This window comes from Methyloceanibacter superfactus, assembly GCF_001723305.1.
GTDB lineage: Bacteria > Pseudomonadota > Alphaproteobacteria > Rhizobiales > Methyloligellaceae > Methyloceanibacter > Methyloceanibacter superfactus.
The window spans coordinates 1-56,838 of the sequence record NZ_LPWF01000004.1; the positions used below are offsets into that span (position 1 = coordinate 1).

Here is a 56,838-nt window from a genome sequence, read left to right on the forward strand (position 1 = left end):
TGAGCGCTTTCTCTTCGCGCTACCGCTTCGCTACTTGAGCGCTTTCTCTTCGCGCACCCGCTTCGCTGCTTGAGCGCTTAAGCGCTTACGGCAGGCAGTCCAGATAGGTTTCCACATCCCATTCGGTGACGGTGTGGTTGAAGCGCTCCCACTCGTCGTGCTTGTATTGGTGGTAGAGCCGGTACATCTCGCCCGGCATGCCGCGCTGAACCACCTTGTCCTCGGCCAACGCCTCGAGCGCCTCGCCCAACGTCATCGGCAGCTTCTTCACCTGCTTGCCGGCCTGGATCGCCTCGTAGATGTTGCGCTCCTCCGGCTCGCCGGGATCGAGACTGTTGTCGATGCCGTCGTCGGCCGCCGCCAAAATCGTCGAGCCCATCAGATAGGGATTCACCATCGAATCCACCGAGCGGTACTCGAACCGACCCGGCGCGGAGACCCGCAAGCCCGTGGTCCGGTTCTGGAAGCCCCAGTCGGCGAACACCGGCGCCCAGAAGCCCGTGTCCCACAGCCGGCGATAGGAGTTCACCGTCGACGAGCCCACCGCGGTCAGCGCGCGCAGATGATGCACGATGCCGCCGATCGCCGCCAAGCCCGCCTTGCCCGGCATCTGCACGTCGTCGCCGTCGGGCATGAAGGTGTTGTCGCCCCCGGAGACATACATGTAGTTGTGCGGCAGGCCCGGCAGATTGTCGGGGTCGTTGCCGGTCGGACGCATCTTGTCCTCGCCGCCACGCCACAGCGACATGTTGTGGTGACAGCCATTGGCCGACACGCCCATGAAGGGCTTCGACATGAAGCAGGCGATGATGCCGAACTCGCGCGCCACCTGCGCGCAGATCTGGCGATAGGTCGTCAGACGGTCGGCATTGCGCAGAACGTCGTCGAACATCCAGTTCAGCTCGAGCTGGCCGGGCGCGTCCTCGTGGTCGCCCTGGATCATGTCGAGACCCATCTTCCGGGAATACTCCATGACCTTCATGTAGACGGGGCGCAGGCTCTCGAACTGGTCGATGTGGTAGCAATACGGATTGGAATAACCGCCGTTCGGCTTGCCGTTCTCGTCCTTCTTCAGCCACATCATCTCCGGCTCGGTGCCCATGCGCAGAGACAGCCCGTCATGCTTGTCCTGGAACGCCTGGTGCAGACGGCGGAGATTGCCGCGGAATCCGCGGTGAGGAACCCGCCCGGGTCCTTCTTCTCCTCGCGGTTGCGGAACAGCGTGCAGTACATGCGCGCGATCCGCTTGTCCCAGGGCAGCTGCATGAAGGTCTCGGGATCGGGAATGCCGACCAGCTCCGCCGCCTCCGGGCCGTAGCCCAGATACTCGCCGTGGCGGTCGAGGAACAGATTGACCGTGGCCCCGTAGACGAGCTGGAAGCCCTTCTTGGCCACGCTCTCCCAATGATCGGCCGGGATGCCCTTGCCCATGATGCGGCCCGTGATCGACACGAACTGCAAGTAAAGATATTCGATCCCGAGCTCGTCGATCTTCCGCCGGACTTCCTTGACGAGTTCCTGGCGTTGCGGATCGTCTACATAGCGTTCGATATCCATCGGCATCTCCCCTGCCTCAACTCCATGGAAACGGACTATGGGAGACCGGGTGAAGCTCACCCTTGGCAAAGCGCCCGAAGCGGAACGGCTCCAGCAGCGCGCTCTTCTCTCCCATCAGTTCTTGGGCCACAAGCTTGCCCACGCCGATCATCTTATACCCGTGGTTGGAATCGGCGATCACGTAGACATTCTCGCGGAAATTATCGAACACCGGGAAGTTGTCCGGCGTGAAGCAGCCGAGGCCGCCCGACTTCTCTTTGTGCTTGTAGTGCTTGATCTGGCCCTCGAACCGCTTCTGGCAGTGGGCCAGCATCGAGCACCACATATGAATGAAGTCGTCGCCGACGATGAAGTCGGGTGAGTCCGGGCCGTAAGGATCGATGGCCACGTTGTCGGCGTCCTGGTCCACCTTGTAAGGCGAGGCGCCGCCCTGGATGCCGCCAAAATTGAAGTCAGGCTTGTAATAGAGACCCCAGAGCTGGTCGGTGATCAGCGAGCCGTCGACGTCGGAATATAACGGCGCGTCCGTGTCCACATGGATGACCGGCGGCATCTTGCCGTCATTGGTCTTGTGCATCTCGGGATCGACCCCGAGCGTGCCTTCCTCCAGACACCAGAACTTCCACATCGGCACGTTCTCGTGCAGCGTGCCGTCGCTTCCCTTGATGGTGATGGCCTTGGGCAGCTCCAGCATGTCCCAGACCTTGTTCACCCAGGGCCCCACGCCGACCACCACCGTCTCGCAGGCGATGACGCCCTTGTCTGTCTCCACCCCGGTGACGGCACCGGAGTTCGAGCCATACTCGAAGCCGAGAACCTCGACGCCGGTGGCGATGCGCACACCCTCGGCCTCCGCCTTATTGGCCAGACCGTAAAGAGAGGCGGTGTTGTTGGCGTAGCCGCCGCGCTTCTCATGCAGCACCGAGGTGATGTTCTGCGCCTGCCAATCGTCGAACAGGCCCGTCATGTATTTTTGGCAGTCGGCCGCCCCCTCGATGAAGGTCGACTCGTAGCCCAGCGCCTTCTGCTGCTCGTAGATCGTGCCCACGTCGGCGTGCATCACCTCGGGGCTGATCTGCATGTAGCCGACCGGATGATAGCTGTAGGCCTTGGGATCGCTCTCCCAGACCTCGACCGAATGCACCATCAGCTCGCGCATGGCCGGCTGGAAGTAATTGTTGCGCACCACCCCGCAGGCAATGCCGGACGCCCCGCCGCCAATCCCGGTCTTGTCGATCACCAGGATGTCCGCGCCAGACCCACGGCCAGACGCCTTCAACCTCTGCGCAAGATGATACGCCGTGCTCAGCCCGTGAATGCCGGCACCGATAATCACATATTTGACACTGCTCGGGAGACTCATGACCGGACCAAACCAATGCCTGAATTGGCCCGTAATTGGGCCTCAATCGTCGGCCAATTTGAACGCAACAATAGCGTTACTACCGTCATAACAATGCCCAGCGCGATGTTAATCCCAGTACGGCTATTACGGCACGCTGTTGAACCATTGTAAACCAATTTTTTCTTTACGAGCCCAAAGCGGGCCGATACAGTGCCGACAGAGGAGATTTGCCGTGACCAATGAGTCCTTCAGACAGGCCGAGGCGGCTTTCGCGCGGCTGGCCAAACCGGGGTCCGGTGTCGGCGCCATCTCAGCCTATCTGCAACGCGCCATCGAGACCGGGGCCTATAGCGAAGGCGACCGGCTGCCGCCGGAGCGGCAACTCGCCGAAACATTCAAGGCGGCACGCTCCACGGTGCGCCGCGCGCTCGACAAGCTCGAGAAGGAGGGGCTGGTGTCGCGCCGGCTCGGCAGCGGCACCTTCGTCGGCACGTCCGTCGCCGCCGGCCAACGCCCCGCCGATCTCGTGGACGAGTTGAGCCCGTTGCAACTTATTGAAGCGCGCATGGCGGTGGAGCCGTTCACCACGCGGCTCGCCGTGCTGCATGCCACGCGGCGGACTCTCGACGAGATGGATGCGGTGCTGTCCCATGCAGAAGCTTCGGCGGATGATAAGGACGCCTTCTCCAAATGGGACGGCGAGTTCCATTTGCTGCTGGCGCGCGCGTCCGCCAATCCGCTGCTACTCAGCGTCTATCGCCAGATCAATCACGTGCGATTGCACGCGCAATGGGACGCGATGAAGGAGAAGATCCTGACGCCCGAGGTCATCGACGCCTATAGCCGTCAGCACCGCGGCATCCTCAACGCGATCCATGTGCGCGATGCCCAACTGGCGCAGACCTTGATGACCGAGCATCTGGAGGCGGCGCGCGAGGACCTGGTTAAGGCGTCGAGCCCGTAGAAACGCGTACGCCCGCGACATCACAGCGCGTGAGATTTATCTCCGGGAAAAATTATTTCTCAGCGAGCAATCGCATTGCTAGCATCGTCGCCACGTACAGCGATGCCAGTAACCGAGGGTGCGATAGCGATGCTCAAGCCAACCAAGGATCTCAACTCACTTCGCGAGCAGCTCAAGGCCGAAGGCGTTGAGTTCCTGATGGCGAGCTTCTCCGACATGCATGGCGTGTCTAAGACCAAGATGGTGCCGCTGTCCCATCTCGGAGACATGATGGCCGGCTCAGAACTCTATACGGGCGCCGCACTCGACGGCGTGCCGCAGGACGTGAGCGACGAGGAGGTCTCGGCGCGGCCGGACCCCGCCTCTTGCATCGTGCTGCCGTGGCAGAAATCCGTCGCTTGGTTCGCCAGCAATCTGTGGTGCGAGGGCGAGCCGTTCGAGGCGTGCAGCCGCAATATCCTGGCACGCGCCACGAGCGCGGCCGCCGATATGGGCTTTGTCATGAATCTCGGCCTCGAGGCGGAGTTCTACGTGTTGAGGGACAGCGAGGCGGGCGCGGTTCCGGCGTCGGAGCGCGATACGCTCGATAAGCCTTGCTATGACGGCTATGGGGCGCTGGACAACCTGCCCTGGCTGTCGGAGCTGGTGGACGCCATGGAGGTGCTCGGCTGGGACGTCTATTCGTTCGACCACGAGGACGGCAACGGCCAGTTCGAGATCGACTTCAGCTATGCCGACGCCATGACCATGGCGGACCGGTTCGTATTCTTGCGAATGATGGCCAACGCCATTGCGCGCAAGCATGGCTATTTCGCCTCGTGGATGCCCAAGCCCTTCGCCAACCGCACGGGATCCGGCGCGCATTACAACATGTCGCTGGCGAGTGCCGAGACCGGGGACAATCTGTTCAAGGACGCGAGCGACCCGCGCGGCTGCGGCCTGTCCAAGCTCGGCTATCAATTCGTCGCCGGCGTGCTCAGGCATCTGCCGGCGATCAGCGCCGTCGTGTCACCCACCGTGAACAGCTATAAGCGTCTCATCAAGCAAGGCTCCATGTCGGGCTCGACCTGGGCGCCGGTCTTCGTCTGCTACGGCAACAACAACCGCACGAACGCCCTGCGCATTCCACTCGGCGGCGGGCGTGTCGAGCTGCGCGCGGCGGACAGCGCCAACAATCCCTATCTCGGCGCCGCCATGGTTCTATCGGCCGGGCTCGAGGGCATTCGCGAGGGTCTCGATCCGGGCGAGCCGCACACCGAGAACATGTACCGCAGATCCGACGCCGAGCTGAAAGAGCTTGGAATCAAGGTCCTCCCGCGAAACCTCGAAGAGGCCATCGACGCCTTCGAGGCCGACCCGCTCTCGGCTGAAGTCATGGGGAAAAACATGTTCTCCGCCTACGCGAAGTTCAGGCGGGACGAGTGGGAGGCCTATCACAACGCGGTCTCCGACTGGGAGCGGAACCGCTATCTCAAGTTCTTCTAGAACGGCGACTCGAAAAGAGCCAATCGGTTAGGCACCAAGCTGCCCAATTGGGCAGAGGCATTTTTCCGGTTTTGAGCCCGCTTTGGGCAACAGCTTGATTCGCCGGACTCTCCCTCCCTGGCACGCTCCTTGCGAAAGTAAATTTAGTTTCCTCTGAGGAAACGATAACGCCAGCGTGGACCGGGCTTCGGCGTCGCCGAATGCCTTGTCCGTTTGGATGGGGGTGCTGCTCATGGAAGGGCAAATTGCAGAACTAACGAAATCGAGCGGCATGCTCGGTACCGTCGACATGGAAATCTTCTACTGGTGGTGCACGGCCATCATGATCTGTATCCACGCCGGATTCCTTGCCTACGAAATGGGCGCATCGCGGGCCAAGAACGTGCTCGCATCCGGCGTAAAGAATATTCTCGCCTTCGCTTTTATCGTTCCAACATTCTTCTTCTTCGGGTGGTGGATCTATCTCGCCTTCCCGAGCGGCATCATCCCGGGCGAGTCCGGCGCCGCCGGTCTACCATGGGCCGCGGAAATGGGTCCGAACCTCTCGGACAATGCCTCCGGCGTGTTCTGGGCGGCCTTCGTGCTATTCGCGGCGACGACAGCGTCGATCTTCTCCGGCGCCGTCATCGAGCGTATTCGCGTCTCGGCCTTCGTGGTGCTCGCCATCGTTCTCGGCTCCGTGGCCTGGATCCTGGCGGCCTCTTGGGGCTGGCACCCGGATGGTTGGCTGGTCAAGGATTGGGGCTATCACGACGTCGGCTGCGCCGGCCTGATCCACGTGGTGGCGGGCTTCTTCGCCCTCGGCGTGTTGCTCAATCTCGGTCCGCGCATCGGCAAGTACAATGCCGATGGCACGGCGAACGATCTCTTGCCGCATAACGTGCCCATGGTGTTGATCGGCCTGATGCTGATTATCGTCGGCTTCTTCGGCTTCCTCGGCGCCTGCCTGATCTTCAACCCGGGTGCTCAGTGGACCAATATCTACGGCCAGCCGGCAACGCTGTCGTCCTACGCCTTCAACACGCTCATGTGCTTCTCGGGCGGCATTATCGGCGCCTGGGCGATGACACGCGATCCGTTCTGGATGATGTCGGGTGCTCTGGCAGGCATCTTCGTCGCGGCTGCCGGCCTCGACGTCTGGTATCCGCCGCTCGCCTTCCTGCTCGGCATCGTCGGTGGCGTCATCATCAAGCCCGGCAACGACTTCCTGTCGCGCATGGGCATCGATGATTCCGTCGGCGCCGTATCCGTGCATGGCTTTTCGGGCGTCCTCGGCGTCTTGGCGGTGGGCGTCCTGGCCGCGGGCTATCCCAATGTGGGTGACGCACCCCCGACCTCGTTCGTCGGTCAATTCGTCGGCCTCATCGTGATGCTGTGTTGCGGCTTCATCCCCGGCTATCTCGTCTCGCTGGCTCTCAAGAGCTTCGGCGTGCTCAGGGTGCCGGACAAGGCGCAAGAGATCGGCCTCGATCTGGCGGAGGTTCCCTGCCAGGCCTATCCCGAAGCCGTCGGCAGCAAGAGCGCGACGCTCATACCGGCGGAATAGACGGCAGTTCGAGCCAGTCATTGAAAGGAGACAAGAATGAACACGAGTCCGATCACAACTTGGGACGGGGCTGCCGCCTACTTCACCTTCGCCGACAAACCGATCGTGATGTACCTCATCCTCGCGGCAGCGATCGTCATCACCTTCGGCACGATCATCATGGCGGCAATCCATGAGGTCGAAGCCTTCAAGAAGCTGGAAGACAAGAAATAGCGTGCCCTCCGCGCAGGTGAAGCCTTGTCAGCCGTCCACGGGTTGGCAGGGCTTCGCTGCGCCAGGGGAGACGTTTGGGCTATAGTCGACCGTGGGAGGAAAGCGCCATGGAGCAGAAAGTTTCGGACGACGTCGCCGCGCTGAAGCAGTCGCTAGCCGACAAGGGTGTGAAATATCTGATGGCGAGTTTCGCGGACATGCATGGCGTGTCCAAGGCGAAGATGGTGCCGCTGAGCCACATCAACCAAATGCTCCACGGCTCAGAGCTCTATACGGGAGCCGCGCTCGACGGCGTGCCGCAGGACGTGAGCGACGAGGAAGTCGCGGCCCATCCCGACCCGGATTCGGCGACTGTGCTTCCCTGGCAACCCGACGTCGCGTGGCTCGCCAGCGATCTATGGTGCGAGGGCAAGCCGTTCGATGCCTGCTCCCGCAACATTCTCAAGCGCCAGCTGAAAGCCGCCCTCGATCTCGGCTACGCGATGAAATTCGGCATGGAGGCCGAGTTCTTCGTGTTCAAGGATGCCGAGAACGGCGGCTTCGAGCCGCTCTCGCCGCTACCGCATCTCGATAAGCCCGCCTATGACGCCACGCGCTTGCTGGACAACCTGCCCTGGGTCGCCGACCTGGTCGATGCCATGAACGGGCTCGGTTGGGGCGTGTATTCCTTCGACCACGAGGACGGCATCGGCCAGTTCGAGATCGACTTCAACTACGCCGACGCGCTGACCATGGCCGACCGCTATGTGTTCTTCCGCTTCATGGCGAATTCCATCGCCCGGAAGCACGGCGCCTTCGCCACGTTCATGCCGAAGCCGCTCGGCGACCGGGCCGGCTCCGGCGCGCATTTCAATATCTCGCTGGCCGACCCGACAAGCGGCGCCAATTTGTTCGCCGCCGCCTCCGACAGTCGCGGCAACAAGCTTTCGGAGCTCGGTTATCACTTCCTCGGCGGCGTGCTGAAACATGTGGAGGCGATCTGCGCGGTGTGCTCGCCGATGGTCAACAGCTACAAACGGCTGATCAAGCAGGGCTCGATGTCCGGCTTCACCTGGCGCCCGGTGTTCGCCTGCTACGGCAACAACAACCGCACCAACTCCTTGCGCATTCCGCTGGCCGGCGGCCGGGTCGAGCTGAGGCCGGCCGACAGTGCCTGCAATCCCTATCTCGGGGCGGCGCTGACCCTCGCCGCCGGGCTCGAAGGCATCCGCGAGCGGCTGGATCCGGGCGAGCCCTATCGGGAGAACATGTACCGGAAATCCCCGGAGGAGCTCGAAGCGCTTGGCGTCAAGCTCCTGCCACGCACGCTGGAAGAGGCCGTGGATGCGTTCGAGGCCGATCCGCTGACGAAGGCGGTTTTCGGCTCCAGCATGCACAAGGCCTGGATCGACTTTAAGCGCGAGGAGTGGTCGAGCTATCATAACCACGTCTCCGACTGGGAGCAGGCGCGCTATCTGAAGTTCTTCTAGCGCCGGGATGGTTTTCAGGGCTGTTCGCGGGGAGTGAATGGAAGCGTTCGTCGCAGACCTCGACCTGCAATCGGGTGCGTCCTTGCCGGATGCGCGCCTCGTCTATCAGACCTACGGCACGCTGAATGCCGACCGCTCCAATGCGATCCTGTTTCCCACCCGGTTCGGCGGCACGCATGAGCAAAATGAGTGGCTGATCAACGAGGGCATGGCGCTCGACCCTAAGCGCTATTTCATTATCGTGCCAAACATGCTCGGCAACGGCGTGTCCTCGTCCCCGTCCAACACGCCCGACCCTCACGGGCGCGGCGCCTTTCCCGACATCACCATCTACGACAATGTCCGCTTCCAGCACCGGCTCATCACCGAGGCGCTGAACATTGAGCGGTTCGCCATGGTGGTCGGCTGGTCCATGGGGGCCCAGCAGAGCTTTCAGTGGGCGGCGCTCTATCCCGATATGGTGCCGCGGCTCGCGTGCCTATGCGGCACGGCGAAGACGGCCGAGCATAACCGCGTTTTCCTGGAGGCATTGCGCGCGGCGATCGTCGCCGACGGGGCGTTCGCGGACGGCTTCTACGAGGCGCCGCCGCTCGGGGGTTTGCGGGCGGTGGGACGCATCTATGCGGGCTGGGCCTATTCGCAAGACTGGTATCGCGCCCGTGGCTATCAAGCGCTCGGCTTTCAGACCTTGGACGAATATCTCACGGGCTATTGGGACGCGCTCTACGAGCAGCGCGACGCCAACAATCTGATGGCCATGACGTGGACGTGGATCCACAACGACATCAGCGCCAACGCGGTGTTCGACGGCGACCTTGAGGCCGCACTCGGCGCCATCACGGCGCGTACCCTGCTCATGCCGTGCATGACGGACCTATATTTCCGGACGGCCGACAACGAGGCGGAACTCCAGCACCTCAAGGACGGCCGCCTCGTCGAGATCCCTTCCTATTGGGGGCATATGTCGGCCGCGGGCCAGAATGAGGCGGATACGCAGTTCATCGACGCCCAGTTGAAAGCGCTCCTCGCTGAAGAGGCTTGAGCCTGGCGCGGACTCTATTGTCCCGGGCTTCAGCATTAACGCCGGAATGCGTTCAAATCCCCGAGAACTGGCCCCGGACCGAGGGCCAAGATCTAGCCCGGGCCACTTTCTCACTTTAGATTGAGCCCTCACCGGTTCAGTCCGCTCCTTAGCTTCTGTGACGGTGGTGCTTTTTCGGAATTGCCTCGAACGAGATGCCGGAGCCGCAAACCCGTGATGGATGTGAACCGAGAGACCTCTTCGCCGCCCCCGCGACGAACGCGCTGGGGCATGTGTCTCGGCCTGTTCGTGGCGGCCCTGGCGTATCCCGGCGCTCCGTCGAAGCACAGGCCGTCCCGCCGGTGGAGACGGACGTGGTGCGAGAAGCGCCCGTCATCCGCAAGCTCGAATTATCGGGCACCGTCACCTCGCCGCATGCCGCGCAGATCTCGACGTCCGTTGAGGGGCTGGTGAGCGCCGTGCATTTCGACAACGGCGCAGAGGTCAAGCGCGGCGATCTCCTGCTGGAGCTCGATTCCGAATTGGAGGAAGCGGCCCATGCGCAAGCTGAGGCCCGCGCCGCCCAGGCCGCGGCCGAGGTCAAGGACGCCGAGCGCCGCCTGCGGATCGCCGAGAGCCTGGCCAAGCGCAATTACGGGCCGCAGAACGCGGTGGAGGCGGGACAGGCCGAGGTCGAGATCGACGGCGCCACTTATGACAGCTTCATGGCCGAGCAGAAGCGCCACGCCGCGATTCTGGCGCGCCACAAATTGCCGGCGCCCTTCGACGGCGTCATCTCCAAGCGCATGGTCGAGGTAGGCCAATGGGTCGAGCCGGGCACACCCGTGTTCGAGCTTGTGGCCATGCGCGCCTTCCGCATCGACGTACCGGTGCCGCAGGACTATTACGCGCGCTTGCGCGAAGGCGCCTCAGTATCGGTGGCACTCGACTCGCTGCCGGGCGAGGTCGTCCCGGCCAAGATTGGCGCGCTCATTCCGGTAAGCGATCCCGACGCCAGGACCTTCACCTTGCGCGTCCTGCCCCAGCGTGACGACATTCCGATCATGCCCGGCATGTCGGCACGGGTGATGATCAATCTCGATACCGGAAAGCGGGACCTCGTGGTCAGCCGCGACGCCTGATCCGCTATCCGGATGGCCGCATCACCGTGTGGGTGATCGAGAACGACGGCGACGCGATGAGCGTCACTGAGAAGAGGATCGAGATCGGGCTTGCCTTCGATGGCATGGTCCAGGTGCGCTCCGGGTTGAAGGACGGCGACCGCGTCGTGGTGCGCGGCAACGAGTCCTTGCGCGAGGGCCAGACGGTCCGGCTTGCCAGCTGATGCGCGAAGCCGAGACATCCGAGGTGGAATGCTCGAGAAGATAGTGAAGCACGGAACGTTGGTGACGGTTGTCACGCTCATCGTGTGCGTGCTCGGCATCGTCGCCGCGTTCCGCATCCCCGTGCAGATGATCCCCGACCTCGAAGTGCGCACGGTCACGGTACAGACGCGCTGGCCTGGGGCCACGCCGCAAGACGTCGAAAAAGAGATCGTCATCGAGCAGGAGGAGTATCTTCGCTCGATCCCGAGCCTGGAGCGCATCATATCCCGCGCCGAGAGCGGCAGCGCCCGGATCGAGCTCGAGTTCCCCTACAATATCGATCTCAATGAGACGATGATCCGCATCAACAATGCGTTGAGCCAGGTTCCGTCCTATCCCGAAAATGTCGACCAGCCGCGCATCTTCGCGAGCTCGTTCAGCGCCAACTCTTTCATGTATTTCCGCGTGTCGCCGCTGCCGGGCAATCCTCGCGAACTCGACATGGATATGATGCGGGATTTCGTCGACGACAATGTCCGGGCGCGGCTCGAAAGCGTGACCGACGTGTCAAATGTCCGTATCGGGGGCGGCGCAGAGAAGCAGATCCAGATCCTGTTCGATCCCGCGGCGCTGGCCGAAAGGAAATTGTCGCTCACGGACGTTCGGCGCGCGGTGTCCAATCGCAACCGGGACACCTCCGGCGGCGAGATCGAGAGCGGCAAGCGTCGCTACCTCCTGCGCACGATCGGCCGTTTCGACGATCCAGACTCGCTGAAGGAGCTGATTATTGCCCGGCGCGGCGGAACGATCATCCGGCTCGAGGACGTCGCCGATGTCAGGCTCGGGCACTTCGAGATCTATACGCGCGCCTATGTGAACGACCGGCCCATCATCTTCCTGTCGATCAGGCGCGAGGCCGGCTCCAATGTCATCGCCATTAAAGAGGCGGTCATGAAGGAGGCCGAGGCAATCAATCGCGAGGTGCTGGGCCCGGCAGGCATGGAGCTCGAACTCACGGCCGACGACGTCAACTATGTCGAGGCGTCGATCCGCAATGTATGGACCAATCTCGCCATCGGCGCGGTGCTGGCGACGCTGGTCATGTTTCTGTTCCTACGCTCGGTGAAAGCGACGGTCGTCGGCGTCATCGGCATTCCCATCTGCACGATTGCCGCGTTCATCGGACTCATGCTGGCGGGCCGTACCGTCAATGTCATCTCGCTGGCGGGCGTGGCGTTTGCCATCGGCATGACCCTGGACAACACCATCGTCGTCCTGGAGAGCATCGATTTAGAGCGAAGGCGCGGCCTCGGACGGCTCAAAGGTGCCATCGAAGGCGTGCGCAAGGTATGGGCCGCCGTGCTGGCCTCGACGCTGACCACCGTGCTGGTGTTCATTCCCATAGTGTTTATTCACGAGGAGGCTGGTCAGCTTTACTCGGACATCGCCATTGCCGTCTCCGCCTCCATTCTCGCCTCCATGATCGTGGCCATCACCGTGGTCCCGACCGCAGCGGCGCATTTCGACCTGACGCCACAGGATAATCTGGCGGTCGACCGCGCCGACGGCGCCATCGTCAAAGCCGTGGGCTGGCTGATGACCGGGTGGTTCCGGCGACTCGTCTGCATTCTCGGCGCCGCGGGCGCGAGTGCTGCGGTGATCCTGCTGCTGACGCCCCCGGCCGAATATCTTCCAGAGGGTGAGGAGCCCAAGATGTTCGCCCGGCTGAACGCGCCGCCCGGCTACAATCTGGACACGATTTCGGAGATCGGCTCGGACCTGCAAGATTGGCTGATGCCTTTCGTCAAGGACGATCCCGAGCGGTTCCGGCGCGGCGAAACGGAGGTGCCGGCGATCAAATATTTCTTCCTGATGATGGAGGCCGACGGCCTGCGCATTATCGCCGAGACGATCGACCCCGGTGACATCAATGCGCTGATGAAGGTCGTCGGCAAGAGATATCAGACCTATGCCGGTATGCGCGCCTTCGTATCGCGCGGCTCGATTATCACCAGCAATGACGGCGGCACGCGCAGCGTTAGCCTCGATATTTCGGGGCGGCGGCTCGAGGACGTCTATAACGTGGCCTCGGCGGCTTATCGCCGGGCCGGCGAGATCTTTGACGATCCGAGAATCCAGGCCGACCCGCCGACGCTGACCCTGTCGCAGCCGCTGATCGAGGTGCGTCCCAAATGGGAGCGTGCGGCAGAACTGGGCATGACCGCGGACGATGTCGGCTTCACCGTGGCCGCGCTCACGGACGGCGCCTACGTTGGCGAGTTCTTCCGCGACGACGAGAAAATCGACATCTATTTCTACACCAAGGACGCGTTGCGCACCGAGCTCGATACCCTTGGACAGATGCCGGTCTATACGCCGCAAGGCGCCATAGTGCCGCTCTCGGCAGTGGCGGAGATCAAGGAGACGGTCGACACCAGCTCCATCAGACGCATCAACGGCAAGCGGACCGTGACGCTCAATATCATTCCGCCGGACAATGTCGCGCTGGAGACCGGGGTGGAGATCGTTCGCAACCAACTCGTCGATCATATGCGGCGAAGCGGCGAGGTTCCTTTCGACGTCGGCATGACCATCACCGGCGCCTCCGATCAGCTCGATGCGACGCGCAGCGCCCTTGCCAGCAATTACATCGTGGCGGTGATCATCATTTATCTGCTGCTCGTCGCCATCTTCACCAACTGGGGCTATCCGCTGTTGATCATGACCACCATTCCACTCGGTGTCGCCGGCGGGCTCGTAGGGCTGGCGCTGATGAACGCGGTGGGTGCTGTCCTGCCGCGCTTCGGGCTCGATCCGATCATCCAGCCCTTCGACATGATCACCATGCTGGGCTTCCTGATCCTCATGGGAACCGTGGTGAACAACCCGATCCTGATCGTCGACCGCGCGCTCTATAACGTGCGCGAGATGGGACTCGATGCGGCGGCGGCGGTGATGGAGGCGGTGTCGTCACGGCTCAGACCGATCGCAATGTCCACGGTGACGACCATTTGCGGCCTGGCGCCGCTCGTGTTCATCCCCGGTGCCGGCACGGAGCTTTATCGCGGCGTCGGCGCCATCGTCCTGTTCGGTATCTTGGGCACGGCGGTGATCACGCTCACCTTCCTACCGGCGCTGTCCATCGCCGTGTTGCGCGCCGCGGGCTACGCGGCCAGGCCAGCCGGTAAATCGTCGGACATGGCTCCCTCGCCCGCGCCCGGCGAGTGACGGTCAGGTCAACCCGACCCGAGTTCCGGGACCAGTTGCTTCGGCAGCACAGAGTTGGTGGGGAAATGGCGCGCCCGAAAGGATTCGAACCTCTGACCCCCAGATTCGTAGTCTGGTGCTCTATCCAGCTGAGCTACGGGCGCGTCTGCCGATCGCTCCGCTACATCAGGGAGTGGGACAGGCAGGGGGCCTACCTAATACCTCGGACGACCGAAGGCAAGACTGACAAAGGCCTGCCGGGCGCGGTCAAACCGACGCGCGGACTTGAAAACATTGGAAGACTTGGGAACCTTGGCCGAATCGAAACAGTTTTCGAGTATGTTGCGCCGACAACCATTAGGGAGAAGCACCCATGCACCGCTTTACGAGCTACGCCTCAGCCGTTCTTTTCGCCGCCGTTCTCGCCCTCGGCCTGGCGAGCTGCGATGGGGCAAACAGCGCCTTCGCCGGCAAATATGAGACCACGGATACTCAAGGTCAGCCCATGACCATCACCCTGTCCGAGGACGGGGCGGCGTCTGGTAGCCGCGCCGAGGAGACCCTGAAGGGCTCATGGAAAGAGGAAGGCGACGGCGTGATGGTGACATGGTCCGACGATTGGGCCACCAAGATCACCAAGGACGGCGATAAATACACCAAGACCGCCTATAAGGGCGGGACCGCCGATGGCGAGCCTGTGGCCGCCAAGAAGGTCGAGTAACGACGCCAGGCTCTTACGCGCGGCGCTGCCTTGCCCGTTCCAACTCGACGACCACGTCGGGAATGGTGACGCGGAAGGTGGCGCCGCCGTCGTCCGGAGAAGCTCGATCTGCCCACCATGCGCCTGAACCAGTTCGGCGGCGATGGCGAGCCCAAGACCTGAGCCCCCTTTGCGCGAAACCGTCTGAAACGCCTGGAACAGTCGAGCGCGTGCCTGTTCCGGCACGCCCGGCCCCGTATCGGCGACGTCGATGATGGCTACGGTGCCTTCACGGCGCGCCACGACTATGATCTCGCCAGCGCGGCCGCCATCGCTGTCCAATGCCTGCACGGCGTTGCGGCAAAGATTGCTCAGCACCCGATAGAGCTGGTCCCGGTCGGCGTCGACCTCGAGCGCGTCCTCGATGTCGAGGCTCCAGCCGATATGATCGTCGCGCGGAAGGCCAAGGCTGTCGCCAATCTCGCTCACCAGCGGGGCAAGCTCAAAGCGCTTGCGCCGCGGCGGCGATTCCTGCGCCTGGCCGAAATCGAGCGTATGGACGCAAAGCCGGATGGCGCGGTCGAGCGAGACGATCAGCTTAGGCACGAGCCGCTGCACGGTCGGGTCCTTGACCGCAGCCAAGCGGTCGGAGAGGAGCTGGGCGCTCGACAGCATATTGCGCAAGTCGTGGCTGATCTTGCTCACGGCCAGTCCCCACGCCGCAAGCCGCGTCTTCTGCGACAACGTCTCCGACAGCTCATGCTGCATGGCGGAGAGCTCGCGCTCGGCGGTGCCGATCTCGTCGCGGCGCGACGACGGCGCGATGATCCTGGTCGGATCCTCGGGCTGTTCGGCGAAGCGCACCATGTTCCAAGTGAGCTTGGTTGGGTTCCAGAGCGCGTCGAGCGCGAGGTAGACGAGCGTGGCGGTGATGATCGAGATGAGGATCGACAGGCCCAAAATGTCGAGCCCATAGCGGATCATCGCCGTCTTCAGTGGCCCCTCGCCCATGACCACGTCGATGGTCTCGCCAGGATTGAAGCCCGGCTCGCCGACGACGCGGATGACGCGATCGTCGGGGGCGACATAGACCATGAGCGCGTCGGTGATGAGGCTGAGCCACGAGGCATCGCGGAGATCGAAAGAGGCGCCGATCTCGGTCGGCATGTCCATCTCGATGATGAGCACCCGCGAGTTCGCCCGCTTCACCGCAATGGCCTTCACCTTGGCGCTGTCGAGCAGTTTGTCACGCAGCGTGGCGGGAAGCTCGCCGCCCGGCGCCGCCTCGGCCGCCAGCGACGCGATCTGCGCCGCGGCCAGCCGCTCCATCAGCCATTGACGGCGGAAATTCGAGACCGAAGGCACGAAGACAAACACCTCCGCCACCATGACGAAGAGAATGGTGAGCAGCAGGAGCTTGGCCGACAGTCCCGGCACATAGCGGGACAGATGCTCGGCCGCCGGTCCTTTATTTGGAGCCTGGTCGTTCACGTCAGGACGCTCGCAAAAAGCCACTTCGGAGCCTAGGGCGCCAAGTCTAGCGCCCAAGCCCTAATTCTAGCCGAAAATCAGGCGTTTTTCCGCAAATCTGACGGTCAGCCCAAGCGGCGCAGCAAGCCGATGACGGTGCGCAGCCAGCCCTTGGTCAGCGTGGGCTGATAATAGGCGTAAGCCACCTTTTTCGAGAGCTCCGACAGAGTCGGATAGGGCAGCACCAGCGAGATCAGGTCGCCGATCCGGATATCCTTGGCCATGGCCACGATCCAGAGCTGGAGCATCTCGCCGGCTTCCGCGCCGACGATGGTGACGCCGAGGATGGTGCCGTCCTTCTTGGTAATGACCTTGATGAAGCCTTCGGTCTGACGCTCGCACTGGGCACGGTCGTTGTCGGAATACGGCGCGCGGAAGATGCGGATGCGCCGGTACTGCTTATGCGCCTCGGCCTCGGTGAGACCGACCTGGGCAAGCTCGGGATCGGTGTAGATGACCCGGGGAATATTCGCCGCGCTCACGTCGGGCTTGAGCCGGAACAGCGCATTCCTGATGACGATGCCGGCGTGGTAGTTGGCGAGATGGGTGAACTGCGCGCCGCCGACGGCATCGCCGATGGCGTAGACCCGGCGGTTGGTCGTCTTGAGCTGCTCGTTGACCTTGATGCCATCGGCCGTGTGGGCAATGCCGGCGCGGTCGAGACTGAGCTGCTTCAGGTTCGGTTTGCGCCCTGTGGCGACCAGAAGATGCGAACCCTTAATGATGACGCTCTCGCCGTCCTTATGAAAATGCACGGCGACGCCTTGCACGGACGGCTCGACGCGCTCCACCCGCGTGTTGGGGTAGAGCACGACCTCGGTATCCTCGAGCCGCTTGAGCAGCACCTTGGCCGCTTCCGGATCCTCATGGGCGAGGAAATCGGCCGTGTCGAAAATGGTGACGTGGGAGCCGAGCATGCGATTGGCTTGGCCGAGCTCAAGCCCGATCGGGCCGCCACCCAGCACGATCAGATGCTGAATACGCTCGCTGACGTCGAAGATGGTCTCGTTGGTGAGATACGGAACCTCGTCGAGCCCCGGGATCGAGGGGATCGTGGGCGAGGAGCCAGTGGCGATGACAAAGCGGCGGGCGCGCACCAAGACCCGGCCGGCCTCCACGGTAAACTTGTCGAGAAAGTTCGCCTGCGCCTGGATCACGCGGACGCCGAGCCCGGTGAAGCGCTCGACACTATCGTTCGGCGCGATGGCGGCAATGGCGCCATGCACGTGATCGTGGACGCCGCGATGGTCGATCTGCGCTTCGAGGACCTCGATGCCGAAGGTGGCCGCGGTGCGCACCGCATCGGCGCGTTTGCCGGCCGCGAGCAGCGCCTTGGAGGGAACACAGCCATAGTTGAGGCAATCGCCCCCCATGAGGCCCTTCTCAATGAGCACGACCGGCACGCCGAACTGCGCCGCCGCCGCCGCCACCGAAAGGCCCCCTGAGCCCGCGCCAATGACGCAGAGGTCGGGCTTCAGCACCTCTTCCATAATCGTCTAGCCCCCCATAACCGCTTCAGGCCGCCCGGCGCCGGAACCATTTTAACCCCACCGGAATGAGCGACACGAGGCCCAGCGCCACCAATCCAGCAATAAGCTCAGGCGTCAGCAATGCACTCGGATCGAGCCCTGACGGACACGACTCTTGAGCCCCCTCGCCCATCTTTGCAAGGCAGGATTGGTGGGCAGATTGCTGCGCCTCGATAACGCTGTCGAGACCGTTACCCGCCAGCGCAAAGGCAAATGTTCCCGGGATAATGCCTAGGAAGGTGGTCACAACATAGGTCGCAAACCCGACGCCGAGAAGACCCGGCGCGAGATTGACCAGCCAAAAAGGAAAGATCGGCACGAGGCGCAAAAACAGAAGATAGCTGAAGGCGTCCTCGCGAAAGCCCTCGCCGAACCGTTTCAGGGCCGGCCCTGCCCGCGCACGAGCACGTCCCGCAGCGTGCTCCTGGCGACGAGAAACACCACCGTGGCGCCAAGGGTGGCGCCAATCACCGAGGTCACGCCGCCGATCATCCAGCCAAACAAGAAGCCGCCGGCGATGGTCAGGACCGCGCCGCCGGGAAGCGACAGGGCCACGGTGATGGCGTAGAGGGCAACAAAGCCGGCGAGCGCCAGCAACAAATGCCCTTGGATGAGCGCGCGCAGCGCCTCCCGGTTGGCGGCCAAGTGCTCAAGCGTCAGGTAACGGTGCCAGCCCATGGCGAGGATGAAGCGCCGGCGGCCAAGAGCAGCAGAAGGGCCAGAGGCGCTTCAGCCAGCTCGCGGCGCCGCGCGCCATGTCCGACACGGTATCCATGCTCAAGGGTACTCCTTGGCTGCCCTGAGCCAAGACATAGGCAGACACCATAAGCGCCGGAAACGGCCTTTCTCGCCATTGTGATGGACCGTCACCCCGTGTGATGCAAGAAATGGCCTGATTTGTTGACTTGCGCGTGTCCGCAACCTATAAGCCGCCCGAAGCTTTAAGCCTCCAAGGCCCGCCCAACCTTAAATTAAGGGGCGCGGACGGCAGGCAGGAGAAGTCCTTTGAAACGCACCTATCAACCATCGCGGCTCGTCCGCAAGCGGCGTCACGGTTTTCGCGCCCGGATGGCGACGAAAGCGGGCCGGAAGGTGATCGCGCGGCGCAGAGCCAAGGGGCGCAAGCGCCTGTCGGCCTAGCCGCCACATCCCGGTGACGGCCATCGGACGTCTCAAAAACCGCTCTGAATTTCTCTATGTGAAGGCTGGCACGCGCTTCGCGACGCCGTCGCTCGTGCTGCAAGCGCGCCGCCGTGCCGCGCCCGAGCCGGCCCATCTCGCCCGCTTCGGCTTCACCGCGACCAAAAGCCTCGGGGGGGGCGGTCATCCGCAACCGCGCCCGCCGCCGCCTTAAAGAGGCGGTGCGGCTCACGGGCCCCGCCCACGCGACCGAAGGCTATGATTATGTGTTGATCGCGCGGGGAGGCACGGTACAACGGCCCTTCACCGAGTTGATCAAGGATCTAGAACGCGCGCTTGCCAAGGTGCACGAGCCCTCTTCGACAAAGACGCGCCGCAAATCCTGACCCAATTAGCTTCTTCCCTTCGCGCATCGCGGACCAAGCGGCCTTGAGCTGAAAGCGACATGGACGAGAACAACCGCAATTTCATCCTCGCCATCGTGCTGTCGATGGTCGTGCTGTTCACCTGGCAGTTCTTCTTCGTGCCGGATACGCCGCCCGATCAGGAACTGACGGAGAGCCAGCAGCAGATCGACCAAAGCCTGCCGAAGCCGGTGCCGGGAGCGAGACGCCCCAGGTCGGCGGCGCGCCGGATGCCGGCGTCCCACAGCCGGGCGCGAGCCAGGCGCCGCGGGCCGAGGGCGCAGCGACCGGGCTGACCCGTGAGGAGGCTCTGGCCGCTTCGCCGCGCATCGCCATCGACACGCCGAGCGTCAAAGGCTCCATCGCGCTGAAAGGCGCGCGCATCGACGATTTGATCCTCAAGGACTACCGGGTCACCGTCGATCCGGACAGCCCGCAGGTCATTCTGTTGTCGCCGGCCGGCGACCCCCACGCCTATTACGCGGAGCGCGGCTATGTCGGTTCGGGCTCCGGCGATCTGGCGCTCCCGACCGGTGACACGCTGTGGACGGCGCAAGGCCAAGGCACGCTGACGCCGTCGACGCCGATCACGCTGACCTACGACAACGGCAAGGGCCTCACCTTCACCCGCACCATCTCGGTCGACGACAAATACATGTTCACGATCGACGACAAGGTGACCAACGCGGGCGCGGAGGCGGTGACGCTTTACCCCTATGGCCTCGTTTCGCGACACGAATTGCCCCACGTGCAGGGCTTCTACATTCTCCATGAGGGCCTGATCGGCGTGGTCGACGACGGGCTTCAGGAAATCAGCTACGCCAACGCGATCGAGGATCCCGCGGCCACGTTCAAAAGCGAGAACGGCTGGCTCGGCATCACCGACAAATATTGGGCAACCGTGGTGATCCCGGAGCGGGGCAAGAGCTTCGAGGCGAAGTTCGCCGGTTCCGCCAACGGCGACCGCACGCGCTTCCAGACCGACTATTTGATGGGCCCGGTCACGGTCGAAGCCGGCGGCACGGCGCAGGTGTCCGGAAACGTTTTCGCCGGCGCCAAGGAGGTCAACGTCGTCGACGGCTATGCCGCGGCCTTTGACATTCCCAAATTCGATCTGCTGATCGACTGGGGCTGGTTCTATTTCCTGACCAAGCCGATGTTCTATGCGCTCGACTATTTCTACAAGCTGGTCGGCAATTTCGGCGTGTCCATCCTCATCGTCACGGTGCTCATCAAGCTCGTGCTGTTCCCGCTTGCGAACAAGTCCTACGTCTCCATGAGCCGGATGAAGAAGCTGGCGCCCGAGATGCAGCGCATCAAGGAACGCTACGGCGACGACCGTGCCCGCCAGCAGCAGGCGATGATGGAGCTGTATAAGAAGGAGAAGGTGAATCCGGCCTCGGGCTGTTTGCCGATCCTCGTGCAGATTCCGATCTTCTTCTCGCTCTACAAGGTGCTGTTCGTCACCATCGAGATGCGGCACGCGCCGTTCTTCGGCTGGATCCAAGACCTCTCGGCGCCGGACCCGACCAGCGTGTTCAACCTGTTCGGCCTGCTGCCTTTCGATCCGCCCACCTTCCTGATGATCGGCGCATGGCCGATCATCATGGGCATCACCATGTGGATCCAGATGAAGCTGAATCCGGCCCCGCCGGATCCCATTCAGCAGAAGATCTTCGCCTGGATGCCGGTCTTCTTCACCTATCTGCTCGCCTCCTTCCCGGCGGGGCTGGTGATCTATTGGGCGTGGAACAACACGCTTTCGGTGATCCAGCAATCGGTGATCATGGCGCGCCAAGGCGTGGAGATTCCGCTTCTGGAGAATCTCGGCATCAAGCCGAAGAAGGACGCCGACAGCGAAGCGGGCAAGGCCGAGGCAGAGGAAAAGCGAAGCGCCAAGGCCTCACGGCGCGCGAGCCGCGCGGCGAAGCAATCGAGCGACAAGCCGAGCGAGGATGCGACGCCAAAGGAGCGTGAGCCGGACGAGGACCGCCCGGCCTAAAGGTCCGCTCAAGTCGCCGCTCTCACTTTCGTCATGGCCGGGCTTGTCCCGGCCATCCACGCCGTTAATGTCGCCCCACAAATTCGTGGATGCCCGGGACACGCCGGGGCAACGCGGCCCACTGGGACGACCATGCCCTCAACCTCCGACGAAAATTTCACGCCCGAAGAGATCGCCCGCGGCGAGGCGCTGTTCAAAGCGCCCTGCGTGTTCGTCAAAGGCGTCACCAAGATCGAAGATCTGCCTGCGGACGATAAGCCCGAGGTGGCCTTCGCCGGCCGGTCCAACGTGGGGAAGTCGAGCCTGATCAACGCCTTGACGGGACGGAAGACGCTGGCGCGGGTCTCCGTCACGCCCGGGCGCACGCGGGAGCTCAATTTCTTCACCCTGGGCCATGACGCCGAGCTCTATCTCGTGGACATGCCGGGCTATGGCTATGCCAAGGCGCCGAAGACGGCCGTCCGCGGCTGGACGCGGCTGATCGGCGACTATCTCAAGGGCCGGCGCGAGCTGAAGCGCGTGTTCCTGCTCGTCGACGCCCGCCACGGAATCAAGGCAAACGACCGGGAAACCATGAAACTCATGGACGTGTCGGCGGTGTCCTATCAGGCGGTGCTGACCAAGGCCGACAAGCCGAAGCAAAGCGAGCTGGACGCGGTCATCGCCAAGGTTGGCGAAGAGCTGGCCAAGCACCCGGCCGCCTATCCGCAAATCCTCGCCACCTCGGCCCGCACCGGGATGGGCGTGCCGGATTTGCGCGCCGCCGTGGCGGCCCTTGCGCCAATCGGCGTTGTGCCGTCAGGCAAAGCGCCGGTATAAGGCGCACATGGGCAAGACCAAGACATCAGTGGCGAAGACATCAGCGGCGAAGGCATCCGCGTCAAAGCCGAAGGCGGTCGCCCGGGAGGCGGCGCCTTTGGCGGACGTGCTCGCCGGCGTGCACGCCGAGGCCAAGGTGCTGTCCGAGGCCCTGCCTTATATGCAGCGCTACGACCGGAAGACCGTGGTGGTGAAATATGGCGGCCATGCCATGGGCGACGCGGAACTGGCCAAGGACTTTGCCCGGGACATCGTGCTGCTCAAGCAGGCGGGCGTGAATCCGGTCGTCGTGCATGGCGGCGGCCCGCAGATCGGCGCGCTGCTGGAGCGGCTCAACATCAAGAGCGAGTTCAAAGGCGGCCTGCGCGTCACCGACCGGCAGACGGTCGACGTGGTCGAGATGGTACTCGCCGGCTCCGTGAACAAGGAGATCGTGTCCGCCATCAACGACCAAGGCGGCAAGGCGGTCGGCATTTGCGGCAAGGACGCCAATCTGATGCGGGCCAAGCGGCTCGAGCGGCGCGTGCGCGACCCCCATTCCAATATCGAGAAGGTGATGGATCTCGGTTTCGTCGGCGAGCCGGCATTGGTCGAGCCGCACATCATCGACGTGATCATCCAGTCGGACCTGATCCCGGTGGTGGCGCCGATCGGCGTGGGGCCCGACGGCGAGACGCTCAACATCAATGCCGACACGTTTGCGGCGGCCCTGGCCGTGGCGCTCAAGTCGAAGCGGCTGTTGCTGCTCACCGACGTGGACGGCGTGCTCGACAAGAAGGGCCAGCTCATCCGCTCGATGACCACGGCGGAGGCGCAACACCTGATCGAGGACGGCACCATCTCCGGAGGCATGATCCCCAAGATCGAGAGTTGCATGGACGTGATCGCCGAGGGCGTCGAGGCGGTGGTGATCATCAACGGCAAGGTGCCGCACGCGGTGCTGCTCGAGCTGTTTACCGCTCATGGCGCGGGCACCTTGATCGAGCGGCGTAAGCCCCGGCGTACGAGGGCGGCCCAATGACCGGCCCGCGCGACGCAAGGAGCTTCGCCCATGTCGAGACCTGGGTGTTCGATCTCGACAACACCCTCTACCCGGCCGACTGCAATCTGTTCGCTCAGATCGACCGGCGCATGGGCGAGTTCATTGCCAACGCATTCGACCTGCCGCTCGACGAGGCGCAGAAGCTGCGCCAGAGCTACTACGTCGAGCACGGCACCACGCTGGCCGGGCTGATGCGACTGCACGATGTCTGCCCCAACAGCTTCCTCGACTATGTGCACGATATCGATCTCGACGCGGTGCGGCCCGCACCGGCGCTTGGCGCGGCGATCGATGCGCTACCGGGCCGCAAGCTCGTGTTCACCAACGGCTCGCGCAAACATGCGGAAGCCGTGGCCGGCCGGCTCGGCCTGCTCGACCGTTTCGAGGACATCTTCGACATCCACGCGCTGGACTACATCTATCCGAAGCCGTCGCGGGAAGCGTATGACCGCTTCATCGCCGCCCATGGCGTCGCGCCGGCAAGCGCCGCAATGTTCGACGATCTGGCGCATAATTTGGAAGCCGCCCATGCCCTTGGCATGACCACGGTCCTGGTGGACTGCCGCACCACGCAGCGGCCGGAGCACCAGGCGAGCGCCGACTGGACCGAGCTGCCAGCCCATATTCACCACCGCACCGAGGCCTTAGCGCCTTTCCTTGCCGCCATTGGAGCCGCTCTTGCCGCGGAGACGAACGACGCCGCGACCGCGCGTCAGCCGCAAGCGCAGTTCTGCCTGACCTGACGGGGCCTCATGACGCACGACCATCTCAAGACTTTCATCGACGGTGCTTTCGATCACGCATCGGAGATCACACCCGACACCAAGGGCGTGGTCCGTGACGCGGTCGAGGAGGTGCTGAACCTGCTCGACAAGGGCGAGCTCAGGGTCGCCGAGAAGGTCGGCGGCGAGTGGATCGTCCATCAATGGCTGAAAAAGGCCATCCTGCTGTCCTTCCGCCTGCACGACCCGCACAAGATCGACGGCGGCGCGGGCGACTCGTCCTGGTGGGACAAGGTGCCGGTCAAGTTCGAGAAGTGGAAGGCCAAGGATTTCAAGGAAGCAGGCTTCCGCGCCGTACCGGGCTGCGTGGTGCGCCGCTCCGCCTATATCGCCCCGGGCGTGGTGCTGATGCCGTCCTTCGTCAATCTCGCGGCGCGCGTCGATAGCGGCACCATGGTAGATACCTGGGCCACAGTCGGCTCGTGCGCCCAAATCGGCAAGAACGTGCATCTGTCGGGCGGCGCCGGCATCGGCGGCGTGCTGGAGCCGCTACAGGCCAACCCGGTGATCATCGAGGACAATTGCTTCATCGGCGCGCGCGCCGAGGTGGCCGAGGGCGTGATCGTCGGCGAGGGCTCAGTCTTGTCCATGGGCGTCTATCTCGGCCAATCGACCAAGATTGTCGACCGGGCCACGGGCTTCGTGCATTACGGCCGCGTACCGCCCTACTCGGTCGTGGTGTCCGGCGCGATGCCGGGCAAGCCGCTGCCCGACGGCTCGGCCGGGCCGTCGCTCTATTGCGCGGTGATCGTGAAGACCGTGGACGAGAAAACCCGCTCCAAAACCTCCATCAACGAGCTTCTACGCGACTAGGACGGTCCCCATGCGACTGACAGAACTGCTGTTCAGTCTCGACGGTCGCATCAATCGGGCCAAGTTCTGGCTGGGCACGCTGATTTTGGCGGTGGTGAGCCTGGCGGCGACATTTGCCATCGTGGCGCTTGTCGGCGTGTCCGATGCCGCGGTGGCGTTCAGTGCCGCCGTGGCGTTCGCGCTGGCCTATCCATCCTATGCCGTCATGGCGAAGCGCTTCCAAGATCGCAACAAGCCCGGCACACTGGCTCTCCTCGGTCTGGCGCCGGCCTACGGGGTCAATCTGCTCTATACGTTCGGGATCCTGGACCCGGTCGAGCCGTCATCTCTCGCCCACGCCCTGGACGCGATCGTCGCGGTGATTTTTCTCTGGTTCATAGTCGAGTTGGGCCTGCTTAAGGGGACGCACGGCCCAAACGCTTACGGACCCGACCCATTGGGGGTCCATCAGGCCGACGCAAGCCTTCGTTAACGGCTTGCGGCGGCTTCACGGGGATGAGATCACATCCCTCTTCGCAAGGCGGCAGTTCGGCCTTACAACTGCTGGAAAAGCCGGGCCGCCAAGGGGGGAATAATGGACCTGCAATATATTTTTGCATCGTTCGACGGGCGCATAAACCGGGCCAAATGGTGGGCCGGCATCGTTATCATCCTCGTCGTCAGCATCATTATTGGCTTCATTATCGAGGTTGTTTTCGGCACCGGAGCCTTCGGCACCTTCCTGGCGACAGTGCTGGCGCTGGCCCTGTTCTACCCAACCTACGCGGTGTGCGCGAAGCGCTTCCACGACCGCGACCGGCCCGGGAAAACCGCCCTTTACGGACTGGTGCCCTCGTTGATCGCCGGCCTATTTCAGACCTGGGGCCTCACGGGAACCCCGCAGGAACCCAATGGGTTGGGCTGGATCTGCACCCTCATCAATCTCGGCGTCCTCTTATGGTTCGTCATCGAGCTCGGCATTCTCAAGGGTACGCCCGGGCAGAACCATTTCGGCGGCGATCCGCTGGCGGCCATCAACTAGCCAGCGCCCGACTTAACCGCGGCGCAGGGCAAATCACGCAAAAATCAAGGATGTCAGGCCCCGCACCCGCTTGCCAGGCTGACATGTGGCCGTCATGTTTGCGGCCAGTGGCGCAGCGCCACGCAAGGCCTAAGGTATCGATCCCATGACCACGCTCGGCGAGAAGGCAGTCGCGCTCGCGCAAGACTTGATCCGCTGCGCCAGCGTCACGCCGCGGGACGAAGGTGCATTGCAAGTGCTGATCGAGCCGCTTGAGAAGGCGCGCTTTACTTGCGACCGCCTCACCTTCAGCGAGGAGGGAACGCCCGACGTCGACAATCTCGTGGCGCGTCTCGGCGACGGGCCGCCGCATCTCTGTTTCGCCGGGCATACGGACGTGGTCCCGCCGGGCGACAAGGCGCTGTGGACCCATCCGCCGTTCGCCGCGGAGATCGCCGATGGGGTGCTCTACGGCCGCGGCGCGTCCGACATGAAGGGGGCGATTGCCTGCTTCGTCACCGCAGCGCTCGATTATTCGAAGTCAAAAGGCCGGGAAATCGAGGGCACGATTAGCCTTCTCATTACCGGCGACGAGGAAGGCCCGTCCATCAACGGCACGCCAAAGGTGCTGAGATGGATGGAGCAGAAGGGCCTGAAGCCGGACCATTGCATCGTCGGCGAGCCCTCCAATTCGACCAAGCTCGGCGAGGCCATCAAGATCGGCCGGCGCGGCAGCCTGAACGGGCGGCTGACCGTCACGGGCCAACAAGGCCACGTGGCTATCCCGCATCTCGCTGCAAACCCGATCAAGGGTCTCGTGCAGGCTCTGGCGAAGCTCTACGACACGCCGCTCGACTACGGCAGCGCGCATTTCTCGCCGTCCAATCTGGAAGTGACCAGCATCGACGTCGGCAACCCGGCAACGAATGTGATCCCGGCGTCCGCCGAGGCCAGGTTCAATATCCGCTTCAATGACCGGCAAAGGCCGGATGGTTTGCACACTTTGCTGCAGGAGGAGATCACCCAGGCGCTGGCTGGGATGGAGCTCAGCTTCAAGATCGACTTCGAGCCGCCGGGCCAAGCCTTCTTCACGGAGCCGGGGCCGCTCGATGCCCTGCTCAGCGAGGCGGTGAGCGAGATCACGGGTCTCACCCCAACGCTCTCCACCGATGGCGGCACGTCGGATGCGCGGCACATCAAGGATTATTGCCCGGTCGTGGAGTTCGGCCTCACCACCGAGACGATCCACAAGGCGGATGAGAACGTGAAAATCAGCGATCTCGAGCAACTCACCGCCATCTATCGCCGTTTCATCGAACGTTATTTCGATAATTTCGCGGGAGCGCCCGATGGCCGGTGACAGCCGGCCGATCGGGGTTTTCGACTCCGGAATGGGCGGCTTGACGGTGCTGCGGGCGCTCGCGGCCCGCTTGCCGGCGGAGCGCTTCGTCTATCTCGGCGACACCGCGCGGCTGCCTTACGGCACCAAGAGCGCCGAGACGGTGCAGTCCTATGCGCTGCAAGCCACGCGGCTGCTGCGTCGGCGAGCGTGAAGATGGTGGTGATCGCCTGCAATACCGCCTCGGCCGTCGGTCTTTATGTATTGCAAGAGTCGTGGGACCCGGTGCCGGTGATCGGGGTGATCGAGCCCGGCGCGCGGGCGGGGGTGGCTGCCACGAAGAACAAGCGCATCGCCGTGATCGCCACGGAGGGCACGGTGAAGGGCGGTGCCTATGCCAGGGCCATCCACCGGCTGATGGGCGACGCGGACGTGGTGCAGCAGCCCTGCCAGGTGTTCGTGGCGTTGGCGGAAGAAGGCTGGGCCGAGACCCCGGCGACGCTGGCGACCGCCGCGCATTATCTCGGGCCGCTGTTCCAAGGCGCGGACGCGCCCGACACGCTGGTGCTCGGCTGCACGCATTTTCCCGTTCTGGCGAATGCCATTCGCCGCACCATCGGCGCCGAGATCGCGCTGGTCGATTCGGCGGAGACCACGGCCGGCGCCGTGGCGGAAGCGCTCGCCGCAGGCGGTTTGGCGACCGCAGAGACGGGCGAAGGATCCATTCGCTTCTTCGCCACGGATTCGCCGGAGCGGTTCGCCAGGGTCGGCGCCATCTTCCTCGGCCGGGCGATCGCCGAGAGCGACGTCGAGCTGGTCGACCTGCGCAACGCCTAGCTGGTCCTTGCCCGCCACTCTCGCTCGCTAGCCTTTGGGCGGCGGCTCGGAGTCCGGCAGGGCCTCGGAGTCGTCCGTCAGGTCCGGCTCCTGGAGATTGACGGGCGCGGTCGAGTCCGCCGCCGTGGAGACCTCCCGCAACAGGCCCATGAACCATTTGCGCCCAAGCCCGAAATAGACCAGCGCGAAATAAAAGCGCCCCGCCGAAGGCGACCAGCAGCGCGAGCATCGTCTCGTCACGGAAATGGGTGAGACCGGCCAGCGCCTGCTCGAGCCCGTAGGCGCCGGCGAAAAGCGCGGCGGCGAACACCACACCGATGGTGACCAGCTTGACCACGGGGGCGCCGATGGCCGTGCCCGCCACGGCGAACCCTTGGCGGCGGGCGAAGTAGGCGAGCAGGCTCAAATTGATCCAGGCGCCAACGCTGGTGGCAAGCGCCAGGCCGACTTGGGCGAGCGGCCCCATGAGCACGACCTTCAAGGCGATGTTGACGGTGGCGGCCAGAAGCGCCGCCTTGACCGGCGTCAGCGTATCCCGGCGCGCATAGAAGGGCGCGGTGAAGCTCCTGAGTAGGACGAAGGGCAGCAGCCCGATCGAGTAGGCGGCAAGGGTCGAGCCGGCGGCGAGCGCATCGGCGGCGGTGAAAGCGCCGCGGGCGAACAGCGCGCGCATGATGAGATCGGGGATGGCGATGGCCGCCGCCGCGCACGGCACGGTGAGCAGTAGCGCCAGCTGAATGCCGCGCGCTTGCGCCGAGGCCGCCCCCTTCTCATCGCCCGCCGCGAGCCGCCGCGACATCTCCGGCAACAGCACGGTGCCGACGGCGATGCCGACGACGCCGATGGGCAATTGGTTGATGCGGTCGGCGTAATAGAGCGCCGACAGGGCGCCGGTGGGCAGGAAGGTGGCGATCAGCGTGTCGGCGAACAGCGCGAGCTGCACGCCGCCGGCGCCGATGATCGCGGGTCCGAGCGCCTTCAAGAATTTCCGGGTCGGCTCATCGAGCTTCGGCATGCGCAACCGGATGCCGAAGCCATGGGCCTCGGCATCGGCGCCGAGGAGCAGGGCTTGCGCCACGCCGGCGATGAGCACGCCCCAGGCCGCGGCGTGGCCGGCATCGGCGAACCACGGCGTGAGCAGCAGCGTGGCGATGACCGAGAGATTGAGCAGCACCGGCGCGCTGGCCGCCGCGGCGAAACGGTTATTGGCGTTGAGGATGCCGGCGAACAGCGTCTCGAGCGACACCAGCGCCAAATAGGGGAAGGTGATGCGGGTGAGCGCGACGGCCAGATCGAAGCGCTCCGGATCGCCGACGAGGCCGGGGGCGAGAAGCCCGACCACCTCCGGCGTGAACAGCAGCGCGATGGCGAGCAGCACCAGATTGATGGCGACCAAGGCGGCGGCGATCTGGTCGGCGAACAGCTTGGCGGCCGGCAGGCCCGCTTCTTCAAGCGTGCGCGCATAGGCCGGCACGAAGGCGGCGGCGAAGGCCCCTTCGGCGAAGATGGCGCGGAAATGGTTGGGCAGGCGGAAGGCCACGAAGAAGGCGTCGGCCATGGGCCCGGCGCCGAGAATGGCGGCCATGACCACGTCACGGATGAAGCCCGAGAGGCGCGAGACGAGCGTGAGCCCGCCGACGGTGGCGATGCGCCTGATCATGCCTTGTTGCCGACCCTCATGGTCTCTCCCCGTTCGCGGCAGAGGCGTAGATGAATTTCAGGCCCTTGACCATGCCTCCTCTGGTCACGCGAAATCCTTGCCGCGGCGCGGGCGCGCCCGGATCATGCTGTTTTGCTTGCGCTACCGGCCTCTGGCCTACTTGAGCGCATCCTTCCCTGGCTCCCATGAAGTCCCCCCGAAGTGAGGGGGGTGGCGCGCCGCGTGGCGCAAGGTCCTTTAGGCATCCGCGGGGCTTTGCGGGACCCGCGGCGGGCGCCGTAACGGCGCGCCACATCCGGCGCTATTTTATGGCCTCATACCGCTCTGCTTCTCACCTGTGGCACAGGCATGCGCATGGAGATCACATGTCTCACCCGATGACCCACGCGTTACAGCGCAGGTGGGCGGAGTAGAGACCCCCGGGGCCGGAACGCGTCTTCCTGGCGCGGGGTCCGGGCCTATCGGGAATTTCGCATCCGAGATCAGCCCATCTGTCCGCACGCCTTCCCCGGGCGCCGCACCCCGACCCGCATCTCAAGACGCCTCATGAGCGCGCCCCTTAAACGGACGAGGTGAACGCATTGTACGGCAGGTTTGGGAGGCGGGGATAACGGCGGGGACAAGCTTGATGTGCAGCTTAGCCAGTCGGCTCGCCCGGCATTGTGTATCAAGAGCACCAAAGGCCAGAAAACGGAGTCAAATCAGATGATTAGGGAGGGTCCGGTATAGAGAGGGCCGCGCCATGTGGGCGCGTGCGGCGTTGGCCGTATTCATAGTGCTATTCCATCTGCCCGTCGATCTGGCGAAGGCGAATGTTGTCTTCCTCAAAGAACAGTTCGTTCACAGGAATGAACGATCCCCCGGGCCCATCTTGATAGAATTCATAGACACAGAAACTCTTATGAAGCTTGGGGGGCTCCTCAGTTCCAAAGTATGCGGCGTACACGACGAGCACGCTCTGGAATCTCTCCAGGTCCATATTCTTCTTGGAGACTTTGAAATCCCCGGGCATTCTAAGCACGTGCGTTATACTGGAGCCTGGCGCTACTGCGTAAGTTTCGTAACCACTTACGTCTCCAGCAATCTCATCAAACCAGTCAATGAGCTTCTTGGCTCCAACGTCACACACGTAGGAGCCGTTTTCTTCAAAGAAGCGGTGCCCCGGTATCGGACCCTCTGCTGGCTCATATTGGTCTGCCGTTTTGACGAATATATTGACGTTTCTGGCAGGCATCGTTCCGCTATTAGCAACCCGCACCGAGAGCCTAAACGCATACTGACGATATGGAAGGTCGGATTGCGAGTTGGCTTCTTTATTAGCTTCAATCACGTTGCTGATTTTGGGTGTCTCAATACTCAGCCACGGGCGTTGCCCGGCACGAATAATTTCGTTGGCGGTTTCAGCGTGCGTGGCGGCAGCAATCGCAGCCCTATTAGCTTGTCGCGTCAGCCAAAGAGTCACGAAGAGAAGAATGGTGCCGACGCCAACAAGAACGGTGGAATACAGAGAATAATCCGCCATACGCTGCGTGGCTTCATTCATGGCCTGCGTTGCCGCGTTCATCCCTTGCTGGGCAGCAAGGTCATCTATCTCATGTTGGCGGGATTCGGCTTCTCTGCTCTTGCGGGAATTTGCGGTGGCCTCATCCTCGATTATGTCTACAGGAAGAGGAATAGGCAGCGTTTGGGCTGGCTTCTGTTCAGTCTGAACCTGCCCCTGTTCGTCCTGTGCCTGCTCCTGGGCCTTCCCTAGGCCAGCTAGGAAAATCAGTCCAAGCGCAAGTGCTGTGATCCGATAGCGTCGAGACATTGGATTAAGAAGGCTGCCGTGAATCCACCACGGTTGATCTTATTGTTTAGGTTGCGCCCTGTCTCTCGCTTACACCAAAGCTAATGGCAGTGAACTCTGCCGACGCTGTTGTCCATATGGCAGCACTGAGGGTGATAGGGCCGGGGATAGATAGGTGAGCACAGCGCTCCCTCCCCCTGAAAGGGGGAGGTCGCTTGGCTAAGCCAAGCCGGGTGGGGGTCAATCTCGAAGTCGTCTCAGTTCCGAGGCGATCCTCTCCATTACACCCTCGATGTTGCTCCAAACGTCGCGATTGGCGAAGCGAAGGACGCGAATGCCGCGTGCCTCAAGGAACCTTGTGCGTAGGACATCATGCTCCGCCCGGCCCGCGTGGGTATCCCCGTCAAGCTCGATGGCGAGGCGCAAGCGCGCGCAATAGAAGTCGAGGACATAGGGACCGACGGGATGCTGACGCCGAAAGGAGGCGCCCAGTTGTGTCCCCCGCAGAGCGTGCCAGAGTCTTTGCTCAATCGGAGACATGCGCCGGCGCAGAGTTCTGGCGCGCGTGGTCATGGCGAGTGTGCGGCTGAAGCGCGAGTCTCTCGTAGCCATGAAAGCGACCCCCACCCGGCGCGCAGGCGCGCCGACCTCCCCCTTTCAGGGGGAGGGAGTCTACACCCCACTCGTCAGTAGTCCACGCGCACGAAATAAAGGCCGCAAGCCGGGGCCACGGGGCCGCAGGCCGTGCGGTCGCGCGCGTTCAGGGCTTTTTTCAGATCGTCGGCGGTTCATTTGCCGCCGCCCACGAGCTTGAGCGAGCCCACCATGGAGCGCACCTGGTTGTGGAGGAAGGACCGCGACGAGGCCTCGATCCACGGCAGGTTTGGCGCGCGGGGATTAAGTCGTCCGCTTCGTGCCAAAAGCGGCTCTGGGCGCGTGGCATCATCCGCCACCTAGGCGCCAATCACGTCAGCAACGCCTGTCAGAGCTTCGTGTTGCGTTGTATAGAAGACGAATGAACAGGTTCGTTTTAACCGCCGTTGCCTCTACCGTGGCCATTTTCTGCTATGCGCTGATTGCGGTCGCCGCGCCTCTTACAGAGGAGCCCACGACACAGGCATCTCAGGCAGCAAAGAGCGACTCTGTCCTTCTCGGTCTTCCGGAGGAGGACGACCCCGTAGTGGTTCGGGTTAGCCTCGAGATTCAAGACATCGACGAAATCAACGAAGAGAATGAAACCTTCGAATTCACAGGCGTTCTTACACTGATCTGGAGCGACAGCAGACAGGCCTTCGATCCTGCAGCGGCGGGAGTAGAGGAAAAAATCTACCAGGGCGACTATCAGTTCAACGAGCTGTCACCAAGCTGGTTTCCGCAAGTTGTCCTCGTCAACAGTTCCGGTTCCTTGGAACAGCAGGGAGTCGTGCTCCGGGCGCGGGCGGACGGCACCCAGATCCTAATCTCTAAGATAACGGCTGTTGCAAAGACGGAACTCGACTTGAAGCGCTTTCCATTCGACAGGCAGCGCTTGGAGGCCGTTTTCGAAGTGCTGGGTTTCGATCACAGCGAGGTCGTGATGCAAGTCGGCCAAGCGACTGCCAACGCGTTATGGGTGCCACAATGGACTATCAAAGGACTTAGTATGTCGACGGAGGATCGCGCCGTATCCTATGCCGGGCGCCGAGGGATTGCATCCATGTTTGTCGCGAGCGTCGACGTCCAGCGAGTGTCACTTTACATCGGCCGGTTAGTCATTCTTCCTCTTATCGTAATTGTATTACTCACCTTCTCGGTCTTCTGGATGGACAGGGCATCGTTGGGTGATCGGATCAGTGTATCGTTCATCGGGATCCTGACCGCTGTCGCGTATCAGGTCGTAATGAACGACATAATGCCCCGTATTGGATACGTGACTTGGATAGACGGCTTTTTGAACTTGAGCTTTTTGTTGATGGTCGGAACGGTCATCATCAACTTGGTGGTGGGCCGGCTTGACCAGCATAGTAGGCATGATGTTGCGCATCGCGTCGATGTTCTTTGCCGATGGGTTTTTCCTATCACCTACTTGGGGCTCATTCTGATTTCATTCGCAGTGATGTCGCTGCTTTAGCCGTTAATGGTCTTACCCTTAGCCATAAATACGACACTGTTGGCAAACTGGCGCCTGCTTTTTTCAGCTCTTGGCGAGGTCAGAATTTGATCGTGGTGCGCGCACCTACGACAGCGGCGTTGTCCAGAGGAATCTTGCCCGACGCATTTGGCAGATTGGCTCCCGGGCGCCAGAAATACTGGAAGTCCGGTTGAAGCGTCCAACTCGGATCGAGTTGGATTGTATAGCAGATCTCTAACAGCGCCTCGTAGTCGACTGTTCCTGACATCAACGCGCCCAGGTCGTAAGTATCGACGTCAGCTGAAATGCCAGTGTAGGCGACGCCAATAGCTAAGGTGTCCTCTGGACGGTTCAGGATCATGCCCAAGAACGAGATACCGCCGTCTGCGTAGAAGTCGATAACGTTGCGATCTGAGGGCATACCCACGACACGTCCAAACAGCTGTATGCCCTTTGGCTTTTCACTCCGCGGTGCGCGCCAAACAAACTGTTCGAAGATAGCGTACAGGCCGTAGTTGTTGTCCACGCCACGAGAGGTTCCTGCGGATACACCATCTTGGAGCTCAAAATTGCCGAAGTGATTAAATCCGCCGATCTTGACCGTGCCAGCGAGCCCATCCTGGCTATGCCGATAGTCACCCTCAATCATCAAGAGCGGTGGATCGTCGAGCCGGAAATCAAGACCGTTGCTATTACATACCTGTGGATTGCCCTTGCAGTTGGGCCCGGCCGGATCGCCATTGTATATGCCCACCTGAAGCGTGAGTTGATTGTTGGGGGATAGCACAGCGTGTACGCCCGGCGTGGCGAGGGGATAAGCGGGACCACCACCCGGCAGATTAATGGCCATGATGGAAGGCCAGCCCCAAGTTCCGTTCAGAAATACACCACCACCTAGAACGTAAGTTGCGTCTGCTGCGAGTTGTCCCAGCTTGATGGCAAGCCGGTCATCGAACAAGTGCTGTTGGACCCAAAGTTCGAATAAGCGCGTCGCTGGAGTGGCTTCGAGATCGCTCACTGGCATCAGACTGCCAACGGCGTCGGCCGTTATACTTTGACCGTGAATTTGAAGTCCGTTGGTATGGAAGCAGAGGCCTTTCCAAAAGCCGAGCTTGTACATGTCGACATACATGGCAAGGTGCAGAAGGCCATCATAGTAGGTCCCCCGTTTGAGGCCCCCAGCCAGATTCGCTAGAACATCTGAGTAATACACTCCCGCAAGGGAGATACCGGATTCGACGAGGCCATCGCGCAAGGCGAGGGGACCGACCGAACGCGGGCCAAGATTGGAATGCAGCGTGTCCGTCAGGAATTCGGGGTCTGGAACGGTACAGTCCGCGCGTGCAACTCCCCCAAATAGGGCCACACAAATAACGAGCATTGCAGCGAGTGCAGCTCCGCGTGGAAACCGTTGCCCCGAGAGAAACATGCATCCGCTCTGAAAAATTGCCAATGCGGTCTAAAAATAGCATGCAGCGAACAAGGCGCATACTTAGGGCTATCCAAGCTGGGCCTGGGGAGAACAAGGGCCGAAGCTCTCTGTGCTGGATGCCGGGTGAGTCCGCTTCGGGTCACGAGCGGACGTTTCGTCCGTGTCGAGCCCGTCAGTAGTCCAGACGCACCAGGTAGAGGCCGCAGGCCGGCGCCACGGGGCCGCAAGCCGTGCGCTTGCGGGCTTCCAGGGCGTTTTTCAGGTCGCCCGCGGTCCATTTGCCGCCGCCCACGAGCTTGGGCGAGCCCACCCTGGAGCGGACCTGGTTGTGCAGGAAGGAGCGGGACGAGGCCTCGACCCACGGCAGGTTTTCGAGGCGGGGATAAGTCGTCCGCTAAGTGCCATGTGTGGACGGCTCCATGTTGGCAAGGGTTTTTTGAGCGCTATCGCACGGCTGGTCGGAGCTGCCATGTGTTCGGCCTGTTGATGCGGCGCTGTTCATGGCCGCTGGCCATAATGCTCTCCGCAGATCGGGTCCCGGTCAAAAGCACGCGCTTCAAGTGGCGCTCTGGCACTTGTGGGTTGTCCCGGTCCGTGGGCCGACTGGCTTGGGTGCGTTATGCGATCATTGCCCTTTCCAACTTCGTTGCACGGGAAGTTCCCCGCGCGTTCGTGTTGCTGCCTTATGCTGATGCCGGCAGCGGTGTTCGGTAGCTCTCATTGTGGGCCATCATCGCCCAGGCTATGCGCGCGATCTTATTGGCCAGTGCGATAGCGGCGATCTTGACCGATCGGCGCTCCATGAGCCTGACGAGCCAGGGATGGCGTGTGTAGCCCAACTGTTTTGCTCGTCTGATGACCGACAGGGCGCCAACGACCAGTAACGAACGTAAGTATCGGTTGCCCGCCTTGGTGATAGAGCCGAGGCGTTCCTTGCCGCCGGTGGAACTCTGTTTTGGGACCAGCCCGATCCAGGCACTCAAGTCACGGCCTGAACGGAAGACATTTGGATCAGGGATGCTGGCAACAAGGGCTGTGGCGATCAACGGACCGACACCGGGGATCGCTTCAAGCCGTTTGCTGGTCTTGCTGGTCCGGCGCCATGCAAGCAACCGTCGATCGGCTTCCAGGATCTGGCGCTTCACCATTGCAAGCTGTGCCGCCAGGGCCATCAGGCACGCGTGGGCTGCCGGTGGTATGCGCTCATCCTCGCCCCTGGTGATGAGATCCAACAACTTCTCGACGCCGTGGCGGCCAATACCGGCAACAATGCCGAACTCTGCAAGATGCGCCCGGATCGCGTTGATCAACGCCGTACGCTGGCGAATAAACAACTGCCGGGTCCGGTGTAGCATCAGTACCGATTGCTGCTCAGGGCTCTTGATCGGCACAAAGCGCATCGTGGGGCGTTGAACCGCTTCACAGATCGCCTCAGCATCGGCAGCATCGTTCTTGTTGCGCTTGACGTAAGGCTTCACATAGCGCGGCGGCATCAGCCGCACCTCATGGCCCACCTTCTCAAGCTCTCGAGCCCAGTGATGCGCAGTCGCACAGGCCTCAATGCCGATCACGCACCCCGACAGCTTGCGAAAGAAGGGCAAGACCTGAGACCGCCTCAGTTGTCGACGGACGATCACCGCGCCGAATGCATCAATCCCGTGAACTTGAAAAACCGACTTGGCGATATCCAAACCAATCGTTGTAATCTCTTGCATGGATGGCTCCTCTCAACTGGGATCGCTTCAACAACAGCAACCACAGTGTGGCACCTGGATGCCGGTGGAGGAGCCGTCCACAGCATCAGAACCGGACCTGCTCGACCTGGAGGCCATTCTTGTCGCTGGACAGTTTGTCCAACGCCTCCCACTGCGCCGGGAGGCGTTGGATGATTCCGCACAGCATGAGCCACGGGTCCCCACGCGGTGCAGAAGACCCCGAAAACCATGGCTAAGCGCGCGAAGGCCCGGATAGCGGCTTGCTTGTTCACCGTCCGGGCTCCTTTTGGGCGCAGCCTTGGACAAACAGCAGAGTGACAGCAATTCGGTCGCAGGGGCTGATTTAAGCGCGAACCACGTTGTCAGGCAACACTCGACCCAGAGCCAGCTATTGGGTCACTAGCGGACGTTTCGCCCGTGTCGAGCCCGTCAGTAGTCCACGCGCACCAAATAAAGGCCGCAGGCCGGCGCCACGGGTCCGCAGGCGGTGCGCTTGCGCGCTTCCAGGGCCTTCTTCAGGTCGGCGGCGGTCCATTTGGCGTCGCCCACGAGCTTCAGCGAGCCGACCATGGAGCGCACCTGGTTGTGCAGGAAGGAGCGCGACGAGGCCTCGATCCACACCTCTTCACCATGGCGGGCGACGGCCAGTCTATCGAGCGTCTTCTCCGGCGAGGCCGCCTGACATTCGGTCGAGCGGAAGGTGGTGAAATCGAAATGGCCGACCAGGACCTGCGCCGCCGCGTGCATGGCATCCGCGTCGAGCTCGTAGATGATGTGCCAGGCGCGGTCGCGCTCGAGCGCCAGGGGGCCGCGCCGATTGACGATGCGATAGCGATAATGACGGGTCTTGGCCGAGAAGCGCGCGTCGAAGCCGTCCGTGACCTTCTCGCAGGCGAGCACGCTGATCGGGTCCGGCCGCAAATGCGCGTTCAAGGCATCGCCCACCTTCTTGGCCGGCCAGTCCTTGGTCAGGTCGACCATGGCGACCTGGGCCAGCGCATGCACGCCGGCATCGGTGCGCCCGGCGCCGCGCGGGATCATGTCCTCGCCGGAAAACGCCTTGAGCGCCTCGGTGAGGCGGCCTTGCACCGTGGGGCGGTCCTGCATTTGCCAGCCGGCGAAGGGCGTGCCGTCATATTCGATGGTGAGCTTGTAGCGCGGCATGGTCAGTCCAAGACGGCGCCGGGGGCGAGCGTCGCGCCGTTCAAGAACGCCTCCGCCTTCATCGGCTTCTTGCCGGCGCGCTGGATCTCGGTGAGGCGCACGGCCCCCTCGCCGCAGGCGATGGTCAGCCGGCCGTCGAGCAGAGTTGCCGGGAGCGCCCTCGCCTTTCTCCAAGCCGCGCGCAGCACCTTGATGCGCTCGCGCTTGCCGTTGACGTCGATCTCGAACCAGGCGCCGGGATATGGCGACAACCCGCGAATGCGGTCGTGCACGTCGCGGGCGAGCAAGCGCCAGTTGATGCGCGTCTCCTTGTTGTCGAGCTTGGGGGCATAGGTGGCGGCCTCGTCATGCTGGGCATGGCATTGGAGGGTGCCGTCTTCGAGCGCGGCCAGGGCCTCGACCATCAGCCTGGCGCCGAGCGGCGCCAAGTCGTCATGCAGCTCGCCCGCCGTCATCTCCGGTGTGATCTTCACGCGCTCCACCAGGCAAACCGGCCCGGCATCGAGCCCTTCGGTCACCCGCATGATGGCGACACCGGTCTCGGGGTCGCCCGCCATGATCGCGCGGTTGATGGGGGCGGCCCCCCGCCAGCGCGGCAGCAGCGAGGCATGGATGTTGAAGACGCCCGCCTTGGTGCCGTCGAGAACGGCCCTCGGCAGGATGATGCCGTAAGCGACGACGACGGCGGCATCGGCCTCGAAGTCGGCAAAGCGCGCCTGGTCCTCTTTCGCCTTGAGGCGCTCGGGCGTGAGAACGGTCAGTCCGGCTTTCTCAGCAACCTCATGGACCGGCGATTTGCGCAAGGCCATGCCGCGTCCGGCCGCGCGCGGCGGCTGGGTATAGACCGCGACGATGTCGTGACCGGCTTTGAGGAGCGCTCGAAGCGCCGGCACGGCGAAATCCGGCGTGCCCATGAAGATGATGCGCATGGGTCCCTTATGTCATTGCCGGGCTTGACCCGGCAACTACATGACCTCGGCGCGCTTCGCCTTGGTGAATTTCTTGACGATCATGTCGCGCTTGAGCCGCGACAGATAGTCGATGAACAGCACGCCGTTCAGGTGGTCGATCTCGTGCTGGACGATGGTGGCCCAAATGCCTTGGAGCTCGACCTCTTGCGGCTTGCCCTCGCGGTCGAGGAAGGCGACGCGCAGCTCGGCCGGGCGCTCCACCTCGGCGGTGACCTCGGGGATGGACAGGCAGCCCTCCTCGTGGACCCGCATCTCGTCGGAGAGGTCGAGGATCTCGGGGTTGACCATGATCAGAGGGTCCCGCTCCTCGTCGTCCCGGGCCCCGTCCATGACGATGAGCCGCCGCGAGATGCCGATCTGCGGCGCGGCCAGGCCGACGCCGGGGGCGTCGTACATGGTGGCCAGCATGTCGTCCATCAGCCGGCGCAGATCGTCGTCGACGCGCTCGATGGGCTCAGCCTCCTTGCGGAGCACCGGATCGGGGATGGTGATGATGGGATGAATGGCCATTTCAGGGGCTGACATAAGGTTGTGGGGCCGCGCGGTCAATCTCGCGGCCGTCCGTGCCGCAGGGCGGCCCGATGTTCCCGCTTTGGTCCAAAAGAACGAATCGGGCTATAGGTTCTCATGGACTTTGCGCCCGTGCAGGTGGGGAGCATCACGCTCGACCCGGTTCTCGTCATGCTCGCGCTAGCGGGCCTGGGCGTCTTTGCGCTGCTGCTGCTCGCCATCGTCCTCATCGTGCATATGAGCCGGCGCAAGCGCGAAGCGTCCGCCAGCGACGCTCAGATGGGCGAGCTCAAGGTGCGGTTGCAGACCCTGGCCGAGATCAGCGTCAGCCGTCACGGCGAGCTGGCGCGGGCCGTCAACGAGCGGCTCGACCGCATGACCCACAAGGTGGGCACCGACCTCAACGACACGGCGCGCAAGACGCATGAATCCATCGCCAAGCTCAACGAGCGGCTGGCGGTGATCGACACGGCGCAGAAGAATCTGACGGACCTCTCCAGCAACATGGTCGGCCTTCAGGAGATCCTGGCCAACAAGCAGGCGCGCGGCGCCTTCGGCCAGATGCGCATGGAGGCGATCGTCCAGGACGGACTGCCCAAGGGCGCCTATACATTCCAGGCGACGCTCTCCAACGGCAAGCGCCCGGACTGCCTGCTCCATATGCCGAACACGCCGGCGGGCGTCGTTATCGACGCGAAATTCCCGCTGGAAGCTTCGAGGCTTTCCGCACGGCGCGGCGCGACGAGGAGAAGAAGGTGGCGGCGCGGCAGGTGCGCACCGATGTGGGCCGCCATATCGACGCGATGGCCGAGCGCTATCTCATCGCCGGCGAGACGCAGGACACCGCCATCCTGTTCGTGCCGTCGGAGGCGATCTATGCCGACCTGGCCGAGCATTTCTCGGACATCGTGCAGAAGGCGCACCGGGCCCGCATCGTCATCTGTGCGCCCAACATGCTGATGCTGGCGGTGCAGACCATGCAAGCCATCCTGAAGGACGTGCAGATGCGCGAGCAGGCCCATCTGATCCAGCGCGAGGTGGCGACGTGATGGAGGATATGGGCCGCTTCCGCGACCGGGTGCTCGATCTCCAGCGCCATTTCGGCCAGGCCAATACCGATATCGAGAAGATCCTCACCTCGTCCGAAAAGATCGTTTCGCGCGGGCGCAAGATCGAGACCCTGGACTTGGAGGAGACGGCGCCGGAAATCGCGCCACAGAAGAATGGCAGCGCGCGTGCCCCCTCGCCTGCGTCCAAGCCGGCGCCAGAGACCGCGCCGCGCCGCAGCCACGCAACGGGGGCGCCCGCATTATCAGGCAACCAGACCTACTCGCGGGGAAATGATGCTGGAGACCATGGACGGCTCGATGGTGGATCAGGTCATCGTCGGCGGCGGCGCGAGCCTCGCAAACCTCATCGTCCACGCCATTCTACTGGGCGCCATCGCTTGGGTGGTGCGGCGGCTGCGGATGAGCGACGGCTCGATCCCGAGCTTTCTGCAATACACGCTGGTGATCGTCGCCACGGGCACGCTGCTGGTGATCGGGCATTTCGGCGAGGTGGTGCTGTGGGCCTATACCTATGCCGCCGTCGGCGCCACACCGCCGAACACCGACCTCGTCTATTTCGCCTTCGGCAACTACACGACACTCGGCTATGGCGACGTGGTGCCGGTGCCGAAATGGCATCTGCTCGGTCCCATGACGGCGCTCAACGGCGTCATGCTGATCGGCTGGTCGACGGCTTTGATTTTCGAGATCTTGCGGCGGTCGTCGGGATCACAGCCGGAAAGCTACTGAGGCCGACCCGCGGACTGCCGAGAGCATCGCCCCGGACGGCGGCGCCGCCGCCGACCGGCGGCCGAACGCCGCGGGCCGTCAGCAAGCCCCGCTTCGGCGCGAACAGGAAGGCGGCGAGGAAAGCCAGCGCCTGAACCAGCACGATGCAGGCGCCCGTCGCGCCGTTGATATGGAAGCTCACCAGCGTGCCGAGCGCCGCCGACAGCATGGCGACGGCGACGGCGATGGCGAGCATGCGCCCAAAGCTGTCGGTGAGCAGATAGGCCGTGGCGCCTGGGGCGATCAACATGGCGATGACGAGAATGATGCCGACGGCTTTTAGCGCGCTGACGATGGTCAGCGACAGCAGGACCAGCAGGCCGTAATGCAGCACGCGCACGGGTAAGCCGATGGCGCGGGCGTGGTTGGGATCGAAGCAATAGAGCAGCAGGTCGCGGCGCTTGAGCAGCACGATGAGGAGCGTGCCGCCGGCGATGATGGCCGTCTCGATGAGATCGGCCGTGGTGACGCCGAGCACGTTGCCGAAGAGAATGTGATTGAGGTGCTGATCGGACTCGACCTTGGTGAACATGACGAGCCCGAGGCCGAACATGCCGGAGAACACGATGCCCATCACCGTGTCTTCTTTGACGCGGCTGTTATCCTTGAGATAGCCGGTCATCAGCGCGCAGCCCAGGCCGGCGGCGAAGGCGCCGACCACGAGCGGCAAACCCACCACGTAAGCCACGACAATGCCCGGTAGCACGGCGTGCGAGATGGCGTCGCCCATGAGCGACCAGCCCTTGAGCACGAGATAGCAGGACAAGACGGCGCAGACGGCGGCGACGAGCAAGGCCACGATCAGCGCGCGCTGCATGAACTCATAGGCGAAGGGGTCCACGAACCAGCCGATGACATCCATCATGCGGCGGCTCCCGCTCTGGTCTCGGCGGCAGCCTCGACCACGGCCTGACGTTTGCGGCGGGCGGCCAGCACGCCATGCTTTGGCGCGAAGTAGAAGGCGATGAGAAACAGCACCGTCTGCAAGGTGACGATCACGCCGCCGGTGGCACCGTCGACAAAATAGCTGAGATAGGCGCCAACGAAGCTGGTGAGGGCGCCAAACGCAATGGCGATGAGGACCAACAGGCCGAAGCGGTCGGTCAGCAGATAGGCGGTGGCGCCGGGGGTCACCACCATGGCGATGACGAGGCAGGCGCCGACGGTCTGCAGCGCCGCCACGGTGCAGGCGCTGAGCAGGGTGAAGAACACGATCTTGAGGAGCCGGGTGTTGATGCCGATGCTCTTGGCGTGGGTCTCGTCGAAGAAGGTCACCATCAGGTCCTTCCAGATGAAGGCCATAACGGCGAAGGAGACCACGGCAATAACGGCGACTTGCGTCGCATCCTCGTCGGGAATGGCGAGAATATTGCCGAGCACGATGGTCTGAATCGACACCGAGGTCGGCCACAGCGAAGCCATCAGCAGACCGAGCGCGAAGAGCGTGGTGAAGACGAGGCCGATGATGGCGTCCTCGCGGAGCCGGGAGTGCTGCTTGACGAAGGCCATGCCGAGGGAGGCAAGGATACCGGCGAAGAAGGCGCCCACCGCAAACGGCGCACCGATGATATAGGCGGCGGCGACGCCCGGCACGATGGAGTGGCCCAGCGCATCGCCCATCAGCGACCAACCCTTGAGCATGAGATAGGCGGACAGGAAAGCGCAGACGGCGCCGACCAGCGCGCTCACCCACATGGCCTTCCACATATATTCGTAGCCCAACGGCACCATGAGCTCGGCGAGGAAAGACTCATTCCGGGCGATCCCGATCGTGTTTCTGGGGTGGTGCGTCGCCGTAGAAAACGAGCGGGCGCTCGTCGTCGGTGATGACGGTGACCTTGCGGGCATCGTCGTCGTCGTGAAGCTCGCGGCCGCCGAGCTCGAAATTGCGCAGCACGCCGCCGAAGGTGCGCTCCAGGTTCTTTGGGGTAAAGACCTTCTCCGTGGGACCGGCAGCCAGCACGGTGCGATTGAGCAGCACCACCTGGTCGCAATAGTCCGGCACGGTGCCGAGATTATGGGTGGAGACCAGCATGAGGTGGCCGGAGGCGCGAAGATCGCGCAGGAGATCGATGATCGCGGCTTCCGTGGTCACGTCGATGCCGGTGAAGGGCTCGTCGAGCAAGATGATGCGGCCTTCTTGGGCGAGGGCTCGCGCCAGAAACACGCGCTTCTTCTGTCCGCCGGAAAGCTCGCCGATCTGGCGCTTGCGGTAGGCGCTCATGCCGACGCGCTCGAGTGCCTCGTCCACTTTTCGGCGGTCGGTGCGGGACGGCACCCGCAGGAAATTCATGTGGCCGTAGCGGCCCATCATCACCACGGTCTCGACCAGAACCGGGAAGTTCCAATCGACGTCCTCGCTTTGCGGCACATAGGCGACGATGTTGTCGCCCACCGCCTGATCGACGGGGAGGCCGCACAGCCGCACCTCGCCGGCCGAGGGCTTCACGAAGCCCATGATGGCCTTGAAAATGGTGGACTTGCCGCTGCCGTTGACGCCCACCAGCGCGCAGATGGTGCCGGGGCCGAGCGAAAAGCTCGCGTCACGCACCGCGGTGAAGCCATTGGGATAGGTGACGCTGAGGTCGCGCACGGTGATACTCGCCTCGCGCACCGGGGCCTCGTCGCGGCTCAGGAGATCAAGCGCGCCCATTTTCGAATCCTTTGGCGATGGTCTCGACCGTGACACGGAGCAGATCGAGATAAGTCGGGACGGGTCCGCCCTCGGCGCTCAGCGAATCCACATAGAGCACGCCGCCATAGCGCGCGCCGGACTCGCTCGCGACTTGCTTCGCGCCGCGGTCGGAGATGGTGCTCTCGCTGAACACCACGGGGATGTCGTTGTCGCGCACGAGCTCGATGACCTTGCGCACCTGTTGCGGCGTGCCCTGCTGGTCGGCGTTGATCGGCCATAGATAGGCCTCGCGCATATCGTAGTCGCGGGCGAGGTAGGAGAAGGCGCCTTCGCTGGTCACGAGGCAGCGCTGAGGCTCGGGGATCGCCGAGAGCCGCTTGCGCAAGGGCTCGTCGAGCGCCTTGATCTTGGCGGCGTAGGCCTCGGCATTGCGGTTATAGGCGTCCGCGTTCTTCGGGTCGTGCTCGACGAGCGCTTTGCGAATGTTCTCCACATAGATCAGCGCGTTCGACGGCGACATCCAAGCATGGGGATTGGGCTTGCCGTTATACGGCCCCTCGGTGATGCCCATGGGGCTCACGCCATCGCTGACCACGACGCTCGGCACGTCCTTCACGTTCTGGAAGAATTTCTCGAACCAACGCTCGAGATTGAAGCCATTCCACAGCACGAGATCGGCGTCTTGCGCCTTGACGATGTCGAGCGGCGTCGGCTGGTAGTCGTGGATCTCGGCCCCGGGCTTGGTGATGGATTCCACCACCGCATGATCGCCGGCTACGTTCTGAGCGATGTCCTGGATGATGGTGAAGGTGGTGACGACCCGGAACTTGCCGTCTTTCGCGGCGGAGTCGCCAGTGGGCTCGCCGCAGCCGGCAAGTACGCTCAAGCCCAGCACCGCCATTGCGGCGCCGACATAGCGGAGCCGCCCGAGCCCCTTCACCATATGAATCTCCTGCTACGGCCCGGTTCGAGCCGTCCGAGCGTGGATCATAGGTGCAATTGCAACTTATTCCCAAGTAAAATATGCGGGGCGGTCTTTCCGACCGCAGCCGCTATTTCCTGCGCTTTCCGGACGTCTTGGCCACCTTTTTGGCGCTGCTTGAGGCTTTGCGGGCCGCTTTCGCCTTCTTCCGCGCGCGCGCGCCTTGGCGGTCGCCTCGCCCCATTTCATGCCTTCGAGCTTCAGCCCGTCGGGATCGAGGAAGAACACGGCGTAATAGTCGTCGTAATACTCGTCCGCCGGGTCGACGATCTCGGCGCCTTCCGCCTTCAGAAAGGCTTCCAGGTCGTCGACATCCTTCCGGCTCCTGAGCTCGAAGGCATAGTGGTGGAAGCCGATATCGCCGATGCGGTAGCCGCGCTCCTTGCCTTCCGCATCCGCCGGGCCGATCCAAAAACGGGTCTTGCCGTTGGTCCAGCCGATGGCGTCGCCATACTCGTCCAGCACCTTGAAGCCGAGAAACGGGAACAGCTTGCCGTAGAAGGCCTTGGACTTCTCGAAGTCACTCACCCTGATGACGAGGTGATCGATGCCGACGACGCGCACCATGTCTTGCCTCCTTGCGCTCGAATGATCCGAGAACGCCTCTCTCCCAAGTCCGTTCAGTATAATGCCGCGATCATGCGGAGGCATGACGGCAAGGCAACGGCCTGCTATGAGCGTCAACGATGACGGCCACCGGGGGAGTTACCGCTTGACCGAAACGCGGCGCAGCTGGACCGAGATCCTGTTCAACCGGAAGATGCTCGCCTGCATCTTCCTGGGCTTCACCTCGGGAATGCCTCTCTACGTCCTGATTTCGTTGGTGCCGGCTTGGCTGCGCAGCCAAGACGTGAACCTCGCCACTATCGGCCTGTTCGCCCTGGTCGGCCTGCCTTACACCTGGAAATTCGTCTGGTCCCCGCTGATGGACCGCTACAAGCTGCCCTTCCTCGGGCGGCGGCGGGGCTGGGCGGTCCTGACGCAGCTGGTGTTGCTGATCGCCATCGGCATGCTTGGCCAGTTCGATCCGTCCACCTCATTGCAGGCGATCGTCGCGGTCGTGTTCGTCGTCGCCCTGTTCAGCGCGAGCCAAGACATCGTCATCGACGCCTACCGGCGGGAGCTCTTGGCCGACGATGAGCTCGGCACCGGCACATCCATCTTCGTGAACGCTTACCGTCTTTCCGGACTGATACCGGGCTCCCTGGCCTTGATCCTGGCGGACCACCAGCCGTGGACGGTGGTGTTCTGGGTCACCGGCGCCTTCATGCTGGTCGGCATCGTGACCACTTTGACGATCAGAGAAGTGAGCGACGATGCGTTGGCGCCTCACACTTTGCGTGAGGCGGTAATCGAGCCCTTCGTGGAGTTCTTCAGCCGCGACGGCGGAATCAAGACCGGATTGGCGATCCTCGCGTTCCTGTTCCTCTACAAGCTGGGGGACAACATGGCCACGGCGCTGGCCACGCCCTTCTATATCGATATGGGCTACTCCTTGAGCGAGATCGGCTCGGTGGCGAAGGTGGCCGGGTTATGGGCCAGCATCGCCGGCGGCGTGCTCGGCGGCATCATCATGCTCAAGATCAGCATCAACCGCGCTCTGTGGCTGTTCGGCTTCGTGCAGCTGTTCACGATCCTTCCGTATATCTGGCTGAGTCAGGCCGGGCATTCGCTGCCCGGGCTGTTCGTCGTGGTCAGCGGAGAATATCTGGGCGTTGGCCTCGGCACGATCGCGCTCACGGCCTTCATGGCCCGGGAAACCAGCCGGGCCTTCACGGCGACGCAATTCGCTCTGTTCTCGAGCTTCATCGCGGTTCCGCGCACGCTCGCTAATGCATCGACCGGCTTCATCGTGGAAGCCGTGGGGTGGACGCAGTTCTTCATCCTCTGCGTCATCGTCGCTGTACCCGGCATGCTGTTGTTGCTGAAGGTGGCACCCTGGAAGGAGGACGAGCCCGACGCCGAAGAGCTCGAGGAGCTCGAACGTCTCAAGGAAAAGTCGACATGAATATCGACCGGCTGCTGGCCTTCATCGTTGTCGGAATGACGGCCCTTCTCATCGGAGGCATTGGCGGCCTGCTGATCGGCGCCACCACCGAGCAGGCCGCACTCGCCGAAATCCTCGGCACCGCGGATCTCACCGCCGACTGCCGCGCGCAGATCGAAGAGGCGATGGCGGGCGGAAGACGGCCCACGGAAGGGCCTTAGGCGATCATCGGCGCTACATGGCCTTGCGGGCTTTGACGGCCGCGGCCAGCGTGCCCTCGTCGAGATAATCGAGCTCGCCGCCGATGGGCACGCCTTGCGCCAGCCGCGACACGGAGACGTTGCAGCCGGCGAGCTGGTCCATCAGGTAATGGGCGGTGGACTGTCCCTCGACGGTGGCGTTGAGCGCCAGCAGCACCTCGGTCACTTGCGGAACGCGGGCGCGCTCGATGAGCTTGGCGATGTGAAGATCGTCGGGACCGATGCCGTCGAGCGGCGACAAGGTGCCACCGAGCACATGATAAAGTCCGTTGATGACGGCGGCGCGCTCCAGCGCCCAGAGATCGCCGACCTCCTCCACGACGCAAATCATCGAGCGGTCGCGGGTCTGATCGCAGCACAACGTGCACGGGCTATGGGTATCGATATTGCCGCAGGTCTCGCAGGTGAGGATGGTGTCGCGCGTTTCGGCGAGCGCATCGGTGAGCGGCTCCAGCAGCTGCTCCTTCTTCTTGACGAGATGAAGCGCTGCGCGCCGCGCCGAGCGGGGGCCAAGCCCCGGCAGCCGCGCCAGAAGCTGGATCAGCCGCTCAATCTCCGGGCCTGCCGCCGCGCGCGCATCAGCGATCAATCATCAAAACAGCTTGAGGCCGGGCGGAAGCGGCAGGCCGCCGGTGAGCGCCTGCATCTTCTCCTTCATGGTCTCCTCGACCTTGGCCTTGGCGTCGGCATGGGCGGCGGTGATCAGATCCTCGAGGATCTCGCCTTCCTCCGGCTTGAGGAGAGAGGCGTCGATCTTGACGCCCGACATGTCGCCTTTGCCGTTCAGGGTCACGGTCACCATGCCGCCGCCGGCGCGGCCCTCGCACAGGGTCCGCTCCATCTCGGCCTGCATGTCGGCCATGCGGCCTTGCAGCTCCTGCGCCTGCTTCATCATCTGCGCGAAGTTCTTCATCTAATTCGTTCCGTCCTCCGTGAATGTTTCCGGCTCCTCGGCGCTATCGTCGTGTTCCGCGGCTTGGGCCGTGGGCCGCACATCGGTGATGCGGGCGCCCGGAAAATGCAGCAGCACCTCCTGAACGGCCGGGTGGGCGCGCACCTGCTCGATCTCGCGGGCCTCCCGGGCGCGCCGCTGGGCGCCCAAAGTCTCCGCGCCCTCCTCCTTGTCGCTCACGGCGACGATCCACACGCGCCCGGTCCAGGCCTTCAGCTTGCGCATCAGCTCCTGGGTCAGTTGTTGCGGCGCCGCGGGGAGCGGGTTGAGCTCGATATTGCCCGGCTTGAAATGCACGAGGCGGACCTGCTCCAGCAGCGCATTCTTGAGCTTCAACTCGCGCTTGGCCTCGGCCAGAGCGACCACGTCCTCGAAGCTCTTCAGGACCGGCCGTTCCGATCCGGCGGAGTGTCGGAAGACTGGCCGAACTCGGGATCGGGATCGGCGTCCGGAATATCGTAGGCAGGCGGCTCCTCGTCCCCCTCGTCCCAGGGCGCGCGCTCCTGCTGACTCTCCACGGGTCTCGTCTCGCGGGCCATGCTCTCGGCCGCGCGGCTGCTTCGGCTTCCGTTCCGGACTCTGCTCGGGGTTGTTGGCCGGCGCGCCGGCGCCCTCCTTCAGTTGCCGGGCGAGCTCGCCGGGCGGCGGCAGGTCCGCGGCATAAGCCAGCCTGACCAGCACCATGTCGGCGGCCGCGAGTGGACGCGGCGAATTGCGAACCTCGTCATGGCCCTTGAGCAGCATCTGCCAGGCCCGCGCCAGGGCGGGCATGGACAGACGTTTGGCGAGATCGGCGGCGCGGGCCCGCTCGGCTTCGCTCGCGGCCGGATCGGCGCTTCCCGGACCGGCGGCCTTGACGAGCGTCACCGCATGGACGGCGTCGGCAAGATCGGTGATGACCTGGCCGGGCTCGGCGCCGTCGCGGTTCAATTGATCGAGGGCGGTGAGCGCGGCGCCCGCGTCCCCCTTCAGCACCGTCTCCAGGAGATCGAAGATGCGGCTGCGGTCGGCAAGGCCTAACAGCTCGCGCAAGGACCCCGCGTCCACCTTGCCCGAGCCGAAGGCGATGGCGCGGTCGAGGATCGACAAGGCATCGCGCACGGACCCTTCCGCCGCGCGGGCGATCAGCGCCAGTGCCGCGGGATCGGCTTCCGCCTTCTCCGCTTCGACGATGCGGGCGAGATGCTCCATCAGCGTCTCGATCTCGATGCGCCGGAGGTCGAAGCGCTGACAGCGCGACAATACCGTCACCGGCACCTTCCGTACCTCCGTGGTGGCGAAGATGAACTTCACATGCTCCGGCGGCTCTTCCAGCGTCTTGAGCAGGCCGTTGAAGGCCTGCTTCGACAGCATGTGCACCTCGTCGATGATGTAGACCTTGTAGCGGGCCGAGTTGGGCTTGTAGTGCGCGCTGTCGATGAGCTCGCGCACATCGTCGATGCCGGTATGGGAGGCGGCGTCCATCTCGACCACGTCGAGATGGCGGCTCTCGAGAATGGCGCGGCAATGGGCGCCTTCGGTCTCGATGTCGAGCGTGGCCCCTTCGCCGTTCGGCCCCTCGTAGTTCAGTGCACGGGCGATGAGACGGGCGGTGGTGGTCTTGCCGACGCCGCGCACGCCGGTGAGCATATAGGCTTGGGCGATGCGTCCAGAGGCGAAGGCGTTGCGCAGCGTGCGCACGATGGCCTCCTGGCCGATCAACTCGGCGAAGACCTGGGGGCGGTATTTGCGGGCGAGCGCCGCGTGGCTCACAGGCGCCGCATGGCTGTCAGGCGCGCTCTTCGCTTGGTCCTCGGCTTCAGCCATCGAAGGTGCAAACTTTCACGCTAGAGCATCGTCATGCTCGGAATTGATCCGGCGCCGACGAGAAATTTCACCTGATCACGCCCTACACGCTGGAGGCAAGGTGGGAGGCTGGACGAACAACCCGCGAAACGCTCGTTAGGGCTGCTTCCTTCCGGACCTGACCCGGTTGGCGAGGCACGCGCCTGCTGCCAACCTCCCTGGGGCAGTATATCGGGGAACGGGGCCCCCGTGGCAACCCGGTCAAAATGTCCGCATTCCTCGCCGGGTTTCGCCCGGTTTTCCCCAGCCTGTGACCCCAAAGCTGCTTCCGCTGCCAGGCTCCCATGCTAGCGTCGCCGCGTGGCACTCCTCATCGCCCTCCATATCCTTGCCGCCGTCGTCTGGGTCGGCGGCATGTTCTTCGCCTATATGGCGCTGCGCCCGGCGGCGGGGCCGCTTGAGCCCGAGACTCGGCTCGCGCTCTGGCGCGGCGTGTTTCGCCGCTTCTTCCCCTGGGTGTGGCTGTGCGTCGCCGTACTTCTCGCATCCGGCTACGGCATGATCTTCCACTATCTCGGCGGCTTCAAAGGCGCCGGCCTGCACATCCATGTCATGCAAGCCATCGGCATCGTGATGATGCTCTTATTTGGACATCTCTTCTTCGGACCTTGGCGGCGCTTCGACGCCGCTGTGGAAAACAAAAAATTGCCCGATGCCGCCAAATATTTGAATCAGATCCGCCACATTGTCGCGGTCAACCTCGTGCTCGGCCTGCTGACGATCATCGTGGGTGCCAGCGGGCGCTTCTGGTAAATGCGCCAGATCTTGACCACATGACCGCGGGATGCCACTCAGCGTCCAAGTCCGACAGCCAACCGGAGACACTCGAATGAGCTCAGACAAAAAGACGAGACCGAATTTCGTGCGGCGGCCGACGAAGCGGGTGTTGACGGGAGAGACGCGCGAAGAAGAAGCGGCCCGCCTTGCCGCCGAGATCGCCGCGCATCCGGTGACGAAGTGCGAGCCCGGCGAGTACAAGCCCACGTCTTCGCGTCCGGGCTGGAGCAACAAACCGTTCATGCCGCAGGCGGAATTGAACGAGGCGGAGCGCATCGCCAAGAAGCTGCGCAAGTCCTGAGGGATTTGCCGAAGCTGGTCCTATCGGTCTAACGCCACATGCCTGGATAAGCCGTGGTCCGTGCTCACTCCGCAAGGAACTCGAACGGCTTCGCCGGCTTGAAACTGCCAGAGACCTCACCGTACAGCATCGGGAAACCGGTTAGCTCCAGTTTCCTTGGCTCGTCCCCCGAGGCAAGGTCCAGCTTGTCGATGTCCACCCAGAAAATCCCCGGATTGAAGACCGAGTCGTAGTAGTAGCGCTTGGCCTTGTGGTCGGAGATGGTGCGCCATTGCGTGGACGCGATATTGGGTTGCTTGGGGTCGCTGACACCGATGGGGACGCTGATCGCGCGCATCATGGCGACGACGCTCGCCACCGCGGCACGCTGATCCTTGAACTTCGGCGAAACGCTCAAATTGTAGCTGGCCCGCACGAATCGGTCTGCTGCCCGGTTTGTGCCCGGTAGAAACGTATTCCCGCCGATGCCCTCCCAATAGGTATCGATCGCAAGCTGCTGGTCGTAAGGCGGCGAGTTGGTCATCACCTTCATGTTGGGCCCATGGTGGATGACGAGCTTCCCGTCGAGATACTCGAAGATCGCGGAATCACCCGAAGGATCCGACAGAGCGACGTGGCCGGTGGCGGCTTTGCCGTTCGGAAGCTTGGGCGCGACGATCGTGAAGGGATCGGCGCGCAAGGCATCGACGGCCTCCGAGACCGTGGCGAAATTATCGAGCACATATTGCAGCCAAGCCCCCACGGACATCTTCGGCTTGCTCGTGTCGCTGGGGCCGTAGTTGGATTCGGCCAGATATAGGACGTTTCCGACGAGGCCCGCCTCGTTCATGCCATCGACGGTCGCGACATCGTAGATCGTTGCGATGACCGAGCCATGTTTCGAGGTCCAGGTGATCGAGCCCTCACCGGCGCCGCCATCGCGCTGCATGCCCTTGGGAAATGACCACAGATTGGTCTCAGTATTATCCACCCAATCCATGCTGCGGCCCACGATATAGCTCTCGGTCCCCGTCTCGTAGAGACGCGCGTGCAAGCGTGGCCCACCGAACCAGAGGTCGCGGTCAGCATTCCAGCCAAGGACAAGGCAAGGATCGGATTCCGAGAAAACGACTCTCTGCTCATCTGCATCTCCTCAAGGGTAGCCGAACGCCAAGGCTTCGAATCGGACGATAGCGCCTTTTTGTGACCTGAAGAACTCGCGGAAGGGTCAGGCTTTGAGGTCGGCGCGGAAGGGGCTTGCCAGATACGAGCCGAGCACGGTCACCTCGCTGGTGAAGAAGCCGAGCTCCTCCATGGCGAGCTGGACCCGGCGCTCGGCCGGATGGCCCTCGATATCGGCATAGAACATCGTGGCGTTGAACGAGCCCTCGAGCTGGTAGGACTCCAGCTTCGTCATGTTGACGCCGTTGGTGGCGAAGCCGCCCATCGCCTTGTAGAGCGCCGCGGGCACATTGCGCACGCGAAACACGAAGGTGGTGATGATGGGGCCGTCGTCGGCCTTGGTCTTCTGCGGCTTGGCGGCGAGCACCACGAAGCGCGTGGTGTTGTGGGTCGCGTCCTCGATGTCCTTCTTGGCGATCCGCAAGCCATAGATCTCGGCGGCCAGCTTGGAGGCGATAGCGGCCTGGGTCGGATCGCCCGTCTCACGGACATGGCGCGCGGCGCCCGCCGTATCGGCCTCGACCACGGGCGTGAGCTTCAGGGCGGCGATGGCCTTGCGGCACTGACCGAGCGCCATGATGTGGCTATGCACGGTCTTGAGGCCCTTCACCCTAGCGCGCGGCAGCGTCAGCAACTGGTGGCGCACCCGCTCGAAATGCTCGGCGACGATATAGAGGCCCGAGTGCGGCAGCAGATGGTGGATATCGGCGACACGCCCGGCCACCGAATTCTCGATAGGGATCATGGCGAGCTTCGCCTTGCCGGTCTTCACCGCGGCAAGCGCATCCTCGAACGTGGCGCAAGGCATCGCCTCCATGGCGGGATAGGCGTCGCGGGCGCCAAATGCGAGTTGGCGCCGGGCTCGCCCTGGAAGGCGATCTTATTCAAGCGCGATCTGGCCATGGTCTTTTCGCAGGATGGTCTTTGCTGAAAGGCGGGCGCAATTTAGCTGCGGGATTCAAGAAGTTCGCGCGCCCGCGCAAGGTCGGCCGGAGTATCGACACCGAGCGGGACAGTGTCAACGAGGCCGACATGGATGCGCATGTCCGCCTCTAGGGCGCGAAGCTGCTCGAGCTTCTCGCGGCTCTCGAGCGGCGACGGCGGCAGCGCCACGAAGCGGTCCAGTGCCGCGCGACGATACGCGTAGATGCCGATGTGGTGGTAGAGCGGTCCGTCGCCGTAGGGCGCCGTGGCGCGGGTGAAATAGAGTGCCTTGAGGATGCCGCCGCGTCCGAGCGGCGAGCCGACAACCTTGACCACGTTGGGGTTGGTGCGTTCCTCCTCGCGGACAATCTCGGCGGCGATGGTGCCGATATCCGCCTCGCCCTCGTTCAGCGCGGCCACGCAGGCGCGCACGAGCTTCGGATCGAGCGTCGGCAGGTCACCTTGCAGATTGACGATCACCTCGATGCCCCGCTCCGGATCGAACATCTGGAGGGCCTCATGAATGCGGTCCGAGCCGCTGGCGTGATCGGGACGGGTCATGACCGCCTCGCCGCCCGCCTTCGCCACCGCATCGGCCACGCTTTCGGCGTCGGTGCGACCAGCACGGAACCGCAATCGGCCTCGATCGCCCGCCGCCAGACGTGAACGATCATGGGTTCCCCGGCGATCTCCGCCATGGGCTTATCCGGAAGCCGCGTCGCGCTCAGCCTGGCGGGAATGACAATGAGGGATTCTGACATGATTTTCCGTGGGTTAGATCGGGAAGATTTCCCGGCGACAGAACGAATGCGCGACAATTCTCTGAGTTGCAACAGCCCGATCCCCCCTATAGTCTCACGCCGCGTCGCAAGAGCTACAAAGAAGTAGCCTTTGCCTGCTGGGGGGACATCGGCATGAAGTATTACTATCTCAACAAAATCGCTATGGCAGTGCTGGTCGCGCTGCTTTTGTTCTTTGGTGCAAGAACGCTCATCAACATCGCCTACGAAGAGCATGAGCCCGAGAAGCCTGGCTTCGAAGTGGCCGGGGACGAAAAGGCGCATGGCGGGGCCGAGAAGCCCGCTGGCGGCGGCGGATCGGAGATCATCGCGGCGCTGCAGACCGCCGATCCGGCACAGGGCGAAAAAGACGTAGCGCTCTGCAAGGTGTGCCACAGCTTCGACAAGGGCGGTCCCACGATGATCGGCCCGAACCTTTACGGCGTCGTCGGCCACAAGATCGCCGCCCATGAGGGCGTCAACTACACGGCGGCCCTCAAGGGCAAGGAGGGCGACTGGACCTTCGAGAATCTCGCGCCTGGCTGACCAACCCGCAGGCCTTTGCCCCGGGCACCAGCATGGCTTTCCCAGGCATCCCCGACGTCAAGAAGCGCGCTGACGTCATCGCCTTCCTGAACAAGAACAGCGACAACCCGCTGCCGATCCCCGAGCCCAAGGCCGAAGAGGCCGCGCCCGAGGAAGCGGCCGATGCAGGCGAGTCTGCCGGCGAAGCAGCATCCGGCCAGCCGGAAATCCTTGCCCTGATCGCCACGGCCGATCCGGCCAAGGGCGAGGCCGGCGCCGGGCTCTGCAAGGTTTGCCACACCGTCGACAAGGGCGGCGCCACGATGGTCGGCCCGAATCTCTGGGGCGTCGTCGGGCACAAGATCGCCGCCCATGAGGGTTTCACGTACACGCCAGCGCTCAAGAAGCATGAGGGCGAGGAGTGGACCTACGAGAACCTCGATCATTGGCTGACCAATCCGCAGGCCTTCGCGGCAGGTACCACCATGGCCTTCCCCGGCATCCCGGATGCTCAGAAGCGCGCCGAGGTGATCGCCTATCTGCGCAGCCTGAGCGACGACCCTGTCCCGTTGCCTGCGGCGGACGAGCCCGCAGCCGAGGAACCGGCGGCCGAGGAACCGGCGGCAGAAGAGCCGGCCGCAGAGGAGCCTGCAGCCACGGAAGAGCCGGCAGAGTCCGAGGCGGCAGCGCCCACCGAGGAGCCTGCAGCCGAAGAACCTGCAGCCGAAGAGCCTGCGGAAGAGGAAGCCCCTCTCACCGCAGAGCCCGAGGAGCCGTCCGCCACTGACGAGCCTGCCGCCGACGAGGTGATGGAAGAAGGCCGGGAAGAGATCATCATCAACTCTCCGACCGTCTCCGAGGACGCCCCGTCCGAGCCCTCCATGGGCGAGGGCCCGTCCGCTAGCCAGCCGCAGCCGGTCTATCCCGACGAGTCGTCCCCTCTCGCCGCAGAGCCCGAGACCCCTTCGGTCACGGGAGAGCCTGCCGCCGACGAGGTGATGGAGGAAGGCCGGGAGGAGATCATCGAGGACGCGCCCAGCGGTGCGCACAAAGGCGAGGACCCCTCGCCGAGCCAACCGCAGCCGGTTTATCCGGACGGCGAGCCGGAAGCCAACTAGGGCCGACGGCAGAATGCAAAGCTTTCAAGGGCCTCCTTCGGGAGGCCCTTTTTGTGTCCGCCGCGAAGGCCCCGACTTCCGGGCAGATGACCGATAATTCATTTGGTCATGAAGCCTGCCATGCTAGCTTTCCCGGGCCTTTTGGCGCTTCCGGCGCTTGCCTGACGCGCATTCAGGAGCGCTAAAAAAAGGCCAATCCCTGCCACATGGAGCCGTCCCGCTGCTCATGACCTTGCTTCGCCTCGCCCTTGCCGCCGCGCTCGCCAGTCTGCTTCTTAGTCCAGTCAACGCCGAGGACGCACCAACCTGCCATCACGCGGTGTCCCTGGTCGGAGAGCCAAAGTACCAGGCCGGATTCACCCATTTCGACTACGTCAATCCGGACGCCCCGAAAGGCGGCAGGGCCCGCATCGCCTCGATCGGCGGCTTCGACAGCCTCAACCCAGTGCTCTATCGCGGCGAGCAGGCCGCGGGGTTGGGCCTCGTCACCGAGAGCCTGATGAGCGACAGCATCGACGAGTCTTCGACGTCCTACGGGCTGATCGCCGAGTGCGCGTCCTACCCGGCGGACTATTCCTCGGTCACCTTCAAGCTCCGCGAGGGCGCGCGCTGGCATGACGGCACGCCGATCACCACCGACGACGTGATCTACAGTCTCGAGGTGAACAAGACGGCCAACCCGCGCATGGGGCTGTACTACAAGAACGTCACCCGCGCCGAGGCCACCGGCGACAACGAGGTCACTTTCTATTTCGACAGCAAGGGCAATCGCGAGCTGCCCATGATCATGGGTCAGCTCACCATCCTGCCCAAGCATTACTGGACGGGGAAGGACGCCAAGGGCGAGCAGCGCGATCCGATGAAGACGACGCTCGAGCCGCCGCTCGGCTCGGGCCCTTACCGCATCAAGGAAGCCACGCCCGGACGCACGGTGGTTTACGAGCGCGTCGACGACTATTGGGGCAAGGACCTGCCGGTCAACAAGGGCCAGTGGAATTACGACGAGCTTCGCTTCGACTATTACCGCGACACGACAGTGGCGTTCGAGAGCTTCAAGGCCGGCAATCTCGACTACTGGCAGGAAACGAGCGCCAAGAACTGGGCGACGGCCTACGACGTCCCCGCCGTGCGCGACGGTTACATCAAGCGGCAAGAGGTGAAGATCAAGCGCACGCAGCCGATGCAGGCTTTCGTGCTCAATCTGCGCCGGCCGCAATTCCAGGACCGCCGCGTGCGCCAGGCGCTCAATCTCGCCTTCAACTTCGAATGGGCCAACAAGAATTTGTTCTACGGTCAGTATGAGCGGGTCGGCAGCTATTTCGAGAATAGCGAGC

The 56,838-nt window shown here is 63.4% G+C and carries 52 protein-coding genes, 1 tRNA gene, 1 other RNA gene and 8 pseudogenes (1 of these 62 only partly in view); 31 read left to right on the forward strand and 31 right to left on the reverse strand.

What is annotated here, in order from left to right:
* Positions 1–85: 85 nt before the first annotated feature.
* Genes AUC69_RS00910 through AUC69_RS00915 form a run of 3 tightly spaced genes read right to left on the reverse strand, consistent with a single transcriptional unit; the run spans position 86 to position 2,920 of the window.
* Positions 86–1,147, reverse strand: a complete 1,062-nt coding sequence (locus AUC69_RS00910) for a glutamine synthetase family protein (RefSeq protein ID WP_244500043.1) — start codon at positions 1,145–1,147, stop codon at positions 86–88.
* The gene (locus tag AUC69_RS18090; RefSeq protein ID WP_244500027.1) at positions 1,081–1,557 is read right to left on the reverse strand and encodes a type I glutamate--ammonia ligase; all 477 of its coding nucleotides are present in this window, start codon (positions 1,555–1,557) and stop codon (positions 1,081–1,083) included. The genes AUC69_RS00910 and AUC69_RS18090 overlap by 67 nt, the downstream gene beginning before the upstream one ends.
* Before the next feature lie 16 nt (positions 1,558–1,573).
* Positions 1,574–2,920, reverse strand: coding sequence for an NAD(P)/FAD-dependent oxidoreductase (locus AUC69_RS00915; RefSeq protein WP_069440491.1), 1,347 nt, complete (start codon positions 2,918–2,920; stop codon positions 1,574–1,576).
* Between the two features lie 214 nt (positions 2,921–3,134).
* Here AUC69_RS00915 and AUC69_RS00920 point away from each other — a divergent pair, with 214 nt between their 5' ends.
* The 9 genes from AUC69_RS00920 (at position 3,135) to AUC69_RS00950 (ending at position 14,153) form a co-directional block, all read left to right on the forward strand.
* On the forward strand, positions 3,135–3,866 hold the full coding sequence (locus AUC69_RS00920) for a FadR/GntR family transcriptional regulator (RefSeq protein WP_141700512.1): 732 nt from the start codon (positions 3,135–3,137) through the stop codon (positions 3,864–3,866).
* Between the two features lie 129 nt (positions 3,867–3,995).
* Positions 3,996–5,351, forward strand: coding sequence for a type III glutamate--ammonia ligase (gene glnT, locus AUC69_RS00925; protein WP_069440492.1), 1,356 nt, complete (start codon positions 3,996–3,998; stop codon positions 5,349–5,351).
* 271 nt (positions 5,352–5,622) lie between these two features.
* Positions 5,623–6,897, forward strand: coding sequence for an ammonium transporter (locus AUC69_RS00930; RefSeq protein WP_244500028.1), 1,275 nt, complete (start codon positions 5,623–5,625; stop codon positions 6,895–6,897).
* Between the two features lie 36 nt (positions 6,898–6,933).
* On the forward strand, positions 6,934–7,110 hold the full coding sequence (locus tag AUC69_RS17700; RefSeq protein ID WP_193427385.1) for a hypothetical protein: 177 nt from the start codon (positions 6,934–6,936) through the stop codon (positions 7,108–7,110).
* A gap of 107 nt (positions 7,111–7,217) precedes the next feature.
* Positions 7,218–8,579, forward strand: coding sequence for a type III glutamate--ammonia ligase (glnT, locus tag AUC69_RS00935; RefSeq protein ID WP_069440493.1), 1,362 nt, complete (start codon positions 7,218–7,220; stop codon positions 8,577–8,579).
* 37 nt (positions 8,580–8,616) lie between these two features.
* A complete protein-coding gene (locus AUC69_RS00940) occupies positions 8,617–9,621 on the forward strand; it encodes an alpha/beta fold hydrolase (RefSeq protein WP_069440494.1) in 1,005 nt (334 codons plus the stop codon).
* A 353-nt stretch (positions 9,622–9,974) separates the two neighbouring features.
* Positions 9,975–10,742 (forward strand): efflux RND transporter periplasmic adaptor subunit, encoded by a 768-nt coding sequence (locus AUC69_RS00945; RefSeq protein ID WP_158007965.1) that lies wholly within the window; start codon positions 9,975–9,977, stop codon positions 10,740–10,742.
* A complete protein-coding gene (locus AUC69_RS17230) occupies positions 10,742–10,945 on the forward strand; it encodes a permuted SH3 domain-containing protein (RefSeq protein WP_483127764.1) in 204 nt (67 codons plus the stop codon). The genes AUC69_RS00945 and AUC69_RS17230 overlap by 1 nt, the downstream gene beginning before the upstream one ends.
* 28 nt (positions 10,946–10,973) lie before the next feature.
* A complete protein-coding gene (locus AUC69_RS00950) occupies positions 10,974–14,153 on the forward strand; it encodes an efflux RND transporter permease subunit (protein ID WP_069440496.1) in 3,180 nt (1,059 codons plus the stop codon).
* Between the two features lie 66 nt (positions 14,154–14,219).
* Here AUC69_RS00950 and AUC69_RS00955 read toward each other — a convergent pair.
* The 5 genes from AUC69_RS00955 to AUC69_RS16765 form a co-directional block, all read right to left on the reverse strand.
* Positions 14,220–14,296: transfer RNA gene (locus tag AUC69_RS00955), tRNA-Arg, on the reverse strand.
* Between the two features lie 407 nt (positions 14,297–14,703).
* Complete coding sequence (locus AUC69_RS00965; protein ID WP_244500029.1) at positions 14,704–16,323, reverse strand: sensor histidine kinase; 1,620 nt, start codon at positions 16,321–16,323, stop codon at positions 14,704–14,706.
* Positions 16,324–16,427: 104 nt separating this feature from the next.
* Positions 16,428–17,852, reverse strand: coding sequence for a dihydrolipoyl dehydrogenase family protein (locus tag AUC69_RS00970; RefSeq protein ID WP_069440498.1), 1,425 nt, complete (start codon positions 17,850–17,852; stop codon positions 16,428–16,430).
* A gap of 25 nt (positions 17,853–17,877) precedes the next feature.
* Positions 17,878–18,387, reverse strand: a complete 510-nt coding sequence (locus AUC69_RS00975) for a VTT domain-containing protein (protein WP_083238952.1) — start codon at positions 18,385–18,387, stop codon at positions 17,878–17,880.
* Positions 18,270–18,569 carry a TVP38/TMEM64 family protein gene (locus AUC69_RS16765; protein ID WP_069440500.1) on the reverse strand — a complete coding sequence of 100 codons (300 nt, stop codon included), beginning with the start codon at positions 18,567–18,569 and terminating at the stop codon, positions 18,270–18,272. The genes AUC69_RS00975 and AUC69_RS16765 overlap by 118 nt, the downstream gene beginning before the upstream one ends.
* A gap of 327 nt (positions 18,570–18,896) precedes the next feature.
* Between AUC69_RS16765 and rpmH the strand changes: the two genes are divergently transcribed.
* The 12 genes and pseudogenes from rpmH to AUC69_RS01040 all read left to right on the forward strand — a co-directional run.
* Entirely contained in the window at positions 18,897–19,031 is a 135-nt protein-coding gene (rpmH, locus tag AUC69_RS00985; protein ID WP_069440501.1) for a 50S ribosomal protein L34, read from the forward strand.
* A gap of 113 nt (positions 19,032–19,144) precedes the next feature.
* Positions 19,145–19,417, forward strand: a complete 273-nt coding sequence (locus tag AUC69_RS19530) for a ribonuclease P protein component (RefSeq protein WP_204377227.1) — start codon at positions 19,145–19,147, stop codon at positions 19,415–19,417.
* Between the two features lie 59 nt (positions 19,418–19,476).
* Positions 19,477–21,296 (forward strand): annotated as a pseudogene (yidC, locus tag AUC69_RS01000) (membrane protein insertase YidC); the annotation flags it as partial.
* 273 nt (positions 21,297–21,569) lie between these two features.
* Positions 21,570–22,256: a ribosome biogenesis GTP-binding protein YihA/YsxC gene (gene yihA, locus AUC69_RS01005; RefSeq protein WP_069440504.1), complete on the forward strand. Its 687-nt coding sequence runs from the start codon at positions 21,570–21,572 to the stop codon at positions 22,254–22,256.
* 97 nt (positions 22,257–22,353) lie between these two features.
* On the forward strand, positions 22,354–23,277 hold the full coding sequence (gene argB, locus AUC69_RS01010; protein WP_069440687.1) for an acetylglutamate kinase: 924 nt from the start codon (positions 22,354–22,356) through the stop codon (positions 23,275–23,277).
* Entirely contained in the window at positions 23,274–24,041 is a 768-nt protein-coding gene (locus tag AUC69_RS01015; protein ID WP_069440505.1) for a pyrimidine 5'-nucleotidase, read from the forward strand. Before argB ends, AUC69_RS01015 begins: the two co-directional genes overlap by 4 nt.
* A 9-nt stretch (positions 24,042–24,050) precedes the next feature.
* Positions 24,051–24,893 carry a 2,3,4,5-tetrahydropyridine-2,6-dicarboxylate N-succinyltransferase gene (gene dapD, locus AUC69_RS01020; protein WP_069440506.1) on the forward strand — a complete coding sequence of 281 codons (843 nt, stop codon included), beginning with the start codon at positions 24,051–24,053 and terminating at the stop codon, positions 24,891–24,893.
* A 10-nt stretch (positions 24,894–24,903) separates the two neighbouring features.
* Positions 24,904–25,365, forward strand: coding sequence for a DUF805 domain-containing protein (locus AUC69_RS01025; RefSeq protein ID WP_069440507.1), 462 nt, complete (start codon positions 24,904–24,906; stop codon positions 25,363–25,365).
* A gap of 102 nt (positions 25,366–25,467) precedes the next feature.
* Positions 25,468–25,914: a DUF805 domain-containing protein gene (locus AUC69_RS01030; protein ID WP_069440508.1), complete on the forward strand. Its 447-nt coding sequence runs from the start codon at positions 25,468–25,470 to the stop codon at positions 25,912–25,914.
* Positions 25,915–26,059: 145 nt separating this feature from the next.
* A complete protein-coding gene (gene dapE, locus AUC69_RS01035; RefSeq protein WP_069440509.1) occupies positions 26,060–27,253 on the forward strand; it encodes a succinyl-diaminopimelate desuccinylase in 1,194 nt (397 codons plus the stop codon).
* A complete protein-coding gene (locus tag AUC69_RS17805) occupies positions 27,243–27,446 on the forward strand; it encodes a glutamate racemase (protein WP_204377239.1) in 204 nt (67 codons plus the stop codon). Before dapE ends, AUC69_RS17805 begins: the two co-directional genes overlap by 11 nt.
* Positions 27,437–28,069 (forward strand): annotated as a pseudogene (locus tag AUC69_RS01040) (glutamate racemase); the annotation flags it as partial. The gene AUC69_RS17805 and the pseudogene AUC69_RS01040, both read left to right, overlap by 10 nt.
* 27 nt (positions 28,070–28,096) lie before the next feature.
* On the opposite strand, the gene AUC69_RS16770 reads toward AUC69_RS01040, so the two are convergent.
* The 5 genes and pseudogenes from AUC69_RS16770 to AUC69_RS18095 form a co-directional block, all read right to left on the reverse strand.
* On the reverse strand, positions 28,097–28,309 hold the full coding sequence (locus AUC69_RS16770; RefSeq protein WP_069440510.1) for a hypothetical protein: 213 nt from the start codon (positions 28,307–28,309) through the stop codon (positions 28,097–28,099).
* A 94-nt stretch (positions 28,310–28,403) separates the two neighbouring features.
* Positions 28,404–29,729, reverse strand: a pseudogene (gene murJ / locus AUC69_RS15810) (murein biosynthesis integral membrane protein MurJ); the annotation flags it as partial.
* Between the two features lie 778 nt (positions 29,730–30,507).
* Positions 30,508–31,539, reverse strand: a complete 1,032-nt coding sequence (locus tag AUC69_RS01060; RefSeq protein WP_069440513.1) for a hypothetical protein — start codon at positions 31,537–31,539, stop codon at positions 30,508–30,510.
* Positions 31,540–31,758: 219 nt separating this feature from the next.
* Entirely contained in the window at positions 31,759–32,130 is a 372-nt protein-coding gene (locus AUC69_RS01065) for a DUF559 domain-containing protein (RefSeq protein ID WP_083239001.1), read from the reverse strand.
* Between the two features lie 74 nt (positions 32,131–32,204).
* Positions 32,205–32,411, reverse strand: a pseudogene (locus AUC69_RS18095) (tRNA pseudouridine(38-40) synthase TruA); the annotation flags it as partial.
* A gap of 122 nt (positions 32,412–32,533) precedes the next feature.
* Here AUC69_RS18095 and AUC69_RS01070 point away from each other — a divergent pair.
* On the forward strand, positions 32,534–33,628 hold the full coding sequence (locus AUC69_RS01070; RefSeq protein WP_069440514.1) for a ligand-gated ion channel: 1,095 nt from the start codon (positions 32,534–32,536) through the stop codon (positions 33,626–33,628).
* A 79-nt stretch (positions 33,629–33,707) separates the two neighbouring features.
* Here the strand turns inward: AUC69_RS01070 and AUC69_RS01075 are convergent, their stop codons facing one another.
* From AUC69_RS01075 to def, 6 genes and pseudogenes are all read right to left on the reverse strand, one after another.
* Positions 33,708–35,009 (reverse strand): carbohydrate porin, encoded by a 1,302-nt coding sequence (locus AUC69_RS01075; RefSeq protein ID WP_158007968.1) that lies wholly within the window; start codon positions 35,007–35,009, stop codon positions 33,708–33,710.
* 223 nt (positions 35,010–35,232) lie between these two features.
* A pseudogene (locus AUC69_RS15820) lies at positions 35,233–35,415 on the reverse strand (tRNA pseudouridine(38-40) synthase TruA); the annotation flags it as partial.
* 328 nt (positions 35,416–35,743) lie between these two features.
* Positions 35,744–36,775, reverse strand: coding sequence for an IS110 family RNA-guided transposase (locus AUC69_RS01080; RefSeq protein ID WP_069440516.1), 1,032 nt, complete (start codon positions 36,773–36,775; stop codon positions 35,744–35,746).
* A gap of 429 nt (positions 36,776–37,204) precedes the next feature.
* Complete coding sequence (gene truA / locus AUC69_RS01085) at positions 37,205–37,939, reverse strand: tRNA pseudouridine(38-40) synthase TruA (protein ID WP_069440517.1); 735 nt, start codon at positions 37,937–37,939, stop codon at positions 37,205–37,207.
* A gap of 2 nt (positions 37,940–37,941) precedes the next feature.
* The gene (gene fmt, locus AUC69_RS01090; RefSeq protein ID WP_069440518.1) at positions 37,942–38,868 is read right to left on the reverse strand and encodes a methionyl-tRNA formyltransferase; all 927 of its coding nucleotides are present in this window, start codon (positions 38,866–38,868) and stop codon (positions 37,942–37,944) included.
* A gap of 36 nt (positions 38,869–38,904) precedes the next feature.
* The gene (gene def, locus AUC69_RS01095; RefSeq protein ID WP_069440519.1) at positions 38,905–39,420 is read right to left on the reverse strand and encodes a peptide deformylase; all 516 of its coding nucleotides are present in this window, start codon (positions 39,418–39,420) and stop codon (positions 38,905–38,907) included.
* A 117-nt stretch (positions 39,421–39,537) separates the two neighbouring features.
* On the opposite strand from def, the pseudogene AUC69_RS19535 reads away from it, so the two are divergent.
* Both AUC69_RS19535 and AUC69_RS01110 read left to right on the forward strand, forming a co-directional pair.
* A pseudogene (locus tag AUC69_RS19535) lies at positions 39,538–40,657 on the forward strand (DNA recombination protein RmuC); the annotation flags it as partial.
* Between the two features lie 103 nt (positions 40,658–40,760).
* The gene (locus tag AUC69_RS01110) at positions 40,761–41,219 is read left to right on the forward strand and encodes a potassium channel family protein (protein WP_204377229.1); all 459 of its coding nucleotides are present in this window, start codon (positions 40,761–40,763) and stop codon (positions 41,217–41,219) included.
* Here the strand turns inward: AUC69_RS01110 and AUC69_RS01115 are convergent.
* The 5 genes from AUC69_RS01115 to AUC69_RS01135 form a co-directional block, all read right to left on the reverse strand.
* A complete protein-coding gene (locus AUC69_RS01115) occupies positions 41,140–42,123 on the reverse strand; it encodes a metal ABC transporter permease (protein WP_083238956.1) in 984 nt (327 codons plus the stop codon). The two genes, AUC69_RS01110 and AUC69_RS01115, sit on opposite strands and share 80 nt — an antisense overlap.
* Positions 42,120–42,989, reverse strand: a complete 870-nt coding sequence (locus AUC69_RS01120; protein WP_069440522.1) for a metal ABC transporter permease — start codon at positions 42,987–42,989, stop codon at positions 42,120–42,122. Before AUC69_RS01120 ends, AUC69_RS01115 begins: the two co-directional genes overlap by 4 nt.
* A gap of 19 nt (positions 42,990–43,008) precedes the next feature.
* Positions 43,009–43,911, reverse strand: coding sequence for a manganese/iron ABC transporter ATP-binding protein (locus tag AUC69_RS01125; RefSeq protein WP_069440523.1), 903 nt, complete (start codon positions 43,909–43,911; stop codon positions 43,009–43,011).
* Positions 43,898–44,794 carry a metal ABC transporter substrate-binding protein gene (locus AUC69_RS01130; RefSeq protein ID WP_162273555.1) on the reverse strand — a complete coding sequence of 299 codons (897 nt, stop codon included), beginning with the start codon at positions 44,792–44,794 and terminating at the stop codon, positions 43,898–43,900. The genes AUC69_RS01125 and AUC69_RS01130 overlap by 14 nt, the downstream gene beginning before the upstream one ends.
* Positions 44,795–44,899: 105 nt before the next feature.
* Positions 44,900–45,442 (reverse strand): VOC family protein, encoded by a 543-nt coding sequence (locus tag AUC69_RS01135; RefSeq protein WP_083238957.1) that lies wholly within the window; start codon positions 45,440–45,442, stop codon positions 44,900–44,902.
* Between the two features lie 145 nt (positions 45,443–45,587).
* Here AUC69_RS01135 and AUC69_RS01140 point away from each other — a divergent pair, with 145 nt between their 5' ends.
* Complete coding sequence (locus tag AUC69_RS01140; protein ID WP_069440690.1) at positions 45,588–46,883, forward strand: AmpG family muropeptide MFS transporter; 1,296 nt, start codon at positions 45,588–45,590, stop codon at positions 46,881–46,883.
* Entirely contained in the window at positions 46,880–47,083 is a 204-nt protein-coding gene (locus AUC69_RS01145) for a hypothetical protein (RefSeq protein WP_069440525.1), read from the forward strand. The genes AUC69_RS01140 and AUC69_RS01145 overlap by 4 nt, the downstream gene beginning before the upstream one ends.
* A gap of 13 nt (positions 47,084–47,096) precedes the next feature.
* Here AUC69_RS01145 and recR read toward each other — a convergent pair whose 3' ends face one another.
* The 4 genes from recR to ffs form a co-directional block, all read right to left on the reverse strand.
* Positions 47,097–47,708: a recombination mediator RecR gene (gene recR, locus AUC69_RS01150; protein ID WP_069440691.1), complete on the reverse strand. Its 612-nt coding sequence runs from the start codon at positions 47,706–47,708 to the stop codon at positions 47,097–47,099.
* Between the two features lie 6 nt (positions 47,709–47,714).
* Entirely contained in the window at positions 47,715–48,035 is a 321-nt protein-coding gene (locus AUC69_RS01155; protein ID WP_069440526.1) for a YbaB/EbfC family nucleoid-associated protein, read from the reverse strand.
* A complete protein-coding gene (locus AUC69_RS01160; RefSeq protein ID WP_069440527.1) occupies positions 48,036–49,880 on the reverse strand; it encodes a DNA polymerase III subunit gamma/tau in 1,845 nt (614 codons plus the stop codon). It lies immediately after the preceding gene.
* Positions 49,881–49,981: 101 nt separating this feature from the next.
* Positions 49,982–50,076: signal recognition particle sRNA small type (gene ffs / locus AUC69_RS01165), an RNA gene on the reverse strand.
* Between the two features lie 143 nt (positions 50,077–50,219).
* Between ffs and AUC69_RS01170 the strand changes: the two genes are divergently transcribed.
* Together AUC69_RS01170 and AUC69_RS01175 are read left to right on the forward strand one after the other, a co-directional pair.
* The gene (locus AUC69_RS01170) at positions 50,220–50,672 is read left to right on the forward strand and encodes a CopD family protein (RefSeq protein WP_069440528.1); all 453 of its coding nucleotides are present in this window, start codon (positions 50,220–50,222) and stop codon (positions 50,670–50,672) included.
* Between the two features lie 76 nt (positions 50,673–50,748).
* Positions 50,749–50,997, forward strand: coding sequence for a hypothetical protein (locus AUC69_RS01175; RefSeq protein ID WP_069440529.1), 249 nt, complete (start codon positions 50,749–50,751; stop codon positions 50,995–50,997).
* Between the two features lie 64 nt (positions 50,998–51,061).
* Here AUC69_RS01175 and AUC69_RS01180 read toward each other — a convergent pair whose 3' ends face one another.
* From AUC69_RS01180 to AUC69_RS01190, 3 genes and pseudogenes are all read right to left on the reverse strand, one after another.
* Positions 51,062–52,030 carry a linear amide C-N hydrolase gene (locus AUC69_RS01180; protein ID WP_141700514.1) on the reverse strand — a complete coding sequence of 323 codons (969 nt, stop codon included), beginning with the start codon at positions 52,028–52,030 and terminating at the stop codon, positions 51,062–51,064.
* A 174-nt stretch (positions 52,031–52,204) separates the two neighbouring features.
* Positions 52,205–53,061: pseudogene (locus tag AUC69_RS01185) on the reverse strand (prephenate dehydratase).
* Positions 53,062–53,103: 42 nt separating this feature from the next.
* A pseudogene (locus tag AUC69_RS01190) lies at positions 53,104–53,843 on the reverse strand (3-deoxy-manno-octulosonate cytidylyltransferase).
* Positions 53,844–53,996: 153 nt separating this feature from the next.
* On the opposite strand from AUC69_RS01190, the gene AUC69_RS01195 reads away from it, so the two are divergent.
* From AUC69_RS01195 to AUC69_RS01205, 3 genes are all read left to right on the forward strand, one after another.
* A complete protein-coding gene (locus AUC69_RS01195) occupies positions 53,997–54,407 on the forward strand; it encodes a c-type cytochrome (protein WP_069440530.1) in 411 nt (136 codons plus the stop codon).
* A gap of 32 nt (positions 54,408–54,439) precedes the next feature.
* Positions 54,440–55,504: a c-type cytochrome gene (locus tag AUC69_RS01200; protein ID WP_069440531.1), complete on the forward strand. Its 1,065-nt coding sequence runs from the start codon at positions 54,440–54,442 to the stop codon at positions 55,502–55,504.
* A 226-nt stretch (positions 55,505–55,730) separates the two neighbouring features.
* On the forward strand, positions 55,731–56,838 hold the 5' portion of the coding sequence (locus AUC69_RS01205; protein WP_069440532.1) for an extracellular solute-binding protein. The gene runs 746 nt beyond the window's last position; 1,108 of the gene's 1,854 nt are visible here — the first part of the coding sequence; it begins with the start codon at positions 55,731–55,733; its stop codon lies beyond the right edge, outside the window.

Bases quoted from the DNA above. Each gene is read 5' to 3' on its own strand.
- AUC69_RS01060 (WP_069440513.1), bottom strand. From the start codon at position 31,539: ATGTCTCGACGCTATCGGATCACAGCACTTGCGCTTGGACTGATTTTC.
- AUC69_RS16765 (WP_069440500.1), bottom strand. From the start codon at position 18,569: ATGGGCTGGCACCGTTACCTGACGCTTGAGCACTTGGCCGCCAACCGG.
- AUC69_RS01160 (WP_069440527.1), bottom strand. From the start codon at position 49,880: ATGGCTGAAGCCGAGGACCAAGCGAAGAGCGCGCCTGACAGCCATGCG.
- AUC69_RS01200 (WP_069440531.1), top strand. From the start codon at position 54,440: ATGGCTTTCCCAGGCATCCCCGACGTCAAGAAGCGCGCTGACGTCATC.
- AUC69_RS00970 (WP_069440498.1), bottom strand. From the start codon at position 17,852: ATGGAAGAGGTGCTGAAGCCCGACCTCTGCGTCATTGGCGCGGGCTCA.
- truA (WP_069440517.1), bottom strand. From the start codon at position 37,939: ATGCCGCGCTACAAGCTCACCATCGAATATGACGGCACGCCCTTCGCC.
- AUC69_RS01025 (WP_069440507.1), top strand. From the start codon at position 24,904: ATGCGACTGACAGAACTGCTGTTCAGTCTCGACGGTCGCATCAATCGG.
- yihA (WP_069440504.1), top strand. From the start codon at position 21,570: ATGCCCTCAACCTCCGACGAAAATTTCACGCCCGAAGAGATCGCCCGC.
- AUC69_RS17700 (WP_193427385.1), top strand. From the start codon at position 6,934: ATGAACACGAGTCCGATCACAACTTGGGACGGGGCTGCCGCCTACTTC.
- def (WP_069440519.1), bottom strand. From the start codon at position 39,420: ATGGCCATTCATCCCATCATCACCATCCCCGATCCGGTGCTCCGCAAG.
- AUC69_RS01155 (WP_069440526.1), bottom strand. From the start codon at position 48,035: ATGAAGAACTTCGCGCAGATGATGAAGCAGGCGCAGGAGCTGCAAGGC.
- AUC69_RS01175 (WP_069440529.1), top strand. From the start codon at position 50,749: ATGAGCTCAGACAAAAAGACGAGACCGAATTTCGTGCGGCGGCCGACG.
- AUC69_RS01195 (WP_069440530.1), top strand. From the start codon at position 53,997: ATGAAGTATTACTATCTCAACAAAATCGCTATGGCAGTGCTGGTCGCG.
- fmt (WP_069440518.1), bottom strand. From the start codon at position 38,868: ATGCGCATCATCTTCATGGGCACGCCGGATTTCGCCGTGCCGGCGCTT.
- glnT (WP_069440492.1), top strand. From the start codon at position 3,996: ATGCTCAAGCCAACCAAGGATCTCAACTCACTTCGCGAGCAGCTCAAG.
- AUC69_RS01145 (WP_069440525.1), top strand. From the start codon at position 46,880: ATGAATATCGACCGGCTGCTGGCCTTCATCGTTGTCGGAATGACGGCC.
- AUC69_RS01080 (WP_069440516.1), bottom strand. From the start codon at position 36,775: ATGCAAGAGATTACAACGATTGGTTTGGATATCGCCAAGTCGGTTTTT.
- AUC69_RS01030 (WP_069440508.1), top strand. From the start codon at position 25,468: ATGGACCTGCAATATATTTTTGCATCGTTCGACGGGCGCATAAACCGG.
- AUC69_RS00930 (WP_244500028.1), top strand. From the start codon at position 5,623: ATGCTCGGTACCGTCGACATGGAAATCTTCTACTGGTGGTGCACGGCC.
- AUC69_RS00940 (WP_069440494.1), top strand. From the start codon at position 8,617: ATGGAAGCGTTCGTCGCAGACCTCGACCTGCAATCGGGTGCGTCCTTG.
- AUC69_RS01070 (WP_069440514.1), top strand. From the start codon at position 32,534: ATGAACAGGTTCGTTTTAACCGCCGTTGCCTCTACCGTGGCCATTTTC.
- dapD (WP_069440506.1), top strand. From the start codon at position 24,051: ATGACGCACGACCATCTCAAGACTTTCATCGACGGTGCTTTCGATCAC.
- AUC69_RS00950 (WP_069440496.1), top strand. From the start codon at position 10,974: ATGCTCGAGAAGATAGTGAAGCACGGAACGTTGGTGACGGTTGTCACG.
- AUC69_RS01075 (WP_158007968.1), bottom strand. From the start codon at position 35,009: ATGCTCGTTATTTGTGTGGCCCTATTTGGGGGAGTTGCACGCGCGGAC.
- AUC69_RS01110 (WP_204377229.1), top strand. From the start codon at position 40,761: ATGATGCTGGAGACCATGGACGGCTCGATGGTGGATCAGGTCATCGTC.
- AUC69_RS01115 (WP_083238956.1), bottom strand. From the start codon at position 42,123: ATGATGGATGTCATCGGCTGGTTCGTGGACCCCTTCGCCTATGAGTTC.
- dapE (WP_069440509.1), top strand. From the start codon at position 26,060: ATGACCACGCTCGGCGAGAAGGCAGTCGCGCTCGCGCAAGACTTGATC.
- AUC69_RS01065 (WP_083239001.1), bottom strand. From the start codon at position 32,130: ATGGCTACGAGAGACTCGCGCTTCAGCCGCACACTCGCCATGACCACG.
- glnT (WP_069440493.1), top strand. From the start codon at position 7,218: ATGGAGCAGAAAGTTTCGGACGACGTCGCCGCGCTGAAGCAGTCGCTA.
- AUC69_RS01120 (WP_069440522.1), bottom strand. From the start codon at position 42,989: ATGGTGCCGTTGGGCTACGAATATATGTGGAAGGCCATGTGGGTGAGC.
- AUC69_RS00915 (WP_069440491.1), bottom strand. From the start codon at position 2,920: ATGAGTCTCCCGAGCAGTGTCAAATATGTGATTATCGGTGCCGGCATT.
- AUC69_RS01130 (WP_162273555.1), bottom strand. From the start codon at position 44,794: ATGGCGGTGCTGGGCTTGAGCGTACTTGCCGGCTGCGGCGAGCCCACT.
- AUC69_RS17805 (WP_204377239.1), top strand. From the start codon at position 27,243: ATGGCCGGTGACAGCCGGCCGATCGGGGTTTTCGACTCCGGAATGGGC.
- AUC69_RS01015 (WP_069440505.1), top strand. From the start codon at position 23,274: ATGACCGGCCCGCGCGACGCAAGGAGCTTCGCCCATGTCGAGACCTGG.
- AUC69_RS01135 (WP_083238957.1), bottom strand. From the start codon at position 45,442: ATGGTGCGCGTCGTCGGCATCGATCACCTCGTCATCAGGGTGAGTGAC.
- AUC69_RS01125 (WP_069440523.1), bottom strand. From the start codon at position 43,911: ATGGGCGCGCTTGATCTCCTGAGCCGCGACGAGGCCCCGGTGCGCGAG.
- AUC69_RS18090 (WP_244500027.1), bottom strand. From the start codon at position 1,557: ATGGATATCGAACGCTATGTAGACGATCCGCAACGCCAGGAACTCGTC.